This is a genomic window from Rhodococcus sp. IEGM 1341 (assembly GCF_030056895.1).
Taxonomy (GTDB): domain Bacteria; phylum Actinomycetota; class Actinomycetes; order Mycobacteriales; family Mycobacteriaceae; genus Rhodococcoides.
The window spans coordinates 343064-400734 of record NZ_JASHKV010000002.1 but is presented as its reverse complement, the minus strand read 5'-3'; the positions used below and the strand labels follow the sequence as shown (position 1 = coordinate 400734).

The 57671-nt window shown below is 64.9% G+C and carries 55 protein-coding genes and 1 tRNA gene (2 of these 56 running past the window's edge); 38 read left to right on the top strand and 18 right to left on the bottom strand.

The genetic code is table 11. From position 1 onward, the window contains the following. The 8 genes in view from QM615_RS09040 to QM615_RS09005 are tightly spaced (at most 9 nt apart) and all read left to right on the top strand, a layout consistent with a single transcriptional unit that may run on beyond the window. A protein-coding gene (locus QM615_RS09040; protein ID WP_262498502.1) for a BtpA/SgcQ family protein crosses the window boundary here: on the top strand, positions 1-356 show its end. Its footprint begins 511 nt before the window's first position; 356 of the gene's 867 nt are visible here — the last part of the coding sequence; its start codon lies off the left edge, out of view; it ends in the stop codon at positions 354-356. Positions 357-359: 3 nt separating this feature from the next. Further along, positions 360-1256, top strand: coding sequence for a carbohydrate kinase family protein (locus tag QM615_RS09035; RefSeq protein WP_149407012.1), 897 nt, complete (start codon positions 360-362; stop codon positions 1254-1256). After that, positions 1253-2266, top strand: coding sequence for a substrate-binding domain-containing protein (locus tag QM615_RS09030; protein WP_149407011.1), 1014 nt, complete (start codon positions 1253-1255; stop codon positions 2264-2266). Before QM615_RS09035 ends, QM615_RS09030 begins: the two co-directional genes overlap by 4 nt. Positions 2267-2270: 4 nt before the next feature. Further along, a complete protein-coding gene (locus QM615_RS09025) occupies positions 2271-3056 on the top strand; it encodes an ATP-binding cassette domain-containing protein (RefSeq protein WP_068049297.1) in 786 nt (261 codons plus the stop codon). Next, on the top strand, positions 3053-4087 hold the full coding sequence (locus tag QM615_RS09020; protein ID WP_149407010.1) for an ABC transporter permease: 1035 nt from the start codon (positions 3053-3055) through the stop codon (positions 4085-4087). Before QM615_RS09025 ends, QM615_RS09020 begins: the two co-directional genes overlap by 4 nt. Next, the gene (locus QM615_RS09015) at positions 4084-5115 is read left to right on the top strand and encodes a phosphotriesterase family protein (RefSeq protein WP_149407009.1); all 1032 of its coding nucleotides are present in this window, start codon (positions 4084-4086) and stop codon (positions 5113-5115) included. The genes QM615_RS09020 and QM615_RS09015 overlap by 4 nt, the downstream gene beginning before the upstream one ends. A gap of 9 nt (positions 5116-5124) precedes the next feature. Then, complete coding sequence (locus QM615_RS09010) at positions 5125-5877, top strand: glutamine amidotransferase (RefSeq protein ID WP_149407008.1); 753 nt, start codon at positions 5125-5127, stop codon at positions 5875-5877. Further along, positions 5874-6527 (top strand): TenA family protein, encoded by a 654-nt coding sequence (locus QM615_RS09005; RefSeq protein WP_149407007.1) that lies wholly within the window; start codon positions 5874-5876, stop codon positions 6525-6527. The genes QM615_RS09010 and QM615_RS09005 overlap by 4 nt, the downstream gene beginning before the upstream one ends. A 31-nt stretch (positions 6528-6558) precedes the next feature. On the opposite strand, the gene QM615_RS09000 is transcribed toward QM615_RS09005, so the two are convergent. After that, complete coding sequence (locus QM615_RS09000; protein ID WP_149407006.1) at positions 6559-6999, bottom strand: Hsp20/alpha crystallin family protein; 441 nt, start codon at positions 6997-6999, stop codon at positions 6559-6561. Between the two features lie 493 nt (positions 7000-7492). Between QM615_RS09000 and QM615_RS08995 the strand changes: the two genes are divergently transcribed. Next, complete coding sequence (locus QM615_RS08995) at positions 7493-7993, top strand: hypothetical protein (protein WP_149407005.1); 501 nt, start codon at positions 7493-7495, stop codon at positions 7991-7993. Between the two features lie 513 nt (positions 7994-8506). On the opposite strand, the gene QM615_RS08990 is transcribed toward QM615_RS08995, so the two are convergent. The 7 genes from QM615_RS08990 to dcd all read right to left on the bottom strand — a co-directional run bounded on the left by QM615_RS08990 (position 8507) and on the right by dcd (position 16156). Beyond that, entirely contained in the window at positions 8507-9622 is a 1116-nt protein-coding gene (locus QM615_RS08990; protein WP_149407004.1) for a fused (3R)-hydroxyacyl-ACP dehydratase subunits HadA/HadB, read from the bottom strand. 50 nt (positions 9623-9672) lie between these two features. After that, complete coding sequence (locus QM615_RS08985; protein ID WP_262498501.1) at positions 9673-10641, bottom strand: Hsp70 family protein; 969 nt, start codon at positions 10639-10641, stop codon at positions 9673-9675. Positions 10642-10781: 140 nt separating this feature from the next. After that, on the bottom strand, positions 10782-11069 hold the full coding sequence (locus tag QM615_RS08980; protein WP_149407003.1) for an ANTAR domain-containing protein: 288 nt from the start codon (positions 11067-11069) through the stop codon (positions 10782-10784). Positions 11070-11220: 151 nt separating this feature from the next. Next, positions 11221-12303, bottom strand: a complete 1083-nt coding sequence (locus QM615_RS08975) for a hypothetical protein (protein WP_149407002.1) — start codon at positions 12301-12303, stop codon at positions 11221-11223. A gap of 81 nt (positions 12304-12384) precedes the next feature. Further along, complete coding sequence (locus QM615_RS08970; protein WP_149407001.1) at positions 12385-13827, bottom strand: CYTH and CHAD domain-containing protein; 1443 nt, start codon at positions 13825-13827, stop codon at positions 12385-12387. A 55-nt stretch (positions 13828-13882) separates the two neighbouring features. After that, on the bottom strand, positions 13883-15409 hold the full coding sequence (locus tag QM615_RS08965) for a DUF7159 family protein (RefSeq protein WP_188078744.1): 1527 nt from the start codon (positions 15407-15409) through the stop codon (positions 13883-13885). A 168-nt stretch (positions 15410-15577) separates the two neighbouring features. Continuing rightward, positions 15578-16156: a dCTP deaminase gene (gene dcd / locus QM615_RS08960; protein WP_032396620.1), complete on the bottom strand. Its 579-nt coding sequence runs from the start codon at positions 16154-16156 to the stop codon at positions 15578-15580. Positions 16157-16296: 140 nt separating this feature from the next. Between dcd and QM615_RS08955 the strand changes: the two genes are divergently transcribed. From QM615_RS08955 to QM615_RS08930, 6 genes are all read left to right on the top strand, one after another. Next, positions 16297-17010, top strand: a complete 714-nt coding sequence (locus QM615_RS08955) for a hypothetical protein (protein WP_149406999.1) — start codon at positions 16297-16299, stop codon at positions 17008-17010. After that, entirely contained in the window at positions 17007-19136 is a 2130-nt protein-coding gene (locus QM615_RS08950; RefSeq protein WP_149406998.1) for an Rv1355c family protein, read from the top strand. Before QM615_RS08955 ends, QM615_RS08950 begins: the two co-directional genes overlap by 4 nt. A gap of 117 nt (positions 19137-19253) precedes the next feature. After that, on the top strand, positions 19254-21035 hold the full coding sequence (locus tag QM615_RS08945; RefSeq protein ID WP_149406997.1) for a putative bifunctional diguanylate cyclase/phosphodiesterase: 1782 nt from the start codon (positions 19254-19256) through the stop codon (positions 21033-21035). Between the two features lie 31 nt (positions 21036-21066). Then, a tRNA-Gly gene (locus tag QM615_RS08940) sits at positions 21067-21140 on the top strand. A 271-nt stretch (positions 21141-21411) separates the two neighbouring features. Beyond that, positions 21412-22263, top strand: a complete 852-nt coding sequence (locus QM615_RS08935) for a glycoside hydrolase family 16 protein (RefSeq protein WP_121872746.1) — start codon at positions 21412-21414, stop codon at positions 22261-22263. A gap of 167 nt (positions 22264-22430) precedes the next feature. Continuing rightward, the gene (locus QM615_RS08930; protein WP_149406996.1) at positions 22431-23387 is read left to right on the top strand and encodes an esterase/lipase family protein; all 957 of its coding nucleotides are present in this window, start codon (positions 22431-22433) and stop codon (positions 23385-23387) included. A 3-nt stretch (positions 23388-23390) separates the two neighbouring features. Here QM615_RS08930 and QM615_RS08925 read toward each other — a convergent pair whose 3' ends face one another. Further along, complete coding sequence (locus tag QM615_RS08925) at positions 23391-24578, bottom strand: PucR family transcriptional regulator (protein WP_094640608.1); 1188 nt, start codon at positions 24576-24578, stop codon at positions 23391-23393. Positions 24579-24766: 188 nt separating this feature from the next. Here QM615_RS08925 and QM615_RS08920 point away from each other — a divergent pair, with 188 nt between their 5' ends. The 5 genes from QM615_RS08920 (at position 24767) to QM615_RS08900 (ending at position 30182) form a co-directional block, all read left to right on the top strand. After that, positions 24767-26485, top strand: coding sequence for an aldehyde dehydrogenase family protein (locus QM615_RS08920; RefSeq protein ID WP_149407103.1), 1719 nt, complete (start codon positions 24767-24769; stop codon positions 26483-26485). 29 nt (positions 26486-26514) lie between these two features. Further along, a complete protein-coding gene (locus QM615_RS08915) occupies positions 26515-28101 on the top strand; it encodes a GMC family oxidoreductase (RefSeq protein WP_149406995.1) in 1587 nt (528 codons plus the stop codon). A gap of 162 nt (positions 28102-28263) precedes the next feature. Continuing rightward, on the top strand, positions 28264-28959 hold the full coding sequence (locus tag QM615_RS08910) for a hypothetical protein (RefSeq protein WP_149406994.1): 696 nt from the start codon (positions 28264-28266) through the stop codon (positions 28957-28959). Between the two features lie 90 nt (positions 28960-29049). After that, entirely contained in the window at positions 29050-29520 is a 471-nt protein-coding gene (locus tag QM615_RS08905; RefSeq protein WP_149406993.1) for a hypothetical protein, read from the top strand. Continuing rightward, a complete protein-coding gene (locus QM615_RS08900; RefSeq protein ID WP_188078743.1) occupies positions 29517-30182 on the top strand; it encodes a methyltransferase domain-containing protein in 666 nt (221 codons plus the stop codon). The genes QM615_RS08905 and QM615_RS08900 overlap by 4 nt, the downstream gene beginning before the upstream one ends. On the opposite strand, the gene QM615_RS08895 is transcribed toward QM615_RS08900, so the two are convergent. Then, positions 30169-31452 (bottom strand): glycosyltransferase family protein, encoded by a 1284-nt coding sequence (locus QM615_RS08895; protein WP_262498499.1) that lies wholly within the window; start codon positions 31450-31452, stop codon positions 30169-30171. The genes QM615_RS08900 and QM615_RS08895 overlap by 14 nt on opposite strands. A gap of 112 nt (positions 31453-31564) precedes the next feature. On the opposite strand from QM615_RS08895, the gene QM615_RS08890 reads away from it, so the two are divergent. From QM615_RS08890 to QM615_RS08870, 5 genes are all read left to right on the top strand, one after another. After that, positions 31565-32362, top strand: a complete 798-nt coding sequence (locus QM615_RS08890) for an S-methyl-5'-thioadenosine phosphorylase (protein ID WP_149406992.1) — start codon at positions 31565-31567, stop codon at positions 32360-32362. Then, on the top strand, positions 32359-33417 hold the full coding sequence (locus QM615_RS08885) for an NAD-dependent epimerase/dehydratase family protein (protein WP_149406991.1): 1059 nt from the start codon (positions 32359-32361) through the stop codon (positions 33415-33417). Before QM615_RS08890 ends, QM615_RS08885 begins: the two co-directional genes overlap by 4 nt. Next, positions 33410-34063 (top strand): glycosyltransferase, encoded by a 654-nt coding sequence (locus QM615_RS08880; RefSeq protein ID WP_149406990.1) that lies wholly within the window; start codon positions 33410-33412, stop codon positions 34061-34063. The genes QM615_RS08885 and QM615_RS08880 overlap by 8 nt, the downstream gene beginning before the upstream one ends. Next, positions 34060-34710 carry a TIGR04282 family arsenosugar biosynthesis glycosyltransferase gene (locus tag QM615_RS08875; RefSeq protein ID WP_149406989.1) on the top strand — a complete coding sequence of 217 codons (651 nt, stop codon included), beginning with the start codon at positions 34060-34062 and terminating at the stop codon, positions 34708-34710. The genes QM615_RS08880 and QM615_RS08875 overlap by 4 nt, the downstream gene beginning before the upstream one ends. A gap of 196 nt (positions 34711-34906) precedes the next feature. After that, positions 34907-35068 (top strand): hypothetical protein, encoded by a 162-nt coding sequence (locus QM615_RS08870; protein WP_176460173.1) that lies wholly within the window; start codon positions 34907-34909, stop codon positions 35066-35068. A gap of 6 nt (positions 35069-35074) precedes the next feature. Here QM615_RS08870 and QM615_RS08865 read toward each other — a convergent pair whose 3' ends face one another. Next, a complete protein-coding gene (locus QM615_RS08865) occupies positions 35075-35509 on the bottom strand; it encodes a MarR family winged helix-turn-helix transcriptional regulator (RefSeq protein ID WP_094687077.1) in 435 nt (144 codons plus the stop codon). Positions 35510-35688: 179 nt separating this feature from the next. On the opposite strand from QM615_RS08865, the gene QM615_RS08860 reads away from it, so the two are divergent. The 3 genes from QM615_RS08860 to QM615_RS08850 all read left to right on the top strand — a co-directional run bounded on the left by QM615_RS08860 (position 35689) and on the right by QM615_RS08850 (position 39321). Continuing rightward, positions 35689-36759, top strand: coding sequence for a glycoside hydrolase family 183 protein (locus QM615_RS08860; RefSeq protein ID WP_149406988.1), 1071 nt, complete (start codon positions 35689-35691; stop codon positions 36757-36759). A 23-nt stretch (positions 36760-36782) separates the two neighbouring features. Next, positions 36783-37406, top strand: a complete 624-nt coding sequence (locus QM615_RS08855; RefSeq protein WP_149406987.1) for a class I SAM-dependent methyltransferase — start codon at positions 36783-36785, stop codon at positions 37404-37406. A 79-nt stretch (positions 37407-37485) separates the two neighbouring features. Then, a complete protein-coding gene (locus tag QM615_RS08850) occupies positions 37486-39321 on the top strand; it encodes an acyl-CoA dehydrogenase (RefSeq protein ID WP_149406986.1) in 1836 nt (611 codons plus the stop codon). Between the two features lie 195 nt (positions 39322-39516). Here QM615_RS08850 and QM615_RS08845 read toward each other — a convergent pair whose 3' ends face one another. The 4 genes from QM615_RS08845 to QM615_RS08830 all read right to left on the bottom strand — a co-directional run bounded on the left by QM615_RS08845 (position 39517) and on the right by QM615_RS08830 (position 45563). Beyond that, positions 39517-40488: a hypothetical protein gene (locus QM615_RS08845; RefSeq protein ID WP_283347254.1), complete on the bottom strand. Its 972-nt coding sequence runs from the start codon at positions 40486-40488 to the stop codon at positions 39517-39519. 645 nt (positions 40489-41133) lie between these two features. Then, positions 41134-41625, bottom strand: coding sequence for a flavin reductase family protein (locus QM615_RS08840; protein ID WP_068049175.1), 492 nt, complete (start codon positions 41623-41625; stop codon positions 41134-41136). Positions 41626-41773: 148 nt separating this feature from the next. Then, the gene (locus QM615_RS08835; RefSeq protein WP_283347253.1) at positions 41774-44026 is read right to left on the bottom strand and encodes a VanW family protein; all 2253 of its coding nucleotides are present in this window, start codon (positions 44024-44026) and stop codon (positions 41774-41776) included. 232 nt (positions 44027-44258) lie between these two features. Further along, positions 44259-45563: a PucR family transcriptional regulator gene (locus QM615_RS08830; protein ID WP_283347252.1), complete on the bottom strand. Its 1305-nt coding sequence runs from the start codon at positions 45561-45563 to the stop codon at positions 44259-44261. 148 nt (positions 45564-45711) lie between these two features. Between QM615_RS08830 and QM615_RS08825 the strand changes: the two genes are divergently transcribed. From QM615_RS08825 to QM615_RS08805, 5 genes are read left to right on the top strand one after another with little or no spacing between them, the layout of a single operon-like run. Then, positions 45712-46533 (top strand): ABC transporter ATP-binding protein, encoded by an 822-nt coding sequence (locus QM615_RS08825; RefSeq protein WP_262498496.1) that lies wholly within the window; start codon positions 45712-45714, stop codon positions 46531-46533. Continuing rightward, complete coding sequence (locus tag QM615_RS08820) at positions 46523-47245, top strand: ABC transporter ATP-binding protein (protein WP_283347251.1); 723 nt, start codon at positions 46523-46525, stop codon at positions 47243-47245. Before QM615_RS08825 ends, QM615_RS08820 begins: the two co-directional genes overlap by 11 nt. A gap of 22 nt (positions 47246-47267) precedes the next feature. Further along, complete coding sequence (locus QM615_RS08815) at positions 47268-48146, top strand: branched-chain amino acid ABC transporter permease (protein ID WP_094639203.1); 879 nt, start codon at positions 47268-47270, stop codon at positions 48144-48146. A 1-nt stretch (position 48147) separates the two neighbouring features. Beyond that, positions 48148-49191 (top strand): branched-chain amino acid ABC transporter permease, encoded by a 1044-nt coding sequence (locus tag QM615_RS08810; protein ID WP_283347250.1) that lies wholly within the window; start codon positions 48148-48150, stop codon positions 49189-49191. After that, positions 49188-50507, top strand: coding sequence for an ABC transporter substrate-binding protein (locus QM615_RS08805; protein ID WP_283347249.1), 1320 nt, complete (start codon positions 49188-49190; stop codon positions 50505-50507). Before QM615_RS08810 ends, QM615_RS08805 begins: the two co-directional genes overlap by 4 nt. 130 nt (positions 50508-50637) lie before the next feature. Here the strand turns inward: QM615_RS08805 and QM615_RS08800 are convergent, their stop codons facing one another. Then, positions 50638-51981 carry an acetyl-CoA C-acetyltransferase gene (locus tag QM615_RS08800; protein WP_094612988.1) on the bottom strand — a complete coding sequence of 448 codons (1344 nt, stop codon included), beginning with the start codon at positions 51979-51981 and terminating at the stop codon, positions 50638-50640. An 83-nt stretch (positions 51982-52064) separates the two neighbouring features. On the opposite strand from QM615_RS08800, the gene QM615_RS08795 reads away from it, so the two are divergent. Both QM615_RS08795 and QM615_RS08790 read left to right on the top strand, forming a co-directional pair. Further along, positions 52065-53411 (top strand): 3-oxoacyl-ACP reductase, encoded by a 1347-nt coding sequence (locus QM615_RS08795; RefSeq protein WP_283347248.1) that lies wholly within the window; start codon positions 52065-52067, stop codon positions 53409-53411. Then, positions 53408-54265: a MaoC/PaaZ C-terminal domain-containing protein gene (locus QM615_RS08790; protein ID WP_094639226.1), complete on the top strand. Its 858-nt coding sequence runs from the start codon at positions 53408-53410 to the stop codon at positions 54263-54265. The genes QM615_RS08795 and QM615_RS08790 overlap by 4 nt, the downstream gene beginning before the upstream one ends. Positions 54266-54367: 102 nt before the next feature. Here the strand turns inward: QM615_RS08790 and QM615_RS08785 are convergent, their stop codons facing one another. Beyond that, positions 54368-54970: a TetR/AcrR family transcriptional regulator gene (locus tag QM615_RS08785; RefSeq protein ID WP_032377568.1), complete on the bottom strand. Its 603-nt coding sequence runs from the start codon at positions 54968-54970 to the stop codon at positions 54368-54370. Between the two features lie 62 nt (positions 54971-55032). After that, the gene (locus QM615_RS08780; protein WP_283347247.1) at positions 55033-56208 is read right to left on the bottom strand and encodes a glycoside hydrolase family 3 N-terminal domain-containing protein; all 1176 of its coding nucleotides are present in this window, start codon (positions 56206-56208) and stop codon (positions 55033-55035) included. Positions 56209-56363: 155 nt separating this feature from the next. Here QM615_RS08780 and QM615_RS08775 point away from each other — a divergent pair, with 155 nt between their 5' ends. The 3 genes from QM615_RS08775 to QM615_RS08765 form a co-directional block, all read left to right on the top strand. Continuing rightward, positions 56364-56831, top strand: a complete 468-nt coding sequence (locus QM615_RS08775) for a universal stress protein (RefSeq protein ID WP_027495380.1) — start codon at positions 56364-56366, stop codon at positions 56829-56831. 103 nt (positions 56832-56934) lie between these two features. Next, on the top strand, positions 56935-57105 hold the full coding sequence (locus tag QM615_RS08770; protein WP_082073827.1) for a DUF2613 domain-containing protein: 171 nt from the start codon (positions 56935-56937) through the stop codon (positions 57103-57105). A gap of 22 nt (positions 57106-57127) precedes the next feature. Further along, a protein-coding gene (locus QM615_RS08765) for an alpha-(1->3)-arabinofuranosyltransferase domain-containing protein (protein ID WP_394855455.1) crosses the window boundary here: on the top strand, positions 57128-57671 show its start. It continues 3704 nt past the right edge of the window; the window shows 544 of its 4248 coding nt (coding positions 1-544); its start codon is at positions 57128-57130; the stop codon falls past the right edge of the window.

Below are 57671 nucleotides of genomic sequence, written 5' to 3'. Positions count from 1 at the left end.
CCACCCCGGTCAAGATCTTCGCCGACGTGCACGTCAAGCACGGTGCACACGCCATCGTCGCCGACCGCACCATTGCCGAGCAGACCGAGGACGCCGAGTTCTTCGACGCCGACGTCCTCATCGCCACCGGCTCACGCACCGGCGACGCCGCCTCGGTGGACGAGGTGTCGGTGATCAGGAACAACACTGTGCTCCCGGTCATCATCGGCTCCGGCATCACCGCGGGCAACGTGGGCGATCTGATGAAGGAGTGCGACGGTGCCATCATCGCCTCCTCGGTCAAGGAGAACGCGCGCTGGTGGGGCCGGGTGGACGGCGACAAGGTACGCGCCGTCGCCCGCGCAGCAGGAAAGTAGCGCATGATCGTCTTCTTCGGCTACGCCAACAGCGATGTGACGGTGCATGTTCCGCACGTGCCGGTGCTCGGCGAACGGGTTCAGGCGACGGCCGTCGACACCATCGACGGGGGCATGACCGCCAACGCCGCCGTCGCCGCCGCCCGGATGGGTGCCCGGGTCGCCTTCGCCGGCGCCGTCGGACCGGACCCGCGTTCGACGCAGTTTCTCGCCACACTCGAACACGACGGCGTCGACACCAGCTGGTCACCGCGTGACGCATTCCTTTCCACCGCAGTGGTTCTCATCGCCGACGGCGGCGACCGATCCATCATCAGCCAGGACGACGCCAACGACGCCACCCGGTTGGCTGCGGTGCTCGCCACTCTCGCCGAGGGCGGCGGCCGGCTCTTCCTCGACGGCTATCGAGCAGCGATGCTGCCCGCCGAACTCCCCCCGAACGTCAGCCTCGCAATCGACCTCGACGGCTGCGAGGACGCCGATGCCGCGCTGCGGGCATTCGCTCTCGCCGACCACGTGATAGTCGGACGCAGTCTCTGGCAGAACAGCTTCGGCATCGAGGCCGAGCGGTGGTCGACGCTGACCGCCGAGCACGACACCCACCTCGTCGTCACCGACGGCGAACACGGGTGGACCCTGGTCACGCCTACGGGCGAGACCGTCACCGAACCCGCGGTGCGCGTCGACATCGTCGACGCCGTCGGCGCGGGCGACTGTTTCTGCGGTACCTACATCGCCTTCGTGGACGCAGGCACACCACCGGCCGACTCGGCACGTCTCGCGGGAGCGTCGGCAGCCCTCGCCTGCGCCACCCCCGGTCCACGCGGCTGCCCCAGCCTCACCGAACTGACCGAATTCACCTCCACGCACGCACCATTCGACCTCCAGGAGATCCCATGATCAAACGCGCACTCCCTCTCGTTCTCGGTGCTGCCGTGGCGCTGACGCTCACGTCCTGCGATTCCGCCGCTCCCAGCGATACCGCCGGCGGGACCGACGCGGCCGCGTCGTCGATCCCCGAGCCCACCCGCGTCGCCGAATCCTGCGAGGGCAACAACGGCACCCTCAAGATCGGCCTGGTGACGATCAACCTTCAGGCCCTGTTCTTCAACCAGATCAACAACGCAGCTCAGAACGTGGCCGATCAAGCCGGTGTCGATCTCCAGATCATAAGCGGCAACGACGATTCCGTCACACAGGCCAACGCGTTCGACAACCTCATCGCCTCCGGCGTCGACGCCATCATCGTCGACGCGATCGACACCGACGGCATCAAGCCGTCCGTGGCCAAGGCAGCTGCCGCGGGAATCCCCGTCGTCGCCGTCGACGCCACCGTCGACGATCCGGCCATCTCCACCCAGGTGGGCACCGCCAACGCCGAGGGCGGAGCGCAGATCGGCGACACCCTGGCCGAGCTCGCGAACAACACCGGCACAGTCGGTATCGTCGGCGCGCTCAACAGCACCATCCAGCTCGAACGCCAGAAGGGCTTCACCGACACCGTCTCCGCCGCAGGCATGACCGTCGGAACAGTGGTCGACGGGCGCAACATCCAGGAGAACGCGCAGACCGCCGCGGAGAACCTGCTCACCGGTAATCCGGACATGGAATACGTCTACGCCACCGGCGAACCCGCGCTCATCGGTCTCGTTGCCGCAGTGAACAGTCAGAGCGCACAGGACCGGGTCAAGGCCGTCGGCTGGGACCTGTCGGATCAGGCCGTCACCGCACTCGAGGCCGGCTGGCTCGAAGGCGTCGTACAGCAGAACACCTTCGAATTCGGTTACGAGGCAATGAATGCCGCCATCGACCTCGGCTGCGGACGCACCGCCCCCGCAGACATCCCTGTCCCGACGCAGATCGTCACCCCGGCGAACGTCGGCGACTACATGTACTACCTGAAGAAGTAGAGCCATGACACAACAGCTTTCACCGGATCCACCCCTGATCGAACTCTCCGGAATCACCAAGTCGTACGGCCCGGTCAAATCACTGCGCGGAGTCGATCTAAGGCTCGGACGCGGCGAGGTACTCGGAGTCGTCGGAGACAACGGCGCCGGCAAGTCGACGCTCATGAAAATCCTTGCCGGTGCCGTTCAACACGACGGCGGTGAGATGCGCGTCGACGGCAACCCGGTGCGCTTCTCGACGCCGCTCGACGCACAGCAGAAGAAGATCGGCATCGTCTACCAGGATCTCGCCCTGTGCGACACCCTCGACGTCGCCAGCAACCTGTTCCTCGGTCGGGAGCCCAGGAAGGGCCCGTTCCTGGACCGGCACGGCATGCACGAGCGGGCCGCGAAGATCCTGGCGGACCTGCACGTGAAGGTGAAGTCGACGTACCAGGAGATCGGGCAGCTCTCGGGCGGACAACGTCAGACCGTCGCCATCGCCCGCGCCGTATCGTTCCGCCCCGACGTGCTGATCCTCGACGAGCCAACGGCGGCACTGGCCGTCGCCGAGGTGGAGTCGGTACTGAAACTCATCACGGACGTCGCGGCCCAGGGCGTCGGCGTCATCCTCGTGACGCACCGACTGCAGGACCTGTTCCGCGTCTGCGACCGCATCACCGTCATGTACGAGGGCCAGAGCGTCGACGACGTCCCCATCGGAGACCTGAACATCGAATCCCTCGTCGGCCTCATCACCCGTACCCCGGTACCCACGCACTCCACGTCCCGGCCGGGAGGCCCCTCATGACGATTCTCGACAAGAACGCTCCACCCAGCGTGAAGAAGCTCGCCAGCAGACCCACCCTGTGGCAGCAGGCGAACAAACCGACGCTGGCCATGCTGGCCGTCACCGTCGCCGTCGCCGCGATCTTCTCGGTCACCACATCGTCGTTCCTGACGTTCACCAACATCTCGAACCTCGCCACGCAAATCGCTCCGGTTCTGATCATCGCCGTCGCCATGACGTTCGTGATCACCACCGGTCAGATCGATCTCTCCGTCGGGGCAACGGTGGCGTTCGTGGCCGCGATGAGCGCCGAGCTGATCCAGGCCGGCGTCGACTCCTCGGTGGTCTTCGTGGCAGCGCCCTTGATGGGGGCCGCGTGGGGTCTGGTCAACGGTTGGCTCGCTGCCTACCAGGGCATTCCGCCGTTCATCGTCACCCTCGCGACGCTGTCCATCATTCGCGGCATCGCGCTGTACCGCACCGAGGGATTCTCCGTCCCGATCACTCCCGGTACGGCGTTCGCCAAGCTGGGCACCGCATCGTGGCTCGGGTTCTCGGCCAGCGCCTGGATCGCCCTCGGCGTGGTGATCGTCGGCGCAATCGCCCTCAACCGCACTCGATTCGGCCGCTACGTCACCGGTATCGGCTCCAACGTCGAATCCGTTCGCCGCTCGGGCGTCAACACCCGCCGGGTACTGATGATGACGTTGGTGTTCACCGGTCTCGCCGCGGGCATCGCCGGACTTCTCATCGCAGCTCGGCTGGGATCCGGATCGGCCAACTCCGCCAACGGATTCGAGCTCACCGTCATCACAGCGGTGGTACTCGGTGGCACCAACCTCTTCGGTGGACGCGGCACCGTGATCGGAACCGTCATCGGCGCGGTCCTCACCGGTATCATCGCCAACGGCCTCACCCTGCTGGGCGTCAGTCCATTCCTGACTCCCATCATCACCGGTGTCGTTCTGTTGATGGCGATCTGGATCAACATGCGCGGACATTCCCTGGCCTCGCTGTTCAAGCACCTGCAGAGTGCGCCGGGGAAGCAATGATCGTCACCACTGTCACCGGAGCGATCGACTCCGATCGACTCGGACTCGTCCTGCCGCACGAACACCTGCACAACGACGCTTCCGTCGCCTACTCACCGTCGCCGGATCCTGTTGTCGCGCAGATCCTCGCCGGCCCGGTCGCCTCGGAGAACGCGTGGCTGTTGCACGACAACCCGTACCACAGCGCCGACAACTGCCGAGTCGACGATGCAGCCGGGGTTCTCGACGAGCTGAAGACGTTCGCGGACAACGGAGGAACGACGATCGTCGACCTGACACCCCCGGGTATCGGCCGTCGACCACAGATTCTCGCCGACTACTCACGCCGGTCCGGTGTTCGGGTCGTCATGGGCTCGGGCTGGTATCTCGAGTCGACGCATCCGCCCGAGGTGGCCGCACTCGGCATCGACGCCCTTGCCGCGTCGCTCATCTCCGAGTTCACCGCCGAAACGGATGCGCCGAAGCCGGGTGTGATCGGGGAGATCGGAATCTCGCCGTCGTTCACCGAGAACGAGGCGAAAGCGCTCCGCGCAGCATGCGTCGCTCAACGGGAGGTGAAGGTGCCGCTGTTCGTTCATCTTCCGGGTTGGAAGCGCTATGGACCGGCGGTACTCGATATCGTTCTGGACGAGATGGGTGTCGATCCGGGCGCGGTGGTGCTGTGCCACATGGACCCGTCGGGCAACGATCCCGATTACCAGTGTGCGCTCGCCGATCGCGGGGTCTTTCTCGAATTCGACATGATCGGTATGCCTTTCGAGTTTCCCGGGGAGGGGCAGTCGCCGCCACCCGCCGAGACTGCCCTCGCCGTGGTGGGTCTGGTCGGTGGCGGATACGGAGCGCAACTCCTCCTCAGCCACGACCTGTTCCTCAAATCGATGTTGCGTAAGTACGGAGGCAATGGATTGGCCTATGTGCCGGTCTCTTTCGCCGCTCGGCTGGTTCGCAACGGACTGGATCCGCAGCGCGTGTCCTCACTCATGCAAGACAACCCGAGGTCGCTCTTCGAGCAGGCCGGAAAAGGATAGAGAAGCGTCATGGGTAAGAAAGTTCTGATCGCCGGTGAAAGCTGGATGACGTCGTCCACCCACGTCAAGGGTGTCGACGAGTTCACCGTGCATTCCTACGTCGAAGGCGTCGGCCCACTGCGGGACGCGCTGGCCTCCCGTGGGCACGAGGTGGTGCACATGCCGGCGCACCTGGTACCCACCCAGTTCCCCGGTAACGCAGAAGCGCTGTCGGAGTTCGACGTGGTGGTGCTCTCCGATATCGGTGCCAACTCGATTCAATTGGCACCCAATGTTTTCGACCGCTTCCAGGCGGGCGAGGATCGATTGGTCGAGCTTCGGAACTGGGTGCACGACGGCGGTGCGCTGATGATGATCGGCGGATACCTCTCGTTCTCCGGATTTCAGGCTCGGGCCGCGTTCCGGCAGACGGCCCTCGCCGACGCACTCCCGGTGACGATGCTCCCGGAGGACGATCGGGTGGAGACGCCCGGTGGAATGATTCCCGTCGTCGTCGACGGAACCCACCCCACCGTGAGCGGCAGCGGCACCGAGTGGCCTGCCCTGCTCGGCTACAACCGCGTGATCGCCAAGGACGGGGTTGCCGTACCGGCCACCATCAACGGTGATCCGCTGGTGGCAGCGGGTGCCTACGGCAAGGGCCGCTCCGCAGTGTTCACCTCGGACTGCTCACCGCACTGGGCACCGCCGGAGTTCTGCGAACAATGGCTCGGATACACGGATCTGTTCGACGGCCTGGTCACCTGGTTGTCCGAGAAATGACTCGCTCCGCCGAACTGACTGCGCGGCAGCATCGCAATCTTGCTGCCGCGCAGCGTGTCCGCTTCATCACCGACTCGATCGACGGCACGTTGCGCGACGAGGACTTTCGGCGCTACCTGGTGATCGAGGAAGCATTCGTGCTCACCGCGGTGCGCATTCTCGGGCTCGTGGTCGCGGAGTCGACGTCGTTGGACGACGCCACCGATCACGTGACGTCACTGTCCAACCTGGTCGGCGAGCAGCGCGAATACTTCGCGGGGCTACGCGAGCAGTTTCCGTACGACGGTGACGTGGACGAATTGGTCGAGAGCTCGTCCGTTCTGTCGAACTACGCACTGGGACTTGCCCGTAAGGACGGTAGAGCCGCAGCTCTGGTCGCAATGTTCGCCGCCGAAACCCTGTATCTGTCTTGGTGTCGCGCGGCGATGGACAAATCTGTCGATCGTGAACCGGCACTGCAGGAGTGGATCGAGATGCATACCCGCCCCGCGTTCGTCGCGCAGGTGGACGCGTTGGCCCGAGAAGTCGACGCGATGGACGAGGTGGACGACGCGACCCTGGACGCGTGGTTCGTCGGAATGTTGGCTGCCGAGATGGAATTTCACGACGCCGCGATTACCCACGACAGTGGTGTGGACAAGCGCCACTGAAGGCACCTATCCGCACCACTGCCGTAGGCGCTCAGCTTGCCTGGGTCTCGATGGTTCGTTGCGTGTTGTCGTGGGCGATCTCGATCTTGCGCGGCTTGGCCCGCTCTGCCAGCGGGATGGTGACCGTCAGGACGCCGTTGTCGTAGGACGCCGAGATCTTCTCCGCGTCGACCCCGTCACCGAGCGAGAGCTGGCGTCGATACGTTCCGGCAAATCGTTCCGACGAAAGCCACTGCACGCCATCACTGGTGGGTGCGGTTCGATGCGCGGTCAACGTGAGGGTGCCGCGATCGACGTCGACATCGATCGAGCCCGGATCGACACCCGGGAGGTCCGCGTTGAGGACGTAGTGATCGTCGAGCTTGTAGAGGTCCATAGGCATGAACCTGGGTGCACGGTCCGAACCACTGGTTGCGCCGAGCATCCCGGCAGCAATCGAGTCGAGGTCACGGAACGGATCGAAGCGAAGCACAGCAACCACCTCCTGAACGACGATGCGTCCGCCCCTGTAGCGGCCGCGTCTTCACTGTGCGAGACCCAAATTAGCACTCTCCACCCACGAGTGCCAAGAGGGAATTTGCTCCGCAGTGGTGTGGCTGAGTGCCGCCCAGGGCACTCGACCACACCACTGCCGCAGGCACTTACAGCCGTTCGATAGGCCGTCCAGCGTACCGACAAGAATGGCTCGAAAGTGCCGATTAACGAGTTGCGGGTGCGCATCGCGTAGCTACCGCTATCCGAATCGGAGAAGCGCACACACAACGGTCACGACGCGTAGCCTGCTGCTCATGGGCGATGATCGGAGTGCTGCACCGGAGGCCGATCCGCTAGCTAAGTGGCGGAAGTTTCCGAGCAGCGTGCAACCAACTCAGGAGGGTAGGCGGTGGAGTCGGACGCGTCGCCATGGGACCGCCCTCCCAAGTATGATCCGAGTACGGGGATAGTTCATTGAGTGAGTATTCCTGATGCGCTGGATCGCAATAGTTTTCGGCCTCACCCTGTCCGCAGCGTCGTCACTTCTGTGGCATTTCGCAGCGCCCCTAGCGCCCTTCGACCCGGCGGCGACCTCCGGTGAATCCGGAAGCATATCGATTCTCGGCTACGCACTGATATTCACCGAACAGGGTCCGCCGTGGCTTCCGTCGTCACTCGTCATCGGTGCGCTGACACTGTGCGGGGTCGCAGCGGCAGCATGGATGCGAAGATCTCGGCAGTCTCTGTTCTGGTGGCCCCTGCCGACGTCGGTGTTTCTCGGAGGTCTTTTGTGGGCCGTCGCAACCGTCAACCCGCCGCGAGCCTCCGGTATTGCCGTGGTTCACCCTGATTCGATGCCCGCGCGGATGTCGAACTCACCGCTACTGCGCGAGTCGAGTCTCGTATTCCTGGTCGAATGCCTGACAGCGTCGATTGTGATCGGTGCCGTGTTCGCCATAATCCAATACGCAACCGACCGACGCCGACGGTAAGGACGAACAGTGGTCCCACCGGTTATTGATTACCCGGCGTTGCGCGAAGCCGCGCGATCCGAATCTGGGGGTCGATTGGCCGCCGACGCAGAGGCTGAACACATCTACGCCCCTCGCATGAATTGACGCCCGCTACAGGGGGTGTGGATTCCAACGAAGGGCGTAAATACCACTGCACCCTGCACATCAGCTCCCCACATTCGGATACCCGACGCCGATCGGAGTCAGAAATCCAAAACTGAGGAGCCGATCCGCGGTAGAGGCCGAACCCAGCGCACATCTACGCCCCTCGCATGGATTCACACCCGCTACAGGGGGTGTGGATTCCAACGAAGGGCGTAAGTACCACTGCACCCTCCCGATCAGCTCCCCACATTCGGAAACCCGACGCCGATCGGAGTCAGAAATCCAAAACTGGGGAGCCGATCCGCGGCAGAGGCGAACCAGCTAAGCCGTCGAGTGGTGTGATTGAGTGCCGCCCGGGGCACCTAATCACACCACTGCCGCAGGCATTCAGCCCAATTGCACTGTTGCCGTAGCGCGGTGGCCGAAGATTCGCTTGCCCTCGAATGTCGCGCCCAGTGAGATCACTGCAGTACGCGTCGCCTCGTCCTTGGACTTGACCTTGCCGGTGAAGACGATTTCGGCGGCCTTGTGGGTGTCCACGGGGATGGGGGTGGTGAAGCGGACGGTGTAGTCCTTCACAGCGCCCGGGTCGCCGAGCCACTCGGTGACGTAGCCGCCGCCGACGCCCATCGTGAGCATCCCGTGAGCCAGCACGTTCTCGAGATCGATCAGCTTGGCGAACTGCTCGCTCCAGTGAATCGGGTTCGCGTCACCGGCAACGCCTGCGTAGTTGACCAGATCACCGCGGGTCAGGCGCACCGTGCGCGGCGGCAGTTCGTCTCCGACGTTGACGTCGTCGAACTTCTGCGTCGGCCGACCCCGGTACTCCTCGACGATCAGTGGCTCGTGCTCCTGCGGAGTGGACAGTGTGTCGCTCTGGCCGGAATCGGCTCCGCCGACGTCCGTCGTCGCACCGAACATGACCAAGTTCTTCGCGGACTCGGCGATGGCCGGATCGATCTCGCCGGACCGACCGACGAGGAGCGTGGTGTACGTGGTCTGCACCAATTCGTTCTTCTGGTTGGACACGACGTTCTTGGTGACCATCATGTCGCGACCCATGACCGTCTTGAACGAATCGAGCGAGACATCGCATGTCAGTTGGTCGCCGGCAAGGATCGGCTTCTGGAACACCAGCACCTGATCGGTCTGCAGAATCTGGCTCAGGTCGTAGCCCTCGGCGATGGACTGGAGAAGCTTCTTCTGCGCGAGGGTGCCGACCAGCGACATGAACGTCAGAGGTGCGACGAGGGCACTGTGACCCAGAGCGGCCGCAGCGTCGCCATCCCAGTGGGCGGGGTGGAAATCCTGGACGGCGCGGGCATACTCACGGACCTTCTCGCGGCCCACCTCGTAGTAGTCCTCGGTGCGGTAGTGATAACCGACCATGCTCCGAGCGTGTTCCGCCGGATCGAACGCCTCCTCGCCGGTCGCTGCCGTACCGGACTCCGCTACCTGCTCTGCCACTGTTGTCCCACCGTCTCGTACCCCACTGTTCACCATTACCCGAGCAACTTACCGAACAACGGCGTTGGTTGGCCAGGCCGGAGGGGTCAAGCCGAGCGGTGTCGCGGAGAGTCGTGGTAGCCCACCATGCCCACCATCGAGGCGTGTTGCGACGGCACAACGTTGGCGATCATGGCACCACGCGGGCGATGGCGACGAGACGCGACCGCGTCGACCGCCATCAGAGCCGCACCGTGCGCGGTGAGGGACTCCGGATTGGCGGGCGCGACGACCGGCAGCATCAGATCACGACGAAACAGACGCCGCAGCGTCGGAATGTTGGCGCACCCGCCGACCATCACCAAGGCATTGACGGCACAGGGAGCGTCGACGATGACACTGGCCACCCAGTCCTCCAACGAACGAATGCTGCGCTCGAGAACATCGTCGAAGGTATTGCGCCACAACCGCACCGGCCCGCCGACGAAAGGTCCGGCAACTTCCGCCACCCGCAGCCTGGACAGCTGCTCGCGTGCGGTGCGAACCGACACCGCCAGATCTGCTCGAGTGCGATCGGACGCCAACTCGTCCGCTCCGTACATCGAGAGCAAGTAGCGGGCGACCTGCTCGTCGCAGCTGTTACCCCCGAACAGCGTGGTGCGCACCGAACTGAAGACCGTGCCGGTGGCCGGGTCCGCGACCGACACCGTGGTGCCCGACGCCCCGACGTCACAGATCGCGACGGTACGAGCGCCCTCCAGCTGGCCGGTGCCCCGCAGATACCGCAGCTGAGCACCGAGTTCGGAGGCGACCAACAGACGATCGGCCTCGTACGTGGAGTAGGCGGAGGTTCGCGCGCGAGCACCGGGATCGTCGGGCACAGCCAAGACGATGTCGGTTCTGTCGACCATCTGGTCGCGCGACATGGAGTCCAGCAAGTCGATGGCGACCTGAAGATGGTCGTCGGGATCGAACGAGTGAACGATGTGGGCCGACCGCACCGACTCGTCGATCGCATCGACTGCGACCCCTCGGGCAGTGGCGGAACCCACCGAAACACCAAGGACTGTTCTCATGATTCCTCGACTCGACTGGCTACTCCGACCTGCCGATACTAACCGTCGAACCGCCGCCTGGACAGCAAACTGGGTATCTGGATGAACTTTTGGTTTGTTTTGGGAGATATAACAAGCAGTAGGACGTCAGTCCTCCATTCTCAGGCGACGTGGTCGAAAGGTTCTCGACGGTCGGCCAGCAGCGGACCCCATTCCTCCTGCGCCGACGTCATCGCTGCGCACGCGACACCGTTGGCCGAAACCATCCCACGCGCGGCCGCGACGATGGAGCGGGCGGACTGCACGAGCGAGACATCGAACCGGAAGCTGTGCGCCGCCAATTCGGCGAACGCCTCCTCCGGACTACAGCCACGCAGTGCGATGAGAACACCCACTGCCCTGTCGATGGTCGTGCGGGTCACGGGTTCTGCTGCGGGATGTTCGGTCATCGAATACTCACCGTCTACTGGTCGATCACTCGATGGTAGCGACGGCTGAGCGGAAGTTCAGGTGTCCGAGTCGAATTCACATACCCGTCACGCGAAGGACTTGTACAAGTATCAAAACCGCTCGCTCACAATGCAATCAACGGATCGAGGGCTATTCGACCGGATCTGCCGCCGGTTCCGTATCGGTGGTGGGGTCGGTGGTCTCCGGAACCTCGGTGGTCGGCTCGGCCGGGTCCGTGGACGGCACCTCGGTTTCGGGTTCCGGCTCGGGCGGGGGATCGACGGTAGTCGTTTCCTCGCCACCCGAGTCGCCACCCGAGTCACCACCCGAGTCACCACCGCCGGAATCACCGCCACCGGAGTTGCCCCCGCCGGGTCTGCCGCCACCCGAGTTGCCACCGGCATCGACGCCACCCGCATCGACGCGACCGGAGTTGCCTCCTCCCGACGACGCCTCGACGTACGGAGTGGGGACCGAACCCGCAGTGGGTGCCGCACTCCAGGTACCGATCGGCATCGGCCCGTACGCGGGGGCCTCGAGCAACCCGGTGTCGACGGACGGAACCGCCGACGGGTCGGTAGAGGGGACCGCCGAATCGGCGACCACCACCGCCGAGGACGCGGCTTCGCTGTTTCCGCTGGACGGGACCTCGGCAACATCGGCGGTATCGGCGGTATCGACCACGGAATTCTGCGTCGGATCGGACGCCGCCAGAGCCCACACGGTGGCTCCGCTCAGTGCCGCGAGAACCGCGACGCCCAACCCGATCATCGTCAGTCTCGCGCTGCGGGGCGTACCGGCCACATCGCTGCCGAAACCACTCCGGTCCTCGTCACCCGTCGCATTCGGAACGGCCACCGGCTCGGCGAGGGCGGCCTTGGCTCCGATCAGTGCCGCTGCAATTGCCAATGGAACCGCGGAGTTCAACCGCGGATCTCCGGCATCCACTACCCCGACGTCATGAATATCGTGGGCGGCCAGAGCGGCGCGAACGGTCCCACAGAGCGCGATGCTGTCGCAGACCACCCCGGACCCGCTGATCAGCAGGTCGTTCTGGGCCGCCTGCACCCTCATGATTCCGAGCATCGTCGAGACGGCGTCACCGACACCCCCGGGAACCGAGGAGACGGAGACGGTGCGAGTGGAAATGGGGCCGAGCTCGGGTAGATCGGCCTCGACCAATGCAGCAGATATTTCGTCGTCACCGACGTGCACCCCGAGCGCAATGGCCATGATCGTCGACTCCCCCGAATTCGATTCGGGCTCAGAGTACCCTTCGGGTCTCGAATCGGGGAATTATCCCGGTTTCGCTGATCAGAACTCCAACCTGCTCGCCTCGTCCCGGGCTACCTCGGCGGCGCGACGCTCGCGCTCGAACAGCAGGCCGAAGGTGAAACCGTTCTCCCCTGCCGTCGTCCCTGCCCGCGCGCCGAGAGTCCGCAGAATTTCCGCCGCGATCACCGCATCCTGGTGCTCTCCCAGCACCTCCTGAATCGTCTTGTAGTGCTTGATGTTCGCTTTCGAGACCTTCTTGTCCACCACCGGCGCAACCAATTCGGCCGCGTACCGCGCACGTTTCGACGCCTTCCGTGCACGATGCAACGCCTCGTCGTCGGTACCGCGCACGGCACTCTTCGTGCGATCGATCGCCTTCTTCCCGGCCTTGCGCGCTAGCTTGACCAACACGCGGTCGGTGACCTCGCCGTCGATCGGTAGCCCACGCGACCACTCCGACAGCGTCGTGAGCAGCGCGCGGTAACGCTCTCCGTCGAGTTCGGTCATCGCCGCCTCGCGGTATCGGATCTGCTCGGCCAACAGATCGTTCTCGATGCGCGACGCCACCGGCCCGAGCACCAGTTCGGGCGGCAGTTCCCGCAGCGCAGCCGCGAACCGAGCACGCTGCACCTGACGATCTCGAACCTCACCGAGAATGCTTGCATACCAGGACAGTTCAGCCTCGAGTTGCGCAGCTGGCTCATCCTCGAACAGACTCCCGAACACGCGGAGGGTGCTGCGGTAGCGCCGAATGGCCACCCGCGTGGAGTGAATCGGATCCAGCCCTCGACGCAGATACACATCGCCTGCGACGATCGCCTGCGCCTGATCGTCGAGATAATCCGCCAGCAGCGCCACCCCAGGTTCGGCAGGTTCCTGGCGCACCACCGACAGCGCCCGATCCAACTTCGACGGATGCGCCGACGGACGAGCACCGGCAGCGCGCAACACCTTGCCCGCCTTCTTCAGGAACGACTCCGAGCCTGCGGGGCCGAGTTCCACCTCCACCTCGCGCCACCGCGGACCGGTCGCACCGCCGATCAAGACCACCGACACTTCGTCGTCGGCGATTTCCGCGACGACGGCCCCATCGGCGTCGGACACGGTGTGAATCGTTCGACGCGTCGTCAAAGTAGCGACCGCGGCCAACTGCGCGCCCATCACCGCACCGCGCAGCACATCGTTCAGCTCGTCCGGCACCGCGTTGTGCGCGCCGCTGCCGAGAGGGAGCCGAATCTCGGTCCGCGCCTTCTCCGCCGGGACCTTTGCATGCCAGCCGTTGTCGGAGTCACCGGTACGACGCCGGACGATGATCCCGCGTCGCAACAGGTCGTGGCCCGCAGTGTCGAAATACTCACTGCTCAAGTCGGTCTCGCTCGACACCAGTGCGCCGCCGGTGGGCACCAGCGCAGCGAGAGTGGGCAACTGAAAATCTGCGTCGACGTCGAACTTGTCTTCGCGCTCGGTCTGAATCGACTCCATACTGCTCATCCTGCCTCGAGTGACCGGGCCGATGACGGCCGAAAGCGCAGACCGGTCAGCGTCGCGGAAAGTCGAAATCCGGCAACGGAAAATCGAACGTCCGAGTCGACCGCGTGGTGGTCGTCGTCGTGGTCCGGGTCGTCGTGGTGGGACGCGTCGTGGGCGGACGAGTCGTGGCGGCAGGTGGGACCGTCGTCTGCACCACGGTCGACCGATCGACGGTGGGCCTGCTCGGTGCCGTCGTCTGCTCGATGGCGGACGGGGCACCGGTCGTGGTGACGGTGCGCCGTGTGGCGGTGGCGCTTTCGGCGACCGTCGTGGCCGGCGCCTGGGACGAGGACGACGTTGTCGGCGCGCCGACCGAAGAAGAGGTCGGCGTCGCCGTCGTGGTCGCGAACGGCACCGACGATCCGGCGGGTTCGGCGGGTGACCCGTCCGCCGCGGGCACCACGGACTGCGACCGGGCGGGTTGCGAGGAGTCCTGCGACGTGGTCACCGACGGCGCTGGATCCTCGCCGCTGGTCCGTGCCGCCGCAGTGACCACGGTGCCGGCTGCACACACCGCGACGAGTGCCGCGAGCGCGCCGCCGAGATGCCGGGCCTTGTTGGCCCTCGTCATCCGCTTGGAGGAGGTGTCGCTGTGCCGCGGACGCTTGGAGACCACCGGGACAACCGCGGCCACCTCGAGGTCTGCGGAATCGCGGTCCACGGCAGCGAACCGATCGGTGAGCGCCTCCGGTGCCGCCGGCGCAGGCCGCAGACCCACCGTCCGAGCGATCCCGGCAGCGCCGTGCGCCGCCAGCAGTTCCGGCTGCTCGGGCACGTAGACCGGCATCGACACCGCGTCGAACAGGACCTGACGAATTATCTGCATGTTGGCACCGCCGCCGACGGCGACGACGGCGTCGACGCGAACGCCCTGCGCGCCGACCGCATCGAGGACGTCGACGGCCATCGAGACGGCTCGGTGCACGGCGTCGCCGATGACCTCGTCGAGATTGCCGCGCCACAGCGACGCACGTCCGCCGACGAACGGACCGATGATCGACACGCTGCGAAGCAGGGCAAGCTCGTGTTTGCCGTCGCGGACGTCGTGCACGAGCCGCCTGCGAGCCTCGATCGTCAGCGCCTCGGCCGCACCGAATGTCGCGATGAGGTGATCGCACAGCATTCGATCGCACTCGTCACCGCTGAGCGCGTCCGTTCGACGCGACGCGAGAACGTCGCCGCTGTCGATGTCGACCACGGAGACCGAGGTACCGGAAGCGCCGACGTCGAACAGGGCGACGCAGCGTTCGCCTGCCAACACACGTGTTTCACGCAGTGCACCCAATTGGGCACCGAGTTCGGACACGAGGACGACACCGTCGGAGAAATCCTGATCGTAAGCCGTTCTGGGGTCGCTCTCACGCAGTGCGAGCACCGGATAGAAATCCGCCGACGCATACTCCGACGCCAGGTTGTGTACCGATGTGATGACGGCGTCCCACGGATCGGGGGCGAGGCCGTTGGGTGCGGGCCGGGACGCGACGGGCTCGTGCACTTCCAGCACGGCACCGGAGCGAGCGTTGTCGCTGATCACGCTGCGGAGACCACTCGACCCCAACGAAGCGCCGAGTACGGACACATCGGGAACCGCGGACACTAGAAACCTCGCTCTGGTAGGCCCCAACCCACGTCAGGTCACCAGAGTACCGCTACAACCGTCCGTTCGTCATGTTTTACGGCGGGCAAACAAACTGCGAGATCGTTACTCGACGCTCGACCGGACGAAATTCAGGTAGGCCTTCGACGGCGTCGGCCCACGCTGACCCTGATACTTCGACCCCACCGCGGCACTGCCGTACGGATTCTCGGACGGCGACGACAGCCGGAACAAGCACAGCTGTCCGATCTTCATGCCCGGCCACAACGTGATCGGGAGGTTGGCGACGTTGGACAACTCCAACGTGATGTGGCCGCTGAAGCCCGGATCGATGAACCCTGCAGTCGAGTGCGTGAGCAGACCCAGCCGCCCGAGCGAGCTCTTCCCCTCGAGCCGACCGGCCAGGTAGTCCGGCAGCGTCGTCAATTCGAGAGTGGAGCCGAGAACGAATTCACCCGGATGCAGAACGAACGGTTCGCCGGCCGCGGGTTCGACCAACGTCGTCAACTCGTCCTGCTGCAGCGACGGGTCGATGTGGGTGTAGCGGGTGTTGTTGAACACCCGAAACAGCTTGTCGAGCCGCACATCGACACTCGACGGCTGAACCATCGACGGGTCGAACGGTTCGATCGCCAGGTTTCCCAGGGTCACTTCGGCACGGATGTCACGGTCGGAGAGCAGCACCTCTGCAGGCTACTGGTCCTGGGTGTTCCCCCGCGACACACCCGAGTCCCGATCGCGGCGCATAGCTCTGCAAAGGAAAAGCCGGACAATCGAGCGGCACGACCATTCACATTCGGCAAACTCCTGTCAGGAAGACTGAAATGACAATTCCGTTCGACGTCCCCTCGTACTGGGATCAGCGATCCCAATGCCTCGTTCTGGCCACCACTCCCACCGAAAATCCGGCGTTGTGGAAACAATTCCTGGACGGCGCGGAGGAAAGCTATATGCGACACGGTGTCACCACCGCTCTCGAAATATCGGCCATTCGTGACGGCAGCACCACGGCGCTGTTCTTCGCCGCACTCGACCGAACCGGACAAATAGTCGGCGGGGTACGGGTACAAGGACCGTATTCCTCGGTCGATCAATCGCACGCACTGATCGAATTCGCCGACCATCCGGAAGGCCTACGGCACGTGCACACCATGCTCGACGAACGCATCGGCCACGGAGTCGTCGAACTCAAATCCGCGTGGGTCGCTCAGCACGCACCCCACGGCCGCGCCGTCACCGCGATGATCGCCGAATCACCCGCCTACAGCACGGCACTTCTCGGCGCGCGCTACGCCCTTGCCACCGCGGCCTCCCACGTTCGCACCGCATGGCTCGACACCGGCGCCGTCATCGCCACCCAGATCGCGCCGATCCCCTATCCTGACGATCGCTATCGAACCGAGGTGTTCTGGTGGGACAGAACAACACTCGCATTCAACGCCGATCTGGCCACCTGGCGCCGGATGCGGCACAACACGGTCACCCTGCTCGCACACCGCCGCGCAGCCGTCGAACTCCCGGAAGCAGTCGCATCATGAACGATCGAACCACGCCCGGCCACTACTGGAAGCCTGTGATATTCGACGAGACGGACGCCACACAGCGCGACGCACTCGACGAACTCAGAGCCGACCCCACCCTCACTTTCCTGGACGAACGAAAGACGCAGAGAAAAGGCCTGCGCTCACTGCTTCCCGGCCCTGAGCAGAGCCTTCTCGACGAAAACGACAGGTGGGTTTTCTTTCCGTGGCGAAAGACGGTTGTCGCCGTACTCGGACCTCGCTCGTTTCGACACCTGCGGCTGGACAGGAACAGAAACAAGATAACGCTCGAGGAACAGAATTCCTTGGGAGATCTCACGATAGGAATCATCGGCCTCAGCGTCGGGCACGCCATTGCCCACACTCTCGCACTCGAAGGAATCTGCGGGACGCTTCGACTCGCCGATTTCGACGAGATCGAACTGTCCAACCTCAACAGAATTCCGGCGTCCATCCTCGATCTCGGGGTCAACAAAGCGGTCGTCGCGGCCCGACGCATTGCCGAGATCGACCCGTATCTGCGCGTCGAGATCGCCGAGGACGGAATCACCGAGAACACCATCGACGAGTTCTTCGACGGACTCGATCTGCTCGTCGAGGAATGCGACTCCCTCGATGTCAAGGTCCGCGCCCGCGAGGCAGCCCGCTCGCGAGGGATCCCGGTACTGATGGAGACCTCCGACCGAGGACTGCTCGACGTCGAGCGCTTCGACCTCGAACCCGACCGTCCGGTGTTCCACGGCGTCCTCGGCCAGATCGACTCGACGAGCCTGCAGGGGCTGGGCACGCGCGACAAGATCCCCATCGTGCTCGATCAGCTCGACGCCTCCCTGCTCTCGGCCCGGATGGCCGCCTCGATGGTGGAAGTGAGCGAAACGATCGAGACCTGGCCACAATTGGGCGGCGACGTTCAACTCGGCGGCGCAACCATCGCAGCAGCCGTTCGACGCTTCGGCACCGGAGCGCACCTGCCCTCCGGACGAATCCGCGTCGATCTCGAGACACATCTCGACGCGCTCGCGGCCCCGAACCCGTCGCCGAGGGCGCAGCAGTATTCGGTCGACACCGCCGTCGACGCTCACCACGCATCCGGCGATCCCGACGCGCTCGTTCTCGACGCTGCGCGCCGAGCACCGTCCGGTGGAAACAGTCAGCCGTGGACGTTCACCCGTGAAGGACGCACCGTGCGGATCGGGGTGGATCGTTCCCGCACGTCGACCCTCGACGTCGCCTTCCGGGGCAGCTGCGTGGCAGTGGGTGCGGCCGCCTTCAACGCGCGCGTGGTGGCCACCGCGCAGGGCAGGCTCGACCGCAGCGAGGTCACCGACCACGGAGTCGAGATCACCCTGAGTGCGGGCGATCCACAACCCGTCACCGATCGACGCCTGCTCGACGGCGTTCTCGAGCGGTGCACCAATCGGGAAATGGGCACCGGCGCACCCCTGGACGCCGGCATCGCCGCCGACATCGCCGCTGCGGCAGAGGCAGAGGGTGGCCGGGCAGTGCTGCTGACGGCACCCGAGTCCATCGCGGCGGCCGCGGATATCCTCGCTGCCGCCGATCGAATCCGGTATCTCACACCGCACCTGCATCGAGACATGTTCTCCGAGTTGCGCTGGCCGGGGGATCTCGATCCCGACCGGGGAATCGAGGTGTCGACCCTGGGGATCGACGACGCGGACCTGTCCAAGCTCGAGATCGTCAAACGGCCGGACGTCATGGAGCTCGTGCAGGCGTGGGACGCCGGTGCAGCGCTGGGGACCGACATGCGCGACCGTGTGCTGTCGAGTTCGGCACTCGCAGTGGTCGTCGTACCCGGATCGACCGCAGCAGATTACATCATCGGGGGATGTGCAACGGAGAACGTTTGGGTAACTGCGCATTTGCGCGGCTTGGCAGTGCAGCCGGTTTCCCCTGCGTTCCTCTACGCGCGCACCGCGGAGGAATATCGACAACTGGCACCCCACCACGCAGAAACGCTGCAGCAGTTGAGTTTCGAGTTTCGCGCACTGCTTGAAATCGAAAACACAGAGTCCGTCGCGCTGGTGTTGCGGCTCGGTAGCGCCCCGAAAACCCCGATACATAGTCGCAGACTTCCTGTTTCAGCGTCTGTATCGGGGTAGAGTTCCGGCGAAGACCAGGGGGAACAGTCCTGCACTGCGTCTACGAGAGGCGGGAGTAGGGCCCTGGAGCACAATCGGACGCTCGAGGTCCTCGTCACCGGCGTCGCAACCGAACTCATGGGAGTCGATGCGGCGACGGTGCGCGAGGCCTACGACTCCGTGCTGCGGCAACTCGTGGACTACCTGGGCATCGACTTCAGCTTCCTCCGGCACAACGATTTCGAGGCCAGGGCCACCAGACTCAGCGCAGAATGGCCACCGCGACTGAGCGTGCCCGATCCCGACCCACTGGCAGTGGTCTACTTCGACGAAGCAGACTCGGTGTTCCGCCTGGCCGAAACACTGACCGAACCGGCAGTGTTTCGGCCGGACCCGGAGCAGGAGGACTACCGCCGCCGCGTCGAGGACGCGTCGGGATTCTCCGCGACCTCGATGGCCGTCGTGCCGCTGCTGCACTCGGAACGCACAACCGGCATCCTCGGCTTCATCAAGATCGGCGACCGAACGTGGTCCGAGGCAGAACTCAACGCGCTCAAAGCGATTGCGGCACTGCTCTCTCAACTGCAGGCGCGAGTGAGCGCCGAGGAGCAGCTCCGGTTCTCGGCGCTGCACGACCACCTGACCAAACTGCCGAACCGCGCTGCGCTCACACAACACCTCCGCGAACGACTCGACCCGGCCATGCCAGGTCCGGTCGCCGTGATGCACATCGACCTCGATCGACTCAAAGCACTGAACGACTTTCTGGGACACCTCGCCGGAGACCACTACCTCCAGACCATCGCCGACCGACTGCAGAGCTTCGTCGGCAAGTCGGCCGGTCTCGTCGCACGCCTGGGCGGCGACGAATTCCTGGTGGTACTGGCCGGGCCGTGCTCGGCCCGCGTCGCAGCACACCACGCCGAGATGATCGCCGACGCCATGTACGCCCCCGTCACCCTCGGAGTCGAACGCATCAGCAGAAGCGCGAGCATCGGAATCGCCTTCGGCCAACCGGGCAAACACACCGCGGAGTCGCTTCTGCGGCAGGCAGATCAAGCCGCCCTGGTAGCCAAACGCGCAGGCGGCCACGACATCGCCCTGTTCACCGAAGAGATGCACGCCGAAGCCGAACTCCGCAACGACGTCGAGATCCATCTGCGCGACGCCATCGCAGGCGACTCCCTCACCCTGCACTTCCAGCCCGAGGTGGACCTCGTCACCGGACGCATCACCGCAGTCGAAGCACTGGTCCGATGGCAACACCCCACCCGCGGCCTACTCCCTCCGTCCGCGTTCATTCCGGTGGCCGAGGAGACGAACCTCGCCGGAGAACTCGGCCGCTGGGTGCTCGACCACGCCTGCCGCACCCTCGCCGACTGGCAACGCGAGATCCCCCACCTCGACATCGCGATGCGCGTCAACATATCCCCCGTCCAACTGGTCACCAACGGGTTCGTCGGTGCCGTCGCCAGGGCACTCACGGAGTTCTCGATAGCCGGGCCTGATCTCTGCCTCGAGATCACCGAAGTGGCAGTGGTACAGGACCTTTCCCGCACCCGCGTGACACTGCGCGAACTCCGCGAACTCGGCGTGCAAGTGGCCATAGACGACTTCGGCACCGGATACAGCTCGCTGTCGCACCTCAAGGAACTCCCCGTCGACGCACTCAAGATCGACCGCGCCTTCGTCACCGACCTCGGAGCCACGGACACCGGCGACCTCGCCATCGTCCAATCCATCATCGGACTCGCCGACGCATTCGGACTGGCCATCATCGCCGAAGGCGTCGAAACACAGACCGCCAGAAACACCCTGATCGAACTGGGCTGCACCCGCGCGCAGGGATACCTGTTCTCCAAGCCGGTACCAGCACACGACGCCCTCACCCTGCTGCACGGCGTGCGAATCGACATCTGAACGCCCTGGTAACCTTCGAACCGCACCACACGCCGGTGTAGTTCATTGGTAGAACGCGACCTTCCCAAGGTTGAGAGGCGGGTTCGATTCCCGTCACCGGCTCCACGCTGGCTCCCCCTCGAGTCGCTTCCGCCTCGCCCACACCGCTGATTTCGCTAACCCTCCCGAGTCACTGCGGTCACTCCTGAAACAAACCGACCACCGCAGACCATTGGTCGATACCCTTGCTACCGACCAGTAACATAGGTGAATTCATTCATTGTATTCGCAAGAATTCCTGCATTTCAAAAGAAACTTCTGCCGCCTAGTTTGCCGTGCTAGAAATCAAATTTCGACATTTGTTCACCGACATATGACCCTGACAGGAATCCCCCTCATGCGATCACTATTCACAATTGTCTCGGTCGCCCTGACGACGATGGCCGTGGCCGTCTCGTCGGCGACCGCAGCCCCGTCACTGGCCGCGCCCCCGAGAACCCAGGGCGGAGCAGGAACCGTGCTGTGGGAAGACCAATTCAACGGGTACGGCGGACCCGACCCCTCCAAATGGGGGTTTCAGACCGGCCGCTGGGGCGCGAGTTCCGGTGAGCAGCAGTACTATACGGACTCCTGGAACAACGCCAACCAGTTCAACGGCTCACTGAACATCACCGCGCGTCGAGAGACACCACCGGACCGCAAGCGGGCACCGTACAACTTCACCAGCGCCCGCGTGGTCAGCATGGGCAAGCAATCGGTGACGCCGCCGGTGCGCATCGAAGCATCGATCAAGATGCCGAGCGCCCAGGGCCTGCTGCCCGCATTCTGGACCCTCGGTCTACAACCCGGTGGCGAATATTCATGGCCAAGCCAAGGGGAAGTGGACATCGTCGAAATTCCCGGACTGTACGGACCGTCATTCAATTTGCACGGTCCCTCGAAGTGGAACTCCAATCAAGATGTGAAGACCGGCGGCAGTATGAATCCGGTCGGCAACGGATTCCACACGTACCGCATCGACTGGCTACCGAACAGCATCACCTGGTTCGTCGATGGTGTCGCTCGATATTCCTTCACTCAGGCCCAGTACGAGGCGAAGGGCGGCAACTGGAAGGCGTTCTCGGGCGCGTGGCCGCACTACATCCTGTTCAACGTCGCCGTGGGCAACAACTGGACCGGCAAGACGCTGAACAGCACGCCGTACCCGCAGACGATGAGCGTCGACTGGCTGCGTGTGAGTCGCCTCTGACCTGCAGAGCAATCCTTCTCTCCGCACGGGGCCCAGCCACCACGGCTGGGTCCTGTGCGGTGTGCGCGCCGGGCACGGTTTCGCGCGAAGAACAATTCTTGTGACTTTTCTCAGTCAGCACCCCCACTCATAGGGACATTCCACAGTTCGAGGAATACCGTCTATTCATGCGCGGGCCACGGCGAAGTCTGATCACCCTCGTAATCGTCGCTGCCGCTGCGCTGCTGACACCCTCCGCGCACGCGGGGCCACTGATGCCCATCGCCGCTGCCCCCGAGCAACCCGATCACGCCGATGCCATTCGCTACGCCGCATCCAATCGCGACGCCGCACCTCCCGGAGCCAACGACATGGGCTGCAAGCCCACTGCGGCGCACCCGAATCCAGTCGTCCTGGTACACGGCACCGACGCCACTGCGTACTCCGACTGGGCCGGCTTCGCACCCATCCTGAAAGCAGCCGGATTCTGCGTCTTCGCCATCAACTACGGCACCTCGCCGGACGGCAAGTCCAACGGGTACGGCGTCATCGAAGACAGTGCAGCGCAACTGAAGTCGATGACACTGTCGATACTCCAGGCAACCGGTGCCGGAGCAGTCGACGTGGTCGGCTACTCGCAGGGCGCCGCGGTCGCTCGATACTTCGTCAACAGGCTCGGCGGTTCCTACGTGGTCGACAGATGGGTGGGGATCGCATCACCGACCTACGGCGGCACCATGTACGGAGTTGCGCCCGTCGTACAGGCAGTGCCGGGTGCAACCGGGGTCGTAGCAGGCGAATTCGGCCCTGGTCTCGCCCAACTGATGGCCGGATCCGATTTTCTCGAACGCCTCAATGCAGGCGGCGACACAGTGCCCGGAGTGGAGTACACCTCCATCGCAACGAGGGTGGACGAGGTGATCCAGCCGTACACCAATGCGCTGCTGCGGGATCCGGGAGCGCACAACATCGTGGTGCAGGACGTGTGCCCCGACACCGAGGTAGCGCACTTCACGTTCACCTATGATCCCACCGCGCTGCGACTGGCGCTCAACGCACTCGATCCGGCGACCGCGCGTCCCCCGACCTGCGTACCGGTGCCGCTGGGAGCCGGAATTCTCGACGTCGTCCTCGCCAGCCACTGACCCTCACGTCAGCAGCTGATACGCCCTGAGCCCGACGTAGAGTTCCGCGGCTTGAATCGGATCACGGAAGTCGCGCCCGGTGAGCTCGGCGATGCGACGCAGCCGATACAACACCGTATTGCGGTGGTAATGCAGCGATTCGGCGGCGTCGCGGGTGGAACCGCCGCACGAGAACCAGGCGTCGAGAGTGTCCAGCAGGCTCTGCCGTTCGGCTCGCGGCAGCGCCAGCAGATCACCGAGTATCTGACGCGAGGCGATGCGGCCCGACGAGGGATCGCGAACCAGCAGCAGCGGTACCGGCACGGAGTCGTAGCGCACCGGCGCGGACGGTGAGGCCGCGTTCGGGGTGCACGACCTCGCCAACCGGGCCTGACCGACGGCATCACCGATACCCGACGGGGACCGGAAGACCGAACTCACCCCCACCCGTCCCGGACACAGCTCGCTCAGCGTGATCAACGCGCAATCGATCTCCGATTCCGTTGCGGCACAAATCAGCCCGACGCTCCCGTCCACCTCGGCGTCCCACACCGATTCGGCACCCGCGGTACGGAGGCGGGAGATCAACCCGTCGATTCCCATCGCTGCGGTCAACGGCTCCTGCGAGACCACCGCGAAGTAGCCGTGGTCGGGAATGCGAAACGTGCGCAACGCGTCCGCTGCCGCAGTCGGATTCGCGCCGTGATCGGCGAAGAGCACACGGATGAGGCGTCCACGGGCTTCGGCGCTCTCCCGCGCACGCATGTCGGCGCTCTCTCGATAGGCCTCCGCTGCCTCGTCGGAGTACACGTCGACCAGAGCCCAGACCTGGGCGGCCATGTCCAGCAGCGCATGACTCGCCCGGCCGTCCGAACGTTCCATCAACTCGTCCCAGACCAGCCTGCCGCCCAACCGAAAAGCGTGAAGCAGGGCAGCCAGCGGTACCCCCTGCTCCGCCTTGAGTCGGCCCGCGTCCCGAGCCGACTCGAGTCGCATGGGAGCACGACCGGACAGCTTGCCCAGCATCGACGCCAGATTGCTCCGCGACGCCTCGTAGAGCTGCTCGGTGGTGAGCAGCGTCGATTCGAGGTAGGCGTGCTCGGCCCCCAGGATCCGTCGCACGAGTTCCGTAGCCAGATCGTCGACGCCGTCGAGCATCGTCGCGGCCAGATCGGTCGGTGACGGATGCACGTCGAACTCGGTGGCGGTCATGAGAGAACTCTAACCTCGCCCGTGTAAGCCACGCCACAGCCGGATTGTGCGGCTGCACAAACCGCCGCATCCGATTGAGAGCCGTGGCCCATAGCGTCCCACGTCCGAGTGCGACCACAATCACAGTGGAAGCGTGTACCCGAACGACGAGTGGAGCCGAGAAGTTGACCAGCGACGTCACCCCACACCTGCAGCCCGTACCGACGCCGGGACCCACCGAGGCAGTCGACTCGGCACTCGCCGATCTGTCCGAGGGAGAGAAGAACTGGGGACGCCTCACCCTGGCCGAGCGGCGTGCCCTGCTCGAACGCGTGCACGCGCTGACCACAGCTCACGCGCAGGAGTGGGTGACGGCGGCAGCGTCGATCAAGGGACTCGACGCCTCGTCCACCCTCGTCGGAGAGGAATGGTTGTCGGGTCCGTACTCGTTCCTGAACGGACTCGGCACCGTGGCGCACACACTGGCGGCGCTCGAAGCCGGTAGCAGCCCGCTGGCCGCTGCCACGTTCGGAACGGCACCCGGTGGGCGCACGACGGTCTCGGTGCTGCCTCTCAACATCTTCGAGCGACTCCTGCTCAACGGGTTCACCGCCGAGGTATGGCTGAAGCCCGGAATCGACCGTGCGACCGCACAGCGGACCGCAGGCCTGGCCCAGCTCGATCCCACCCGCACCGCGGGCATCGGAGTGGTACTCGGCGCAGGCAACATCACCTCGATCGCGCCGCTGGACGCGCTGTACGAACTGATCGCGTTCAACCGCGTCGTCGCACTCAAGCTCAACCCCATCATGGATCCGCTGCTGCCGGTGTTCGAGAAAGTGCTCGCGCCGCTCGTCGACATCGGTGCACTGCGCCTGCTCACCGGCGGAGCCGACGTGGGCACCTACCTGGTCCAGCACGATCGTGTCGACCACGTTCACATGACCGGCAGCGCCATCACGCACGACGCGATCGTCTTCGGTCCGGGCCCGGACGGAGCTGCCCGCAAGGCGGCCAACGACCCGATCCTCACCAAGGAGATCTCCAGCGAACTCGGTGGCGTCTCGCCCACCATCGTTCTGCCCGGTGAGTGGAGCCGCGCCGACATCGAGTTCCAGGCCGAACACATCGCCACCCAACGCCTGCACAACAGCGGATACAACTGTGTCGCTTCGCAGGTCGTCGTGCTGTCCTCGGAATGGAAGCAGCGCGACGAGTTCGTCGCCGCCCTGCGCGCCGCCCTGGACCGTGCGCCTGCCCGAGCGCCGTACTACCCCGGCAGCGACAAGCGAGTGTCCGACGCCACCGCCACCTACCCGTCCGCCGAGCGCCTCGGCGAGCGCGGTGGCCGCGTACTGATCACCGACCTGAACCCCGGTGAATACGCACCGCTGCTGCAGACCGAGTACTTCGCACCGGTCATGGGCATCATCGAATTGCCCTACAGCGGAGCAGCATTCGCAGCCAAGGCGGTTCAGGCCGCGAACGAGGAATTCACCGGCACCCTCGGCATCAACATCATCGGCACCCCCGGCACCATCAAGGGACTCGGGGAGAAGTTCGACACCATGCTCGCCGACCTGCGCTACGGCACCATCGCCGTCAACGCCTGGACGGCCATCGGATTCCTCACCGCAGCAGCCACCTGGGGCGCATTCCCCGGCCACACCGTCGACGACGTCCAGAGCGGAATCGGCATCGTGCACAACGCCTTACTGATCGACGGAGCCGAGCGAACCGTGGTGCGCGGGCCCTTCCGACCGATGCCGCGCTCGCTGATCAACGGCGAACTCTCCATCTCCCCGAAGCCACCGTGGTTCGTCACCAACAAGACCGCAGCATCGACGGGCAAGCTGCTCACCGCATTCGCGGGAGCACCGTCCTGGTCCAAGCTGCCGGCAATCTTCGCCTCCGCCCTGCGCGGGTAGAACCCACCGTCGACGACCGAAGGACAATCATGAGCTCTCAGCGCACGACGGCCGACTACATCGTGGTGGGCGCAGGTTCGGCAGGCGCGGTGGTGGCCAACCGCCTCAGCGCAGACCCACGCAACGAGGTGATTCTCCTCGAGGCCGGCCCCGAGGACAAGAACAAGTTCGCCCACATCCCCGCTGCGTTCTCCAAACTCTTTCGCAGCGAGGTCGATTGGGACTACCTGACCGAACCGCAACCGGAGTTGCGTGATCGCAGCATCTACTGGCCGCGCGGCAAGATGCTCGGCGGTTCGTCGTCGATGAACGCGATGATGTGGGTGCGCGGGTTCGCCGCCGACTACGACGAGTGGGCAGCGGTGTCCGACGACTCGTGGTCTTTCCGAAACCTGGTCGGATACTTTCGAAGGATCGAGAACATCGAGGGCACAACGGCAGTCGACGCCGGCACCGACGGCCCCCTCATCGTCTCCCACCAGCGCAGCCCCCGCGACCTGACGTCGTCGTTCCTCGACGGCGTCGAAGAAGCAGGCTATCCGCTGGAAACCGCGAACCTGCCCGAACCCAAGGGCTTCACCCGCACGATGGTCAACCAGAAGCGCGGAGCACGGTGGAGCACCGCCGATGCCTACCTGCGACCGGCGAAGAAGCGCAAGAACCTGACCATCCTCACCGAGGCACATGCCACCCGTGTGCTCTTCGAGGGCAGCGCGGCGGTGGGAGTCGAATACGCCTCCGGCGGGCAGACACACACCGTGCGCGCACGTAAAGAGGTGATCCTCTCCGGCGGAGCCATCAACACTCCGCAACTGCTGATGCTCTCGGGCATCGGCGACCAGGAACAGCTGAAGTCGCACGGCATCGCCGTCCAACACCACGCGCCGGGCGTCGGGCAGAACCTCCTCGACCACCTGGCCGCCCTCATCGGCTGGAAAACCGAAAGGGACTCCCTCTTCCACGCCGAGAAGATCCCCGAGTTGGTCAACTACCTCGCGCGCCGACGCGGCATGCTCACCTCCAACGTCGCCGAGGCGTACGGCTTCATCAAGAGCCGAGAAGACCTCGCCCTGCCCGACGTGGAACTCATCTTCGGACCGGCACCGTTCTTCGACGAGGGACTCGTCGGTCAGGACTCGCACGCCGCCGTCATCGGCGCGGTACTGGTCAAACCCGAGAGCCGCGGCGAGATCACCCTCCGATCGGCCGACCCGTCGGCCAAGCCCATCGTCGAACCCCGCTACCTCAGCGACCCCGACGGACTGGACCGCAAGGCGATGATCGAAGGCCTGCGCGCCTGCGTCGCCATCTCCGAAACCCCGTCGTTGAAGGGACTGCTCGGCGACGTCGTACGCCCCAGGGTGGCGTCGAACATCTCCCCGGCGGACCTGCTCACCGAGGCCCTCGAACAGAATGCGCACACGCTGTACCACCCCGTGGGCACTGCACGTATGGGCAACGACCCCGCCAGTGTCGTCGATCCCGAGCTGAGAGTGCGGGGCGTCGACCACCTTCGCGTCGCCGACGCGTCGATCATGCCCAGCATCATCCGCGGACACACTCACGCGCCGTCGGTGGTGATCGGCGAACGAGCTGCGGACCTGATCCTTCGTTGATCCCGAGTGAACCTTCGGAAAAATTCCGGTTTGGGAGTCCGGTTTGTCGGGTAACAGGTGGACACGCTCCCTTGCAAGGGATCGAGATGGAACCCATCCGCTCGGCAAGCAGCGCCGAATGACCCACAACGCTCGAGAGACGAGCACGGAAGGTTGACCGACATGTTCACTGTTCGTAAAGCTTTGGCCGCCACCGCAATCGGTGCACTCACCATCGTCCCGCTTGCCGCATGCTCCAGCGACGAGGCGTCCGACACCGTCGACAACGCCACCTCCTCGGCAGCGTCGGCCATGGAAACCACCGAGAGCGAGCCCGAGCCCGCAGCCGAGGTCCCCGACCTCAGCAACGGTGTCGACACCGCAGTTGCACTCGATCCCGGCTTCACCGGTGCGCTGACCACCCTGGGCCTCACGCCCGGTGTCGTCGGAACCGCCACTCTCGCAGACGGATCCATCCGATTCCCGATCACCGGCGGAGACGTCAAGTACTGGGAGCCCGGCACCGTCGACCCCTACGTCCAGGGCGAGATCATGCACGACGGCAGCGGCCTGTCGCTGACCGCCGGCGAGACCGTTGTCGAGCTCATCAACTTCGACATCGATCCCGGCACTTCGCTTCTCACCGGTGACGTCATGGTCAACGGCGAGGAAGCTGCCGCAGACGCAGTTCTGTTCGATCTCGACGGCCGCACCCTGCAGCCGCTCGCTACCGGACCGGACAACACCGCAATCCTGCAGGGCACCCAGGTGAAGATCTCGGAGACCGCTGCCGGACTGCTCAACAGCACCTTCAACACCGATGCTGTGACCCCGGGACTGCTCGTGGGCGTTGCGACCATCACGGTCAGCACTGCCTAATCATCTCCTGAACGCCCGTGCGCGAGTTGTCGCCGTGAAAACGGCGGTGCTCGCGCACGGGTGTTTGCATCGCACGGTCAGGAATCACGAATGAGAGCCTTCACGAAGATCTACGGTGGACACCCGCTACACGCGGTCGGTCTGCTGCTCTCGTTCGCACTGGTCGGGTACGTCGTGGCACTCATGGGGCCCGAGGCTCTGTGGAACAGCGACGTGTGGTGGAAATCCGTTCTCGTGTGGTTCTTCGGATCGGTACTGCTGCACGACGCCGTACTGTTCCCGCTCTACTCATTGGCCGATCGGCTGCTCACCGGCATTCCGCGCCACCGCCTGGCCGTGTCGCCGGTGAACTTCGTTCGAGTTCCCGCACTCGGAGCCGCCCTGACCTTCCTGATGTTCTTTCCCGGCATTCTCTCTCAGGGCGCGCAATCGTACCGAGCCGCAACCGGTTTGACCCAGGAACCCTTTCTCGGACGTTGGCTCGCACTGACCGCCGTGTTGTTCACCGTGAGCGCCGCCGCCTACTTCACCCGATGGACCCTCGTACGGAGCCGAGCATGAGCGTCACCGCCGATACACTCTTCAACCGCGCAGCAGCCGGACTACCCTGCTGGATAGGCGATTCCGACGGCAGCAGGCAACAGCTTCCCACCGCGCGTTGGATGGGTGGCAGCGCCTCGTCGGCCGAGGATCGCCGCGCGGATCACGCCATGCTCAGCCGCTGTACCGGCCCCACGATCGATCTCGGCTGCGGTCCGGGTCGACTCACCGAAGCGCTTGCTCGACGCGGCGTTTCGGCACTCGGTGTCGACACCTCCCGAGCCGCGGTCGATCTGACCATCGGACGCGGCGGCAACGCCGTTCTCCGCGACCTCTTCGAGCCACTGCCCGACACCGGCAACTGGTCGTGTGTCCTCCTCGCGGACGGAAACATCGGTATCGGCGGAGACCCGGTGCGTCTGCTTCGCCGGGCAGCCGACCTGCTCGCCCCCCATGGGGCAGTCATCGCCGAAGTGGATGCGCCCAGCGACACGGGAATTCGCCACCGCACCGTTCGATGGGAAACCGACACCATGGTCGGCGACTGGTTCGCCTGGTCCAGTGTCAGCGCCGACGCCACCGCAGATCTCGCCGGTGCCGCAGGCCTGCGGGTGGTGGACGTGGCACCGATCCACGGGCGCTGGTTCGCTCAGATGACGCTGGCCCCGTTCACCAATTCGTGAACAGTAGATGATTGATCGCCAGCGCACCGATCACCTGCAGCGCCAGCCAGAAACGATGCGTGCGGATCGGCAACACAGCAGGCGCGATCAGCATCCACATCGCGAAGGGCAACCAGATCCTCTCGGTCTCGGCTTTGCTCAACTGGCTCAGATCAGCCATGACCACAGCAGCGATCGCCGAGATCACCAACAGGTTGATCGGCTCCAGCCGAGTGAGTATCCGTGGGAACGCCGCCGGCACAGCTACACCCAACGCACAGAACAGCGCCGCAAAGTTCGCCCAGCCCCAGTACTCGAACGGTCGGTCCTTCGCGATGCCCTGGTAGTAGCGCTCCTGCACCAGCAAGTAGCCGTCGTACCACCAGAATCCGTACGCGGTGAAGATCCCGGCAACGATCAGCGCACCGATCAGCGCGCCGAGGAACGGCAGAATTCTTCGCCCGGCGATCAGCACCGCGACCGCAGGCAGGCCCATCAACACCAACCCGTAGTTGAGGTAGACGCCGAAACCGAGCAACACTCCCGCACCGATCGACGCGGGCCACAGGTAGCGCTTCGTCGAGATCGCCAGCAGCGCAATTCCCCACGCGGCGACACCGGCGTAGAACGCATCGGCGGAGACGGCGATCCAGATCGCGGCCGGGGCGATGGCCACGAACGGTGCTGCACGCCGTGCGATGTTCTCGTCGCCGAGCACCCGGAGCGTGAGTACCAGCGCCACAGCGGCACTCGTGCCGACCAGCACACAGAGTGTCGCCGCCCAGGCTCCACCGCCGAGGCCGAGACGGTCGAGCCACACGAAGGTGAGCAGTGCGCCGGGGGGATGACCCGACACATGCGTCGTCCACGAATCGGCCTGGTAGTCCAGAATGCGTTCGGAGAATCCGCGGAGCGTGGCGGGAATGTCGGTGATGCCGGGCACTTCGTGCAAGTACTCGTCCGTCGATGCCAGCCGGTTCACGAAGCCGCGCTTCCAACCGTCCACCATCGCCAGCGACATCGTCCAGGCCGCCGACGCGCCCCACACCACGAACAACAGTCGCGTCCACGACAGTCGGCGTGCGACCGTCGGCCCCCACAGCACGGTGGCGACGGCGATCAGAACAGCGACGGGAGTTCCCCATCCCACGTGAATCTCGCGGAAGCCGAACAGCGGTGCCGCATCGGCGAAGTCACGTACCTGCTGCGGAGTTCTGTTGATGATGGGGGTGACGAGTTCGTTTCCCAGGTACGGAACGACGAATGCGACCACGACGAGCACGACGGCCAACGTGCCTGCGACGGCTTCTCTCCAGTAACGGATAGTCTTTTCTCCCTGCGGACTTGAAGGCGAACACGACTTCGGACCAGCATATCGACCGACGGTGATGGAGGATGAGCAGATGGACAACGACGCGACGGGGCGGGCCGAGATAGCCGTCATCGGCGGCAGCGGCTTCTATTCGTTCTTCGGGGCCGACGCCGAGGAGGTAGTGCTCGACACCCCCTACGGCGCTCCGAGCGCCCCGATCACGTTGGGCGAGGTGGAAGGTCGCCGAGTCGCGTTTCTGCCCCGACACGGCCGCAATCACGAGTACTCACCGCACACGTTGCCGTATCGCGCCAACATGTGGGCGCTGCGGATGCTCGGGGTGAGCCGAGTGTTCGCCCCGTGCGCGGTCGGATCCCTGGTGTCCGAGTACGGCCCGGGCACCGTCGTGATTCCCGATCAACTGGTCGACCGAACGTCCGGGCGAGCACAGACCTACTTCGACGAGGGCGGGATTCACGTCGAATTCGCAGACCCGTACTGCCCGACGCTCCGCAAGTCCGCGGTCCAGGACTCGGCGATCGACGGCGGTGTCATGGTCGTCGTCGAAGGCCCTCGGTTCTCCACTCGTGCGGAGAGCCAGTGGTTCGCCCGCCAGGGTTGGACGCTGGTGAACATGACCGGCCACCCCGAGGCAGTTCTGGCTCGCGAACTCGAACTCTGCTACGCACCGATCGCATTGGTGACCGACCTCGATGCCGGCATCGAGTCCGGTCAGGGCGTCAAGGCGGTGGACGTGTTCGCCGAGTTCCAGAAGAACATCGAGCCACTCAAGGCACTGGTGCGCTCGGCCATCTCCGACGCTCCCACCGGTGACTGCCCGACGTGTCGGGTGCACACCGGCCTCACGCTGCCGATCGAGCTGCCATGACCCGGGTACTGCTCACCGGCGCAGCCGGATTCATCGGCGGTCACATTCGCGATGCGGCAGCCGCCTCCGGCCACGAGATCGTTGCCGTCGACGCCATGCTGGAATCGGCTCACGGTCCAGGGGCGCGAGCCGACGGAATCATCGATCTCGATGTGCGCGACAAGGACTCGCTCGTCGACGCATTGCGCGGGGTGGATGTCGTGTGTCACCAGGCCGCCGTCGTCGGAGCCGGCGTCGATGCCGCGGATGCCCCCGCCTACGCCAGCCACAACGATTACGGGACGGCAGTTCTGCTCGCCGCGATGTACGAGGCGGGCTGTTCGCGGCTGGTTCTCGCCTCGTCGATGGTCGTCTACGGCGAAGGGCGGTATCTCAATTCATCGGGCGAGACCGTAGTTCCGCCGCCCCGCACCCGCGCCGATCTCGATGCCGGACTGTTCGACAATCGCGATCCGAGGTCCGGTGAGCCCCTCGATTGGCTTCTGGTGGAGGAAGATTCGATACTCGAACCCAGGAGCATCTACGCCGCGAGCAAACTGGCACAGGAGAACTACGCCTCCGCGTGGGCGGTATCGACGGGCGGCTCGGTGATCGCACTGCGATACCACAACGTCTACGGACCGAACATGCCCCGCAACACCCCGTATTCCGGTGTGGCAGCGATGTTCCGCTCCTCGCTGGAACTCGGCCAGGCCCCGACCGTGTACGAGGACGGCAAGCAGGCCCGCGATTTCGTGCACGTTCACGACGTCGCAGCGGCCAACATCGCGTCGATCGACGCCGAGACCGAAGGCTTCACCGCCCTCAACGTCTGCTCGGGACAACCGATCACCATCGGTGAGGTCGCCACCATCCTCGCCGAAGCACGCGGCGGGCCCACACCCGAGATCACCGGACGCTACCGAGCCGGCGACGTACGGCACATCGTCGCCAGTTCCCGACTGGCCGAACAGACCCTGGGATTCCGGGCGAAGATCATGCCGAGGGACGGTCTCACCGCATTCGCCGACGCACCGTTGCGCGACGCCGAGGGCACGGGACCACCCCGTGTCTGAACAGCAATCGGTGACCGTCGTCATCCCCTGCATGAACGAGGCCGAATCGCTTCCAGCAGTACTCGATTCGGTACCGGCGGGCTACTCCACGATCGTGGTGGACAACAACTCCACCGACGCCACCGCCGCCGTCGCCGCAGCCCACGGAGCCACGGTGATCTCCGAGACCGTGCCCGGCTACGGCGCAGCAGTCCACGCAGGCGTCGTGGCAGCCGACACCGAGATCGTCTGCGTCCTCGACGGAGACGGCTCCATGGATCCACGCGACCTGCCGACCCTCGTGACGGCCCTCGATCACGCGGACCTCGCCGTCGGTCGCCGTCGACCGGCGAAGGGAAGCTCACCCCTGCACGCCAGGATCGGCAATGCCGTTCTCTCACTTCGACTTCGCACCAAGTACAAGCTGCCCGTGCACGATCTGGGGGCCATTCGCGCGGTACGCCGTCAGGCACTGCTCGACCTCGGCGTCACCGACCGCCGCTCGGGCTATCCACTGCAGCTGCTCGTACTGGCGGCCGAAGCCGGCTGGACCGTCGTCGAACACGACGTGGTCTACCGACCACGGACCGCCGGAACGTCGAAGGTCTCGGGATCGGTGAAGGGAACCATCGTCGCCGTGCGGGATTTCTGGAAGGTGCTCTCGTGACCGTCACCGCTCTCGTCGTCGCCAAAGCCCCTGTACCCGGGTTGGCCAAGACACGACTCGCCGCCACGATCGGCGACTCCGCCGCAGCCGAACTGGCGGCGGCCTCGCTGCTCGACACCCTCGACGCCGTCTCGGCCGCCGACGTCGATCGCCGTGTCGTGGCCCTCACCGGCAACCTCGCCGACGCGGCCCGCGCCGACGAACTGACCCGCGCGCTGGCGTCGTTCACGGTCATAGCGCAGCGCGGCGACGGGCTGGGCGAACGACTGGCCAATGCCCACGCCGACGCGGCCACCACCGGTTCCGTACTGCAGATCGGCATGGACACCCCTCAGGTCACTGCGCAATTGCTGTCCGACGCGGCCGCGCAACTCGGCAACAGTGACGTACTCGGATTCGCCGAGGACGGCGGCTGGTGGGCGCTCGGCCTGCGCAACCCCGAACTCGCGCGGTTCTTGCTCGACGTGCCCATGTCCGCCCCGTCGACGGGCTCCGACACACTCGATGCGTTGACCGCGGCCGGGGCGTCGATCACGATGCTCCCGGAATTGCGCGATGTCGATTTCGAGTCCGATCTCGAAGCGGTGGCGCAATTGTGCGCACCGAACAGTCGGTTCCATGTTGCCGTCGGAAAAGTCGGTAATTGAAAGGGGCCTCGGTCCGTTCCGTCAGGTCTGTTTCGACCGAAATGCCGCATCGAGGCCGCAACCTCCACATCCGTTGTGGAACAGCACCTTCGATCTGCCCGAATTGCCGGACCGCACGCGACCAATATCGAATCGCAACAAAGCTGAACCACCGTTTCACGGCTATTTCACAGACACAGGTGCTAGAAAGTGTGACATGACCGGGTTGTTGATAGGCGTAGCCGTCTGGATGGTGTTCGCGACAGTCGTCGCCACCGTCCTCGGCCGCGTCGCGCGCCGGGGTGACTCCGAGGAACTGGGGTCGACGATCGAGTGGGACGTCGAGGCTCTCGAGCACGAACTTCACCACGAGAACTGACTGCGCTCAGTCGACCCGCTCGACGATCTCGGTGAGAATACGAGCCGCTGCGGCCAGCGTCTGGCGCTGCTGCGGCGTCAATTCGTCCAATTGTTCCGCCAGCGCGATTTCCCGAGCGGCAACCTCCTGCCGTGCAGTGGCCGTGCCCGCATCGGTCAGCAGAAGAACCACCTGCCTGCCGTCCGTCGGATGCGGCTCCCGGCTCATCAAACCCAACTCGACCAAGGCGTGCGACGACCTGGACACCGACGGCGGCTTGATCCGCTCGCGTGCCGCCAACTCCCCCGTCGTCATCGGCCCCTCACGAAGCAACGTCGTCAGAATCGACAGCTGAGCGACGGGCAATCTGTCGCTGGAATGGCGCAGTCGGAGTCTCCGATTCAATCGCATTGCACTGACGGACAAATCCCTCGCCAGCCGGGAATCGGGCAGATCACTCACGCTGTCCAGATTACGACACCGAGGTCCATTCGCCCGATTTCCAGAAACAGCGGATCGCTCGATTTATTCCGCCTCGAACAAACCGCTGATATGGTTCTCGTCGGTTGCCGGGGAGTGAAATCGAATTGGGGGAGATCGTCGTGCGTCGCGTGGGTTCCAGAGTCTTGACCGTTGCCACCATGGCCGTAGCCACGTCGCTGCTGGTCACCGGGCCCAACGCCCTCGCCAATCCCAATGCGGTCAATCCCATTGCCGGACTCAACGGCACGTTCGGGCTGCCGCAGCTGCAGGGTCGCGCACAAGCCGTCGCTCAGGTGACCGGTATCTCGAGTCCCAACAACACGCAGAACGTCAACATGATCGGCACCGATCTCGGCATCATGTGGGACAACGGCCGCGGCGAGGTGCTGACGGCATTCGGCGATACCGCCGGCCTCGGCGTACCCAACCTGCTGCAGGGCAGCCTGTGGTCGTGGCGCAGCAACGCCATCGTGCGGAGCAACGACCGGAACCTCGCCGACGGCATGAACTTCGACAGCGTCGTACTCGACCCGATCGGCCAGACCAAAGAGGTCGTCCCCAGCCCCAAGATCCCGTTCGTCGAGATCAGCCGAATCCCGACGGCAGGCGTGGCCGTCGGCGACAGTCAGTACCTCAACCTGATGTCCGTGAAGAACTGGGGACCGCCGGGAACCTGGGAGACCAACTTCTCCGGCCTGGCCGTGTCGAACGACAACGGGGAGAACTGGGCAGCACTACCGGACACCCAGCGGCCCAGCGTCGGCGGCGACCGCAACTTCCAGCAGAGCGCCTACCTGAAGGACGGCGGCTACGTCTACCAGTACGGCACCCCGCCCGGTCGCTTCAACCTCGGCCACGTCGCTCGCGTCAAGGAACAGGACATCGCCCGGCTCGGCGAATACGAGTACTGGACCGGCCAGGACTGGAAGAAGGGCGACCCGGCCGCGGCCGCACCCATCGTCGGCGGCGTCGGCGAACTGTCCGTCGCATACAACGCAACCCTCGGTCAGTACCTGATGATGACGACCGACAACGCCAACTCGATCGTCCTGCGACGCTCGCCATCGCCAGTCGGGCCGTGGAGCCCACCAGAAGTTCTGGTCGACACCCGCGAAGTCAGCTCCATCTACGCGCCGTACATCCATCCCTACTCGACCGGCCGCGACCTGTATTTCCTGGCGACGGTCTACCAGAACTACAACGTGCTGCTGCTGCGCGCGACGCTGTAGGAACCGCCACTAGGCTTCCGAAGGTGGACGCCGCAGAGTGGGATCGCAAGTACGAAGGCCGAGAACTCGTCTACGGCGAGGCACCGAACGCGACGCTCGTCGAAGTCGCGACGGCGCTCGAGCGAGGTCGCGCACTGGATCTCGCGTCCGGCCAGGGTCGCAACGCGATCTGGTTGGCAACCCGCGGCTGGACCGTCGACGCCGTCGATTTCTCCTCGGTGGCGCTGACGAGGGCGAACGACGTGGCGTCTTCGGCACCCAGGTCGGTGCACGAGCGACTGACCTGGGTCCACGCCGATGTGACGCAGTTGTCAACAGAACCGAACTATGACCTGGTTCTCATGTTCTATCTCCACTTGCCCCCGAACGAACGGCAGAAGGCCGTTTCGGTCGCCGTTTCCGCGCTGAAACCTGATGGAATCCTCATGATTCTCGGACACCACTCCGCGAACATCGACTCCGGCGTCGGTGGTCCACAGGAAGCCGAGATCCTCTACACGCCAGAGGATTTGGCGTCGGACATTGGTACTCGGCTGACCATCCTCACCGCCGAGAACCGCTATCGCGACGTGACCGGCGGCACAGCGATCGACGCATTGCTACTGGCGAGTAGGCCTCCCCTTGGCAGCGAACCGGATCGGGGGTAATATCCGTTAAGTTACCGACGAGTAGCTAACTTGGGCGGTACTCACGAGACCGCACCACCGACTGGAGAGCGAACGAGCAATGGGCCATTACAAGAGCAACCTCCGGGATCTCGAGTTCAACCTCTTCGAGCTTTTCGGACTCGACGAGACACTCGAAGGCGACAACTTCGGCGACATGGACGGTGAAGTAGCCCGCGACATGCTGCGTGAGGTCGTACGCCTCGCCGAGGGACCGCTGGCCGAGTCCTTCGCGGACGCCGACCGCAACCCGCCCGTCTTCGATCCCGAAACCCACAGCCTGAAGCTGCCCGACTCCTTCAAGAAGTCGTTCAAGGCGCTCTACGACGGCGAATGGTGGCGCGTCGGCCTCGACGAAGAAGTCGGTGGCATGGCAGCACCCCGCAACCTGCTCTGGGGCATCAACGAGATGCTCCTCGGATCGCAGCCGGCCGCATTCATGTACTCCGCAGGCCCCGGATTCGCAAACATCTTGTACCACAACGGAACCGACGAGCAGAAGGAATGGGCCAAGGTAGCCGTCGAGCGCGGCTGGGGTGCCACGATGGTCCTGACCGAGCCCGATGCCGGATCCGACGTCGGCGCGGGTCGCACCAAGGCGATCAAGCAGGACGACGGCTCGTGGCACATCGAAGGCGTCAAGCGCTTCATCACCTCGGCTGTGTCCGACGACCTCTTCGAGAACATCTTCCACCTCGTACTCGCCCGCCCCGAAGGTGCCGGACCCGGAACCAAGGGCCTGAGCCTGTTCTTCGTGCCGTCCATCCTCTTCGACTTCGAGAAGGGCGAACTGGGCGAGCGCAACGGAGCCTTCGTCACCGGCGTCGAGCACAAGATGGGCCTCAAGGCCTCCGCCACCTGTGAACTCACCTTCGGTGGCAACGGCATTCCCGCCAAGGGCTGGCTCGTCGGCGAGGTCCACAAGGGCATCGCGCAGATGTTCGACGTCATCGAGCACGCTCGAATGATGGTCGGCACCAAGGCAATCGGCACCCTCTCCACCGGCTACCTCAACGCACTCGAGTACGCCAAGGAGCGCGTCCAGGGCGCAGACCTGACGCAGATGACCGACAAGACCGCTCCCCGCGTCACCATCACCCACCACCCCGACGTGCGTCGCAGCCTCATGATGCAGAAGGCGTACTCGGAAGGCCTGCGTGCGGTGTACCTCTACACCGCCGCACACCAGGATCCGGTCACCGCCAAGCAGGTCTCGGACGCAGACGCCGACATCGCATACCGCGTCAACGACCTCCTGCTGCCCATCGTCAAGGGCGTCGGCTCCGAAATCGCCTACCAGGTGCTCGCAGAATCCCTGCAGACCCTCGGCGGCTCCGGATTCCTGCAGGACTACCCCCTCGAGCAGTACATCCGCGACGCCAAGATCGACTCGCTGTACGAAGGAACCACCGCCATCCAGGCGCAGGACTTCTTCTTCCGCAAGATCGCCCGCGACCGCGGCGTAGCACTGGCTCACGTTGCCGGACAGATCAAGTCGTTCATCGACAGCGAAGCAGGAAACGGCCGACTCAAGGCCGAGCGCGCACTGCTCGCCACCGCACTCGAAGACGTGCAGGCCATCGTCACCTCGATGACCCAGCACCTCATGGGCGCACAGGACCAGCCCACCGAGCTGTACAAGGTCGGCCTGGCATCGGTGCGCTTCCTCATGGGCTTCGGCGACCTGCTCATCGGCTGGCTGCTGCTGCGTCAGTCCGAAATCGCCATCGCCGCACTCGACAACGGCGCAGAGGGCAAGGACAAGGCGTTCTACGAGGGCAAGATCGCAGTGGCCTCGTTCTTCGCCAAGAACATCCTGCCGCAGCTCACGGCGACCCGCGCAATCCTCACCAACATCGACAACGACATCATGGAACTGGACGAAGCAGCATTCTGATTCCCTGAACTCTTCGGCGGCCGCACTCGTTCTCGAGTGCGGCCGTTGTCATGTGTACGCCGGGGCGGTGGTGTCGCGGCGGGGCCCGGGTTTGCCGCAAAAGCGCGCGCATTTGATTGGGAGGCGGGGGTGCGAGCCCCCAGCCGTCGCAAAAGCGCGCGCGTTTGTCAGATGCGCGCGAATTCTGCCGAATACTCAGGCAATTTCGCGTGCATTCGGCGAATGCGCGCGCATTTGCGCGCCGCACGAGGTACTCCGCACCGTCCCTCGTGGTGGAGGCAGGGCAGCAGCCCGCTCCACCGCTCGGGCCACGCGCGCCACCAGCTCCGCCGGATTCGCCAAATCTGCCCACGTCCAGCGCACGACGGGATAGCCGAGATCGCGCACCGCGTCCTCCCTCACCTTCTCCCTGAACACCACGTCGCCGGGGTGCTCATCCTGCCGTAGGTACTTGGTGTACTTGGCTTTACCATCGAACTCGCACACCACGACGCCATTGACCAGCCAATCGATCCGCGCCACCGTCTGCCCGTCCGGATCCATGATCTCCACCTGCGATTCCACGTCGAATCCGTTCTGACGCAGAATGACTCGACTCTGAGACTCGCCGGGGTTTTCGCTCCGCCCGTCCATGAGGGAAACGGCTCGTCGCGCCTGCGCCACACCTTTCCATCCCCGAGCACGCTGCAACTCCGCGTCGAGCTCCTGCGGATCGCAGCGCTTCAGAGCTGAGTCACCTGCGATCACCGCCGACAGAAGCGGCTCGGTACGGGCAAGGTCGACAACCGTCCGCGCCAACGAGGTCACGGGAATTCCGTCGACGGTAGTGCTGGGTACCCACGGCGCACAGTGCACGGTCACTGCTGCATTCGTTCGACCTCCGCCGCGGCGGTGTCGGGTGACGTGAACTTTGTCAAATCTGCCTGTGGGCAAGGGTAATTCGTGGAGTAGGGCCGCCGAACGGTGACTCACTGTGCTGCCGTCCGCAATCATCGGAAATACGGCGTCGATCAACAGCCGATGCCGCTCCTGCTCCGAAAGGCCGGCCAGCCGCGACGTCGGAACGTAGACGCCATTCACCAAACGCTCCCAGCCCCCGCGTTCATACATTGCTCGCAACTCGTGATCGGCATTGCCATCGGCAAGAGCCTCCGAGCGTCGCACCATTCGGTCATCCCTCATCCTCCGAGTCTCGACCATGCGCACAGTGATTCGAGGACGAAAGTAGCTGCCTGTGTACAACTTCGGACCTGTGGATGAATACAAGTACGGGGGTACCAGTTCGCTGTGCCATCGAGCCGCAAAGGCGCGCGCGTTCGTCAGGTGCGCGCAGAATTGCCCCCGATCAGGCCACCAATTCGCGCGCATTCAGCAAACGCGCGCGCTTTTGCGAAGACTGGGGAACCGAAGCAGGCGAACGGGAACAGGGAACACAGGAACACGGGAAACAGGGAACAGGCCGACGGCGCATCGTCACGCGGGCCGACCCGACGAAGCGTCGAAGGCCGAAACCAACGCCGGACCTCACAAATGCGTGCGCACTCGTCAGGTGCGCGCAGAATTGCCCATGATCAGGGCACCAATTCGCGCGCATTCAGCAAACGCGCGCGCTTTTGCGAAGACTGGGGAGGCGGGGGACCTAGGGAACCGACGAAGACTGGGGAGGCGGGGGACCTAGGGAACCGACGAAGACTGGGGAGGCGGCCGACCTAGGGAACCGACGAAGACTGGGGAGGCGAAGACTCGGGAACCGAGAGGACCTAGGGAGCCGAAGGACCTGGGGAGCCGAAGGAGCCGAACAGGGAACAGCCGCTACTGCTGCAGTTTGCGGAATTTGCTGCCGTGGAACACGATTGGGTTCACTTCACTCTGGACGTCCAGGGAATGTATGCGCAGCAACACTATTGCGTGGTCGCCCGCGGGGATTTGCTGCTCGATGGTGGTGTCGAGCCATGCGGTGGCCCCCACGATGAAGGCTGCTCCCCCGTCGGTGACGGTGAGGTCGAGGCCCGCGAAACGGTCACCGGTCTTGGCTGCCAGGGTACGAACGGCGTCGTTGTGTGCCTCCCCGAGAACGCTGACGCCGATGTTGGGTGCCAATTCGAGTTTCGGCCATGTCGTCGACGTGTTCTGGATGCACACCGCGACGAGGGGCGGGTCGATGGACACCGAGACGAAGCTGCTGGCCGCCAAGCCCACCAGGACGCCGTCGATCTTCGCGGCGATCGCGACGACTCCGCTCGGGAACTGCGCGTACGCCTCACGAAGCGTCTGCTGATCGAGGACGGTACGTGTGAGCGTCATGGACGAAGCTCCCTTTCGATCTTGTGATGCAACCCCGCGTGGGCACAGTTCTGACGAGCGAACACCTACTGCAAGCAAACACCCGATCGGGCGGCAACGCCACAGTCCGAATCGACGTGATTCGAATGGCCCTCTCGCGGCTGCAGCATCATTCGTCTTCGTCCGGTTCCGGAGCCGGGTCCGCCGCGGGTGCCGGGCGATCGGGCTGAACGCATCGAACGATGGGAATGGGGTCGTATTTCACCGTTCTGGTGTTCCGCGAAATTTCCCTGCCCGACGCGGCATCACTGATCACCCTGGTGTCGCTGGCGGTGAATCCTTGGCCTCCGCCGGACGCGACGCAGCCTGCTCCTGCGGGCAGTGTCACCGTGTCGGGTGAGGTGAAGTTGGTTCGCGAACCGGTGATCGATTCGACGTCGACCGTCTTGGTTCCCCACAGTCGGACGGTGACGCTGGACGAATCGGCGAACGATTGGATGACCACACCGGTGTCGTTCGGGTTGGTGAACTGCAGGTCGATGGCACCCTCGAAAACCGTCGCTTCGCGCGCCTCGGGGTATCGGCTGATGTAGTAGCTGTGCTCGGTGTGGTCGGTGTCTTCCATACCGGCGAAGTAGGACGCGTTGTAGAGCGTCGTCGCGAACTGGCTGATGCCGCCGCCGACGGCGCGATCGGGTCGACCGTTGTCGATGATCCCCGACTCGACGAAGCCCTGCGCGGTACCTCGCGGACCGGTGTACTCGTTGAGAGAGAACGTTTCTTTCGGCTTCACGAGCGCACCGTTCACGATCTGCGCCGTCAGCCCGATATTGACGCCCGACGCGTACTCGAACCCGCCGGTGGTGTACTCGGCAATGACTTCTCGCACACCGAGATTCTGTGCGGCTTCGGTGGTGAGGGCGGGCGGGGCGGGCTCGTAGATCGCCTCGGTGGTGCGGGGTCCGTCAGCGGACAGCAGGGCAGGCAACTGCTCGAGGGTCTTGCGCCACTCGACCAGCTCGCCCATCTCTCCGGGGACGACGGTCGGCGCACCGCCGGAGAAGGTGAACGACGCGTCCCTCGGCGGTACCTCGGTGCGCACGAGTTGCGGCGCGAGAATGCCTGTGGCGAAGTCGGTGTCGTAGATCGGGGTCAGTCCGCCCTGGCCGTCGGGATCGAAGCGGAGAACCTCGCCCACCCGATCGGTAGGCAGCGTCGCGTCGACGTTCTCGCGACCGGCGACAATCACCGGTGCCTCCACCGCAGGTGCGGCGATGTTCTCCAGCGCCTGGTCGACGGCTTCCTGGGTCACCGTGACGGGAGTGGACTCGTACACCGCTTCCGTTGCGCCAGAGGCCCATTCGGTCTGCAGGTTGCGACGCGTCCCGTCGGTGTCGAGTATCCGACCGGCCAGCGGCGCGACGGCAATCGGTGTGCTGCCGTCGAACACGACGTCGCCTTCGACGGGGTCGCGGTCGGTTTCGACCCGCAGGCCATCGACCGCAGCGGTGAGCGCTTGCTCGTCCGTGGTCGACACGACGCCGATCTCGCGGCTGCCGAAGAACGATGTCAGTCGAGTGATCGGGTTGATCGGTTGCGATCCGGCGCGGTCGAGCGTTGCGTTCCAGTCCACACCGAGACCGGCAGCGGCAGGCAGTACCTCGACCTGTCGGTCGCCGACGTCGACCGACACGGGCTGCTCGGCGCGCGCACCGAGCTCCGAGCGCAGGAGTTCTTCGGCGTCGGAGTGGCTCTTGCCACCGACCTCGATCCCGGCGACGGTCACACCGCGAGGTACTCGGTCGCTGGAGGTGATCCAATCCGCCGCGTACAGCAGCGTGAGAACCGCGACCACCGCGCCGGTCCCGATCGCGATCTTCCGCCACGGCGGCACGAACCCGGACCCGTCGGCGGCCTGCGGCTCTCCGTCCTCCGGCGGAATCACCGGTGGTTGGACCGGCGACTCGGCCTGGGGAGAAACAACGGTCTCAGCAGGAGCAACGGTCTCAGCAGGAACATCGGCCTCTGCGGGAACATCGGCCTCTGCGGGAACAACGGGTTGCGCGATCGTCGGCGATTCGTCGGCTGCGGGCGGCTGTGGAGGGGCCGGGACCGCCTCGGGCCTCGCGTCCCCAGCCTCAGCAGCGGCGGCGGTTTCGGTGGTCTCGACATCGTCGAGGGCCTGGTCTGCGACAGCGGATTCCGCGTCGTCGGACTCGGGCTCAGCGGTGTCGGCTTCCACCTCGGATGCCTGCTCGGGCTCCGCTTCCGGGATCTGCTCGGCGTCGGATGCATGTTCGGTACCGGCCGCCTCGTCGCCGATCGCACCGAAGACCTCGGTGGGAGCGTCGTACGGCGGTACGTCGGGTTTCGGTTCGGCACCGTTGGGCGCGTCACCCGACCTACTGTTGCCCTCGCTCACGTTCGACCCTTCCAGGACCACCGTTGGTTGTTTGTTCCGCCCTTCTGCACGGCGTACCCCCGGCACGAGCTTACGCAAACCGAACGGTGACGCTCACTCGGAGACCATCGGCGCAGGAACGACAAAGGCTCCGCGCTGCTGCCGGGTCGGGGGTCAGGCAGCAGCACGGAGCCAACTGGAATATATGCAGCAGGCTGTGCCACCTCGTTACAACGACTGCGAAATTGTCTCGTCAATTCATTCGGTTGAATGATCCACGGGTCGTCGAACTGTCCCCCTGCCCGACGGCTCGGGCCCAATGTCCCGTCCTGACCAGCGCGAGGGTGAGCAAGAGCCGATCTCGCGGATCGGTCAGATCGTGCCCGGTCAACTCCTCGATCCGGTGGACCCGGTAGATCACGGTGTTTCGGTGGCAGTAGAGCGCCTTGGCGGCGTTGGTGGGCGAGCCGTCCGAGGCGAGCATGTGCGCCAGGGTGTCCAGCAGCGTTCCTCGATGCGGCTCCGGGTGCGTCCACAACTTCCCGAGAGCGTGGCGAACCAGCAACTCCGACGACTGGTCGTCGGCCGCCATGATCACGCGGGGCAGTCGGTCCGTAGCCAAGGCAACGCCGCTGTCTTCGGTGATGGTCTCGGCCGTCAATGCCGCGAGGCGATACGCCGCCGCGAACGACGACAGTCCCTCCGGAGAATGCGCGACCCCCACCGGCCCGACGGCCCGGGCAGCGAGGGCGTCGACGACGGAGTTCCACGATCCGGTTCCGAGTGCGACGAGCGCGAACTGGTGGCCGTCCCTGGTGTTCCAATGCGAGACCGCACCGATCTGATCCAACGCGTCCTCGGGCGCCGGGAGCGGCGGCGACCCTTGATCGTCCAGTGGTCCGACCACACACGCGATCTGTTGCGATGTCGAAAGGCCAAGAGTGGCACGAGCTTCCATGACGAATGCCGGATCACCACCTCGCCCCGATCGAAGGCCGTCGAGTATCACCAGAACGTTGGCGATGTCCCGCTGCTGCATTCGAGCGCTTTCCTGGCGGTATGCCTCGACGAGAGTCTCGTACTGACTGTCCAGCGCACGCCACAACTGTTGACCGGCCACCAGAAGCAGATGCTCGTCGATTCTGGTTCGACGCTGCTCGCGCTCGAGCATCAACTCCTCCCACAGCGTCCGACTCCCGAGCGTGTACGCCTTGAGTACCAACTCCATCGGAATGCCCTGGCGTGCACGCTCCCTGCCGGTACGACGCCACACCTCACGGGTGTTGTCGTTCGCGGTACGTAGCCCCGACAACGTGCGAAGGCCCTGATTGATGTGCTCGCGGGTACTGCGCCTGATCTCGCCGGCGATGTCCGGAGTGGAACTGGCGAGGTAGGCGGGTTCCTGCTCGATCAGCGCCAGCGTGATGGAGTCTGCGATCGCGTCGGCCCGGGGAGTCAACGCGGCCCACGCACTCCGAATTTTCTCCTGGTCGGAGTCCGTCACCGCTCCGCGGGCAGCCGAACGCGCCGATGCGCGTCGACCATCGGGAGCACCCACCTGGACAGTTTTGCGCACTGAGCCCACATGACAGGTCGATTTGACCGTTACTGGTGCCCAGGGACCCAAACATTCTGTGCGCAGCGCCCATATCGCCCGTTGTGCGAAACGCACCATAGTGAACGCAACAGATTGTGAGGTGGATCACTTGAACTCTCTCCAAACGAAGGACCCGGTCCTCACCATGGCGGACATCGAGGTGTCCTTCGGCGGCATCGTCGCGCTGTCCGGAGTCAGTCTCGAGGTGCGACCCGGCGAAGTTCTCGGCGTCATCGGGCCCAACGGTGCGGGCAAGACGACTCTGTTCAACGTCGCGTGCGGACTCGTTCGTCCCCGATCGGGAACACTCGGACGACTCGGCGAACCGTTGACCCGGCTACGACCGCATGACCTTCCCCGGCTCGGCATGAGCCGAACTCTCCAGGGACTGGGACTGTTCGATCGGATGACCGTGCTGGACAACGTCATGGTCGGTGCCGACCGGACAGCGCACACCGGGATCCTCGCCGGCCTCCTCGGCCTACCGTCGAGTGCTTCCGACGACGCCGCGGTCCGTTCCACCGCGATGGCCACTCTCGAACGCCTGCGCATCGACGGCTATGCGCACCGATTGCCACCGAGCCTGCCGTACGCGGTGCGCAAACGCGTTGCGCTCGCACGCGCACTGGTGAGCGCACCGACATTGCTCCTGCTGGACGAACCCGCCTCGGGTCTGTCCAGTGACGAAATGAGCGAGCTGGGCGACGAGATCCGATCGCTCGCCACAGCACCGACCGATTCCGAACCGGAAAGACCCGCGACATCGGTGATGCTCGTCGAACACCACATGGATCTCGTGATGAGTGTGTGCGACCGAATCTACGTGCTGGATTTCGGCAAGGTCATCGCACAGGGAACGCCCGATCAGATCCGCGAGGACCCTGCCGTACTGGCGGCATATCTCGGAAACGAAGTGGCACATGAAGACTGACGCGGCACACCTGAAAATCACGGATCTGACCGTTCGCTACGGCCCGGTCACCGCCCTCGACTCGGTGTCGATGACCGTCGCAGCCGGAGCTGTCACCGCCGTACTCGGCGCGAACGGAGCAGGGAAGACGACTCTGCTGCGAACCATCTCGGGATTGCTGAAACCGGTATCGGGGAGGATCGAACTCGCCGGGGCCGACATCGTCGGCGTGGCACCGGATCGCATGTCCCGCAAAGGTCTTGCGCACGTTCCCGAGGGACGTGGCGTGATAGCCGAGCTGACCGTCGACGAGAATCTTCGACTCGGCGCGATGGGACGCAACCGAAATCACGACGCCGTCACCCTCGACCGCATCTACGACATGTTTCCGCCCTTGACCGGTCGTCGAACGTCCTCCGCACACACCCTGTCCGGTGGAGAGCGGCAGATGCTGGTGATCGGCCGAGCACTGATGGCGACACCGTCGGTGCTTCTGCTCGACGAGCCCTCTCTCGGACTCGCACCGAAAGTCGCCGCACAGATATTCGAGACGTTGCGCGGGCTCGTCGACTCCGAGTCGATGACCGTCGTTCTCGTCGAACAGAACGCTCGCAGCGCGCTGTCGATCGCCGAACACGCCGTCGTCCTGGATCTGGGCAAGGTCGCGGTGGAAGGTCCCGCCGACACCTTGGCCGGGGACGACGCCCTCCGACACGCCTACCTCGGGTTCTAGAGCCGAAAGGACGCCTGCCACAGTGCAACAACTGCTCACCATCCTCATCAACGGCGTGACGACAGGCATGATCTACGCCGCGTTCGCGCTCGCCCTCGTCCTCATCTGGCGATCGACCCGCATCGTCAACTTCGCCCAGGCCCCGATGGCCATGATCACCACCTACGTCGCACTGGTCGTCATCGACGCCGGCTACTCGTACTGGATCGGATTCGCAGTCGCGCTGCTGTGCGGCCTGCTGCTGGGAGCCTTGACGGAGCGGCTCGTCATCCGATTCGTCGACAGCTCGTCGCACATCAACCCGGTCATTCTCACGCTCGGGTTGTTCATCATCATCCACGCCGTGGCCGCCATCATCTTCGGCAACCAATTCCGTTCCTTCCCCGCACCGTTCGGCCTCACCGGGCAGCGGATCGGCGACATGAACGTGGCGCTGACCGGCTACGACATCTTCAAGATCATCGCCGTTCTCGTGGTCCTGGGACTGCTGATCTTGCTGTTCCGGTTCACCGATCTGGGACTGAAGATGCGCGCGAGCGCCTTCGAGCAGGAGGTCGCGAAACTCCTCGGAGTCCGCGTGAGCCGAATGCTCACTCTCGGTTGGGCTCTGGCCGCAGTGGTCGGTTCGCTGGCGGGTCTGCTCATCGCAGGTGGCTCCCTGGTGCATCCGGGCTACATGGACTCGATCGTCGTATTCGGTTTCGTCGCAGCAGTTCTCGGCGGACTGGACAGCCCGGCAGGCGCAGTGGTCGGCGGACTGTTGATGGGCATCGGGCTCAGTTTCGTCAGCGGCTATCTCGGTCAGGATCTGGTCTCCAGCGCGGCATTGGTGATCCTGATCGTCGTGCTTCTGCTGCGACCGAGCGGGCTCTTCGCCGGCTCCGCGGCCAGGAGGGTATGACATGAACGCAACTCTCACTCGCCTCACCGCAACACCGGTTCGACGCCACTTCCTGGGCGCTGTCATCGGACTCGTCGTCATCGTGCTCGCCCTCGAATCTCTGAGCACCTTCCGTCAGAGCCAACTCACCTCCGTCGCCTACCTGGCGATCGCCGCAGGCGGACTGACGGTGCTGACCGGGTTGAGCGGCCAGCTGTCCCTGGGGCACGGCGCGTTCATGGCGGTCGGTGCGTACACCGCGGCATTGATGCTGCGTGCCAACGATTCGGGATGGTCGGTACCCCTCGTCCTGCTTGCCGCCACCGTGATCTCGGCAGTGGTGGGCATCGTGGTCGGAGTGGCCGCCGCCCGACTGCATGGGCCGTATCTGGCCGGTGCGACGCTGGCGCTCGCCGTCGCCGTCCCGGGCCTGGCCCTGTACTTCTCGGACTACCTCGGCGGCGAACAAGGGCTCGTCGTCCCGGCACCGAAAGTGCCGGAGCTGATCGACGACATGATGTTCTTCGTCACCGGAAACGAGCTCAGCGGCACGAAATTCGTCGCGTACGTCAGCTGGATACTGCTCGTGCTGGTGTTCTTCCTCTTGGCCAACATCTCGTCGAGCCGAATCGGTCGTCGCTGGCGGGCCGTCCGAGACGACGAGGTCGCCGCCGAGTTGTCCGGTATCGACCTGGGCCGCGCACGCATCCTCGCATTCGTGGTCAGTGCGGCCTGTGCCGGCGCGGGCGGTGCAGTGCTGGCCATGTCGGCACGAATCGCGGCACCGAGCGGCTTCACCCTCACCCTCTCGCTGACCCTGCTCTCCGCCGTCGTCATCGGTGGGCTGGGAACACTGTCCGGCGCGTTGATCGGGGCCGTTCTGCTGACCTACATCCCGCCGGTGGTGACCAACCTCGGACTCGATCTGGGTCTGAGCAGTCTGCAATCGGCCGAACTCGCACCACTGGTGACCGGAATCTTCACCGTCCTCGTCATCCTGTGCGCCCCACTGGGTTTGGTGGGCACGTATCGCAAGTTACGGACAACCAGAAAAGGAATGAAATGAAAAAGTTCGGATCGGTGGCGTTCAGAACGACCGCGTTCGTCGCCGTCGTCTCGTTGGCCGCGGCGTGCGGTGCAGGTGGCCGAGACGAGGCGACGGAGTCCTCGGAAGGGTCGACGGTCGGCATCACCGACACGTCGGTGAAGATCGGCGCCCACTTTCCGTTGACCGGGGTCGCGGCACCCGGCTACAGCGAAATCCCCACGGGCGCACAGGCCTACTTCGATTACGTCAATGCCGCGGGCGGCATCAACGGCAGGCAGATCGAGTACGTGGTTCGAGACGACTCGTACGATCCGACCACCACCACCCAGGTCGTCAACGAACTCGTACTGCAGGACGAGGTGTTCGCCGTCGTCGGCGGACTCGGCACCGCGACCCACAGCGCTGTCATCGACTTCCTCAACGAGGAGGGTGTGCCGGACCTGTTCGTCTCCTCCGGCGCGATCATGTGGGGCAACGATCCAGAGAAGTACCCCAACACCTTCGGCTGGCAGCCCGACTACCAGGTCGAGGGCAAGATCATCGGCGACTGGGTGACCAAGAACCGGCCCGACGCCAAGGTCGGACTGTTCCTCCAGGACGACGACCTCGGCCGCGACAGTGAGGAAGCGGTACGCCAGTATCTCGACGACCAGATCGTCGAGGTGGTGCGCTACACCTCGGGCAACACCGATGTCGCACCTCAGATCGCGGCCCTGCAAGGTGCCGGAGCCGATCTGATCCTCGGCTTCAACGTGCCCTCGTACACCGCGCTGAGCCAGCTGACCGCCATGCGGCTCAACTACGACCCCGAGTGGTTCTACAGCTCGATCGGTTCCGACGTCGACCTCGTCGGCTCACTGCTCGGCCGCTTCTCGCAGGGTGCGGTCACCGACGGCGCTCAGTCGCTCGAAGGGATGATCTCGCTGGAGTACATCCCGGGCGTCGACTCTCCGGAGAATCCGTGGACCCAACTGTGGCAGAAGGTGTGGGCGGAGAACGGGACCGGCGACCCGCTGACCAACTACCGCATCTATGGTCTGAGCCAGGCCTATGCCTTCGTGCAGGCGCTCGAGGCGGCAGGCGAGAATCCCACCCGCGAGGGCATCGTCGCAGCCATCCAGGACGGCGGAATGGACTTCGAGGGACCGCAGCTGGCTCCGTTCCGGTACTCGGAAGACAGTCACCTCGGTATCTCCGGTGCCAGTGTCTTCCAGATCCGCGGCGGAGTGCCCGAGTACCTGACTCCGGTACTGCAGACGGACATCGGCGATTCGGCTGTGGAGGAATACACCGGCGAAGAATCGACCCCGCCGGAAAGCGGCATACCCGGCTGATCACACGAGAAAGGGGCACGCGTATGCGTGCCCCTTTTTCATGTCGTGGTCGGCAGATCCGAAAACCCCTCGATTACCGGATCCGCCGACCCTGTGTCCCCCGATTCGTGAGCAGCCGAAGCTGCAGTGATCAGCGCTCGATGATCGCCGTGACGCCCTGGCCACCGGCCGCGCAGATCGAGATCAGGCCACGGCCCGAGCCCTTCTCGGCCAACATCTTCGCCAGCGAGGCCACGATGCGTCCGCCGGTCGCGGCGAACGGGTGACCCGCGGCGAGCGAAGAGCCGTTCACGTTGAGCTTGCTGCGATCGATGGAACCGAGCGCACTGTCGAGACCGAGCCGCTCCTTGCAGTACTCGTCGCTCTCGAATGCCTGCAGTGTTGCGAGCACCACCGAAGCGAACGCCTCGTGGATCTCGTAGTAGTCGAAATCCTGCAGCGTCAGGCCGTTGCGCGCGAGCAAGCGCGGAATCGCGTAGGTCGGAGCCATCAGCAGGCCGTCCTTGAACGATCCGTTGCCGTGGACGTAATCGACTGCAGCGGTTTCGGAATCGACCAGATGCGCGAGCACCGGCAGGTTGCGCTCGGCGGCCCACTCATCACTCGACAGCAGAGCAGCCGACGCACCGTCGGTCAACGGCGTGGAGTTTCCGGCCGTCATGGTGGCGTCGCCCAGCTTGGTTCCGAAGACCGGCTTGAGCGTCGCGAGCTTCTCCACGGTCGATCCCGGACGCAGGTTGTCGTCTCGGGTCAGGCCGAGGAACGGCGTCACCAGATCGTCGAAGAAGCCGCGGTCGTAGGCGGCCGCCATGTTCTTGTGGCTCGCTGCGGCCAGTTCGTCCTGGTCCTCGCGGCGGACGCCGAATTCCTTGGCGGTGATGGCGGCGTGGTCACCCATCGACAGGCCGGTACGTGGCTCGCCGTTGCGCGGGATCTCGATGCCGAGCATGCCGGGACGGACGTTGCCGAGAAGCTTGATGCGGTCGGTGGTGCTCTTGGCCCGGTTCAGGGAGAGCAGGAACTCGCGCAGTTCGTCGTTGACGCCGATCGGAGCGTCGGAGGTGGTGTCGACACCGCCGCCGATACCGGCATCGATGCGGCCCGACGCGATGGCGTCGCCGACGGCGATGATCGACTGAAGGCCGGTGCCGCAGGCCTGCTGGATGTCGAAGGCCGGGGTGTACGGGCTCAGCGCGCTACCGAGGACGACCTCGCGAGTGAGGTTGAAATCGCGTGAATGCTTGAGAACCGCACCGGCGGCGACGAGACCGAGGCGCTCGCCCTGCAGACCGAATCGCGAGACCAGCCCGTCGATGGTCGCGGTGAGCATGTCCTGGTTGGACGCCAGCGCGTACTTCTTGTCCGAGCGCGCGAAAGGAATGCGGTTGCCACCGACGATTGCGACCGGTCGTAGCTGCTTGCTTGTCACTGACGTCTCCAAACATCGTCGAAAAAGGCCCTGGTGGAGTTTCATCTTACTGGCGAGTAAGTTGGTTGTCGACACCCGGTCGTGCGCCTCGCTCCTCGAGCGAGCAGCGCTGAATGAAAGGTACGACAGTGGCAGCCTCCAAGGGAGCCCCAGATCTCTACTCAACGTTCCTCGCGTCCGCGCCGGGAGCCTTCATCGCCAAGCAGGCAGGCCTGCCGCAGCCCGAGAAGCTGCGCCGCTACAAGGCAGGCGAGCCGCCGCTGGCCGGACCGGTCCTGATCGGTGGCAGTGGCCGCCTCGTCGAGCCGCTGCGTGAGCTGCTCTCGGACTACCCGCAGTCGCAGCCGCACGACGACAAGCACGGCGGACTGGTGTTCGACGCCACCGGCATCGGCAATGTCGCCGAGCTCGAGCAGCTCTTCAAGTTCTTCCAGCCGGTCATCCGCAACCTGGCACCGTCCGCTCGCGTCGTCGTCATCGGCACGACGCCGGAGGAGACCTCGAGCGTCGACGAGCACATCGCTCAGCGCGCCCTCGAAGGCTTCACGCGCAGCGTCGGCAAAGAGGTCAAGCGCGGCGCCACGGCGCAGCTCGTCTACATCTCCCCCAAGGCGTCGACCGGCCTGTCCGGCCTCGAATCCACCCTCCGCTTCCTGCTCTCGGCCAAGTCCGCTTTCGTCGACGGCCAGGTCATCACCGTCGGAGACGCCGACTCGCAGGCACCGGCTTCGTGGGACAAGCCGCTCGCAGGCAAGGTAGCCGTCGTCACCGGAGCGGCCCGCGGCATCGGTGCCACCATCGCCGAGGTCCTCGCCCGCGACGGAGCCACCGTCATCGCAGCCGACATTCCCGCTGCCGGAGAAGCACTGTCGCAGACGGCCAACAAGGTCGGCGGCACATCGCTTGCACTCGACGTCACCGCCCCCGACGCCGGAGAGGTCCTCTCGAAGCACCTGCTCGAGCGCCACGGCGGAGCCGACATCATCGTGCACAACGCAGGCATCACTCGCGACAAGACCCTCGCCAACATGGACGACGCCCGCTGGAACTCGGTCATCGGCGTCAACCTTGCTGCCCCGCAGCGCATCACCGACGAGCTGGTCGCATCCGGCGCACTCAAGGAGGGCGGCCGCGTCGTCGACGTCTCCTCCATCGCAGGCATCGCGGGCAACCGCGGCCAGACCAACTACGGCACCTCCAAGGCAGGCGTCATCGGTCTGGTGCACGCATCCGCACCGGTGCTGGCGAAGAAGAACATCACCATCAACGCCGTCGCCCCCGGCTTCATCGAGACCGCGATGACCGCGGCAATCCCGTTCGCCACCCGTGAGGCCGGACGCCGCATGAGCTCGCTGCTGCAGGGCGGCGAGACCGTGGACGTCGCGGAGTTGGTCTCCTACTTCGCGTCTCCCGCATCGAACGCCGTCACCGGCCAGGTCGTGCGCGTGTGCGGCCAGAGCCTGCTCGGCGCATGAGCACCGTCACGCTCACCGCGCAGCCGAAGACCTCCGACATCTACACTTCGGCTGCGCTCGGCGCGCTGCCGTTCCTCGGATCCCGGTCGTCGTCGGTGCCGAACACAGTGTACGAACTCAAGGGCCTGCGGGTGGACCCCGACAACCTCGCCGGGTACTGCCGGGCGACGGGTCTGCGATTCGGCGATCAGCTCCCGGTGACCTACCCCTTCACCCTCGTCTTCCCGACGGTGATGAAGTTGATGGTGTCCAAGGGCTTTCCCTTCGCCGCGATCGGTTCGGTACACGCCGAGAACGTGATCGAGCAGTTCCGTGGCATCTCCGCATCGGAACCGCTGGACATCCGAGTGCACGCGGAGAATCTGCGCGAACATCGCAAGGGTCTGTTGGTGGACCTGATCAGCGAGGTCAAAGTTGGACGGGAACTGGTCTGGAAGCAGACCTCGAGCTTCCTGAGCCTGCAGAAGACGTCGCTGTCCGGTGGACCCCGTGAGGCACCGCCCGCCGACGAGGTTCCACCGCCCCCGACCCGCACCCTGCGCGTCGATCAGCGGATCATCAGCCGGTACGCGGCCATCTCCGGAGACCGCAACCCGATTCACGTATCCTCGCTCGGCGCAAAGGCATTCGGGTTCCCGAAGACCATCGCGCACGGAATGTGGAGCGCGGCAGCCGTCCTGCAGACGGTCGAGGGTCGAATCCCGGAAGCTGTGAACTACAGCATCCGCTTCGGCAAGCCGATCGTCCTGCCCGCGACGATCAACGCCTACGCCGATGCCGTCGGCACCGGTTGGGACCTGTCGCTGAAGAACCCGAAGAAGGGCTACCCGCATCTGACGGGAACCCTGCGCTGACTGCTCGAACTCGAAGTTATGGACGGATTTCCCCGGATTTTCGTCCATAACTTCGAGTTCGGCGGGGGCAGGAGTGGAGCCTGCGGAACGACCCGGGCAGGTCTAGGTTGCGGCGGTTTTCTTTCCCGCCAGGCCGCGCCAGGCCAGGTTCTCCAATAGGTCCGCTGCGGCGTCGACCTCGATTTCGCCGCCCGCCACTCGGTCGGCCACGGCCTCGCCTGCCCCGACCAGGGCGACGGCCATCAGCCCGAAATTCTGCGACTGCTCCGGATCTCTCGTGCTCATGGCGAGCAAGCCGGCCGTCAGCTCGATCAGCCGATCCCGACTGCTCTGCACCTGCGAGGCGAACGCCTGCTGGCCGATCGCCTGACGGTAGAGCACCATCCACGATTTCCGGTTCTCGCCGACGAATCCCAGGAAGCCGATCAGCGCTTTGCGCAACTGCTCGCGCGGCGTCAGCGTCGGGTCCGCAGCAGGAGTCAGGGCCTCGACGAATTTGACGCCCTCGCGATGAATACACGCCGCGAACAACTCGTCCTTCGACCCGTAGTACAGATAGAGCATCGGCTTGGAGATGGCCGCCTTCTTGGCGATCGAATCCATCGACGTCTCGTGAAAGCCGTTGTCGGAGAACACATCCACCGCCGCGTCGAGCATCTGCTGCTCGCGGACGGCGCGGGGCAATCTCTTGGTGCCGCCAGCCATGGACCCTCCAATACGTACGAAGTACTAGACGTTACTCCACAGTAAGGTCCAGTACCGCACAATCAGGCCCCGCACGCCCCCTTGAACCGAGCAACCGTCGCCGCAGCCTCGTCCAACTGAGCCGCGTCGAGGCGGCCCGTCGCCACCGCGTCTTCGAGATTGTCCAACACCGCAGGCACCTGATCGGTGGTGAGCCACAGCGCCACATCGGCTCCCGCAACCAACGCCGCCTCGACCGCGTCGACGATCCCGAGCCTTGCCGTGATCGCCGCCATGCCGCTGAGGTCGTCGGTGAAGATCGGGCCGTCGAACGGTGCGGCACCGTATCCGACGCCGTCGCGCAACAACTCCATCGTCGCCGGGCTGATACTCGCCGGCACACCCGGCTCGGTCAGTCCCGGCACATCGAGATGCCCGACCATGACGCCGACGCCGGTGTTGTTCAACGCCGCGAACGGCAACAGATCCTTGGCCTTCAACTCGTCGAGCGACGGCGTCGTCACCGCACCGGTGTGCGAGTCGCCCGATCCCGAACCGTGCCCGGGAAAATGCTTGATGACGGGCTTGACGCCCGCGTCTTCCAGACCTCGCGCGTACGCACCCGCGTACTCGATGACGACCTGCGGATCGTCGGAGAACGACCGATCGCCGATGACGGAATCATCGGGCTGAGCGCTCACGTCGACCACCGGAGCGAAGTCGACGGTGACACCGAGATCCTTCAACCCCTGGCCGCGCGTCAACGCCGCCTGATAGGCCTCGTCCACCGTCATCGTCTGGGCCAACACTCGCGCCGACGGCGCCTCTCCCAACAGATCCGCCACTCGCGAGACCCGCCCACCCTCCTCGTCGATCGTGATCATCGGAGCCACCGCGGAGGCGTCGAGCACCTGCGGTACCTCCCGATTTCCGAGCATCGACTCGTCGGTCCAACTCCCGACGAACAGGCCACCGACCTGCTCGGTGGACATGATCTGCACCGCATCGGCAGTTCCGGTGACTCCGACGGTGAGCAACTGCGCCAGTCGCTGACGCTCGGTGAGGCCGTCGACGAACGTCACGCACTCGTCGACGGGTGGCAGCGGTTGCGGGACCGTCGTCTCGGCTGCCGTCGTCGTCGAGGCAGGTGGTGCCGTCTGCGTCGACGCGACCTGCGTGGACTCACTCGAACACGAGACCAACAAGCCGACACCGACCGTCATCACCGCAGCGGACCGAACCGAAAACCGAAGTCGCATGGAATACGACGGTAGCCGAGACGGGGGGTGTTCCTTGCGCGCCCCGGGTCCGGATCAATGTGGCTTTGTTGCACTCCGACCGACTGAAACCCACATTGATCCGGGGAGGGGTGGGGGTAATCTGGACGAACGCGACATGAGGAGGACCTCGAACCATGACCGCAGACCTCATACTCATTGCCTACGACGGCTCCGACAATGCCAAACGCGCCATCGACTATGCCGGACGCTTTCTCACCACCTCACGCGCGATCGTCGTCACCGCGTGGGAGCCGATGGTGCGTCAGGCCGCGCGAATGTCCGGCCTCTCCGGCGTCATGCAGCCCGAATGGGTGCCCGACGACGAGGCCGAGGACGTTGCGCTCACCGACGCGAAGGTGACCAACAGCGAAGGCGTCGCGCTGGCCGAGGCCGCGGGCCTGAAGGTGGAGGGCCAGTGCACCGAATGCACCACCGCCATCTGGAGCGCGATCGTGGAGAAGGCCGACGAGATGAACGTCGACATCATCGTCACCGGCACGAGGGGCACCACTGGTCTTCGTGCGCTGCTCCAGAGTTCGGTGGCCGAGCACGTGCTGCGACACAGCCATCGACCCGTCCTTATCGTTCCCCCCGGCAAGTAACGCGTCCACCGGCCTGTCCTGCAGGTACGAGTGATACCGTGATGCCCGCGCGAGGGTCCACCTCGCCCGCTTCCTTCCTGAGCCGACTGACTGGAGAACCGAGATGAAGTTTGCTGTCCCGGGTGTCATTGCCGCCGTCGTCGGAGCCGTACTGGGTGCGGGCGTCGTCTTCGGAGTCACTGCCGCTGCAGCCGACAACTCTCGTCCGGATATCGATCGCTCCGGAAACGCCGACTCGTCCTTGCTGAACCAGGTTGAGTACGGCAGCCGCTGACGCTGGTCGCTTTCGTGAATCGATGATCTCGGCCGAGCCGCTCGGCCGTAAATGGCTTTTCGGCGTCTCGATTCTGGCGTTCATCCTCACTTTTCTTCAGGTCCCCGGCTTCACCGTCGCCGACACCAAATTCGACCTGGCTCAGAACCCTCTCGGATTTCTCGAACGCGCCTCCCATCAGTGGAACAGCGCAGCTCCGCTCGGCCAGGTGCAGAACCAGGCCTACGGCTACTTCTTTCCGCACGGTGCGTTCTTCGCCGGCGGCGACCTGCTGTCGATCCCGCCGTGGATCACTCAGCGCATCTGGTGGGCGCTGATGCTCATCGCCGGCTTCTGGGGAATCGTCCGACTCGCCGAAGCCCTCGGTATCGGCAGCCGCAGTTCCCGTCTGATCGCGGCGACTGCCTTCGTTCTCTCTCCACGAGTGATCACCACCCTCGCGTCGATCTCCTCGGAGACGATGCCGATGATGCTGGCACCGTGGGTGCTGATCCCGATGGTGCGGTATCTCGACTCCGACTCCGGGAAGCACACGGTGAGACGAGCGGCCGCGCAGTCGGCGGTCG

Coding starts and splice junctions, on each gene's coding strand:
- QM615_RS09035 (WP_149407012.1), top strand. CDS start 360: ATGATCGTCTTCTTCGGCTACGCCAACAGCGATGTGACGGTGCATGTT.
- QM615_RS09030 (WP_149407011.1), top strand. CDS start 1,253: ATGATCAAACGCGCACTCCCTCTCGTTCTCGGTGCTGCCGTGGCGCTG.
- QM615_RS09025 (WP_068049297.1), top strand. CDS start 2,271: ATGACACAACAGCTTTCACCGGATCCACCCCTGATCGAACTCTCCGGA.
- QM615_RS09020 (WP_149407010.1), top strand. CDS start 3,053: ATGACGATTCTCGACAAGAACGCTCCACCCAGCGTGAAGAAGCTCGCC.
- QM615_RS09015 (WP_149407009.1), top strand. CDS start 4,084: ATGATCGTCACCACTGTCACCGGAGCGATCGACTCCGATCGACTCGGA.
- QM615_RS09010 (WP_149407008.1), top strand. CDS start 5,125: ATGGGTAAGAAAGTTCTGATCGCCGGTGAAAGCTGGATGACGTCGTCC.
- QM615_RS09005 (WP_149407007.1), top strand. CDS start 5,874: ATGACTCGCTCCGCCGAACTGACTGCGCGGCAGCATCGCAATCTTGCT.
- QM615_RS08995 (WP_149407005.1), top strand. CDS start 7,493: ATGCGCTGGATCGCAATAGTTTTCGGCCTCACCCTGTCCGCAGCGTCG.
- QM615_RS08990 (WP_149407004.1), bottom strand. CDS start 9,622: ATGGTGAACAGTGGGGTACGAGACGGTGGGACAACAGTGGCAGAGCAG.
- QM615_RS08985 (WP_262498501.1), bottom strand. CDS start 10,641: ATGAGAACAGTCCTTGGTGTTTCGGTGGGTTCCGCCACTGCCCGAGGG.
- QM615_RS08980 (WP_149407003.1), bottom strand. CDS start 11,069: ATGACCGAACATCCCGCAGCAGAACCCGTGACCCGCACGACCATCGAC.
- QM615_RS08975 (WP_149407002.1), bottom strand. CDS start 12,303: ATGGCCATTGCGCTCGGGGTGCACGTCGGTGACGACGAAATATCTGCT.
- QM615_RS08970 (WP_149407001.1), bottom strand. CDS start 13,827: ATGGAGTCGATTCAGACCGAGCGCGAAGACAAGTTCGACGTCGACGCA.
- QM615_RS08955 (WP_149406999.1), top strand. CDS start 16,297: ATGACAATTCCGTTCGACGTCCCCTCGTACTGGGATCAGCGATCCCAA.
- QM615_RS08950 (WP_149406998.1), top strand. CDS start 17,007: ATGAACGATCGAACCACGCCCGGCCACTACTGGAAGCCTGTGATATTC.
- QM615_RS08945 (WP_149406997.1), top strand. CDS start 19,254: ATGGGAGTCGATGCGGCGACGGTGCGCGAGGCCTACGACTCCGTGCTG.
- QM615_RS08935 (WP_121872746.1), top strand. CDS start 21,412: ATGCGATCACTATTCACAATTGTCTCGGTCGCCCTGACGACGATGGCC.
- QM615_RS08930 (WP_149406996.1), top strand. CDS start 22,431: ATGCGCGGGCCACGGCGAAGTCTGATCACCCTCGTAATCGTCGCTGCC.
- QM615_RS08925 (WP_094640608.1), bottom strand. CDS start 24,578: ATGACCGCCACCGAGTTCGACGTGCATCCGTCACCGACCGATCTGGCC.
- QM615_RS08915 (WP_149406995.1), top strand. CDS start 26,515: ATGAGCTCTCAGCGCACGACGGCCGACTACATCGTGGTGGGCGCAGGT.
- QM615_RS08910 (WP_149406994.1), top strand. CDS start 28,264: ATGTTCACTGTTCGTAAAGCTTTGGCCGCCACCGCAATCGGTGCACTC.
- QM615_RS08905 (WP_149406993.1), top strand. CDS start 29,050: ATGAGAGCCTTCACGAAGATCTACGGTGGACACCCGCTACACGCGGTC.
- QM615_RS08900 (WP_188078743.1), top strand. CDS start 29,517: ATGAGCGTCACCGCCGATACACTCTTCAACCGCGCAGCAGCCGGACTA.
- QM615_RS08890 (WP_149406992.1), top strand. CDS start 31,565: ATGGACAACGACGCGACGGGGCGGGCCGAGATAGCCGTCATCGGCGGC.
- QM615_RS08885 (WP_149406991.1), top strand. CDS start 32,359: ATGACCCGGGTACTGCTCACCGGCGCAGCCGGATTCATCGGCGGTCAC.
- QM615_RS08870 (WP_176460173.1), top strand. CDS start 34,907: ATGACCGGGTTGTTGATAGGCGTAGCCGTCTGGATGGTGTTCGCGACA.
- QM615_RS08860 (WP_149406988.1), top strand. CDS start 35,689: ATGGCCGTAGCCACGTCGCTGCTGGTCACCGGGCCCAACGCCCTCGCC.
- QM615_RS08850 (WP_149406986.1), top strand. CDS start 37,486: ATGGGCCATTACAAGAGCAACCTCCGGGATCTCGAGTTCAACCTCTTC.
- QM615_RS08845 (WP_283347254.1), bottom strand. CDS start 40,488: ATGGTGCGACGCTCGGAGGCTCTTGCCGATGGCAATGCCGATCACGAG.
- QM615_RS08840 (WP_068049175.1), bottom strand. CDS start 41,625: ATGACGCTCACACGTACCGTCCTCGATCAGCAGACGCTTCGTGAGGCG.
- QM615_RS08820 (WP_283347251.1), top strand. CDS start 46,523: ATGAAGACTGACGCGGCACACCTGAAAATCACGGATCTGACCGTTCGC.
- QM615_RS08810 (WP_283347250.1), top strand. CDS start 48,148: ATGAACGCAACTCTCACTCGCCTCACCGCAACACCGGTTCGACGCCAC.
- QM615_RS08805 (WP_283347249.1), top strand. CDS start 49,188: ATGAAAAAGTTCGGATCGGTGGCGTTCAGAACGACCGCGTTCGTCGCC.
- QM615_RS08800 (WP_094612988.1), bottom strand. CDS start 51,981: ATGAAACTCCACCAGGGCCTTTTTCGACGATGTTTGGAGACGTCAGTG.
- QM615_RS08790 (WP_094639226.1), top strand. CDS start 53,408: ATGAGCACCGTCACGCTCACCGCGCAGCCGAAGACCTCCGACATCTAC.
- QM615_RS08785 (WP_032377568.1), bottom strand. CDS start 54,970: ATGGCTGGCGGCACCAAGAGATTGCCCCGCGCCGTCCGCGAGCAGCAG.
- QM615_RS08780 (WP_283347247.1), bottom strand. CDS start 56,208: ATGCGACTTCGGTTTTCGGTTCGGTCCGCTGCGGTGATGACGGTCGGT.
- QM615_RS08775 (WP_027495380.1), top strand. CDS start 56,364: ATGACCGCAGACCTCATACTCATTGCCTACGACGGCTCCGACAATGCC.
- QM615_RS08770 (WP_082073827.1), top strand. CDS start 56,935: ATGAAGTTTGCTGTCCCGGGTGTCATTGCCGCCGTCGTCGGAGCCGTA.